The organism is Micromonospora sp. URMC 106, assembly GCF_051386395.1.
Lineage (GTDB): Bacteria > Actinomycetota > Actinomycetes > Mycobacteriales > Micromonosporaceae > Micromonospora.
In genome coordinates this window covers 1-57,671 of sequence record NZ_JBPQTP010000027.1, presented here as the reverse complement: position 1 = coordinate 57,671, position 57,671 = coordinate 1, and the positions used below count along the sequence as shown (strand labels likewise).

Annotated in this window: 47 protein-coding genes and 1 pseudogene (1 of these 48 running past the window's edge); 27 read left to right on the top strand and 21 right to left on the bottom strand. The window is 74.3% G+C overall.

All coding sequences use genetic code 11. The features are described 5' to 3' along the window. Both ACSNOB_RS11840 and ACSNOB_RS11835 read right to left on the bottom strand, forming a co-directional pair. On the bottom strand, window positions 1-1,995 hold the 5' portion of the coding sequence (locus ACSNOB_RS11840; RefSeq protein WP_436686709.1) for a chromosome partitioning protein. 201 nt of this gene lie to the left of the window's left edge; 1,995 of the gene's 2,196 nt are visible here — the first part of the coding sequence; its start codon is at window positions 1,993-1,995; its stop codon lies beyond the left edge, outside the window. Between the two features lie 77 nt (window positions 1,996-2,072). After that, window positions 2,073-3,116, bottom strand: coding sequence for a hypothetical protein (locus ACSNOB_RS11835; RefSeq protein ID WP_436686708.1), 1,044 nt, complete (start codon window positions 3,114-3,116; stop codon window positions 2,073-2,075). A gap of 123 nt (window positions 3,117-3,239) precedes the next feature. Here ACSNOB_RS11835 and ACSNOB_RS11830 point away from each other — a divergent pair, with 123 nt between their 5' ends. The 9 genes from ACSNOB_RS11830 (at window position 3,240) to ACSNOB_RS11790 (ending at window position 18,038) form a co-directional block, all read left to right on the top strand. Next, a complete protein-coding gene (locus ACSNOB_RS11830; protein WP_436686707.1) occupies window positions 3,240-4,526 on the top strand; it encodes an adenylosuccinate synthase in 1,287 nt (428 codons plus the stop codon). Between the two features lie 347 nt (window positions 4,527-4,873). Next, window positions 4,874-5,536, top strand: coding sequence for a vWA domain-containing protein (locus tag ACSNOB_RS11825; protein ID WP_393101869.1), 663 nt, complete (start codon window positions 4,874-4,876; stop codon window positions 5,534-5,536). A gap of 70 nt (window positions 5,537-5,606) precedes the next feature. Then, window positions 5,607-7,034: a hypothetical protein gene (locus tag ACSNOB_RS11820; RefSeq protein ID WP_436686706.1), complete on the top strand. Its 1,428-nt coding sequence runs from the start codon at window positions 5,607-5,609 to the stop codon at window positions 7,032-7,034. Further along, window positions 7,034-10,378: a DEAD/DEAH box helicase gene (locus ACSNOB_RS11815; RefSeq protein WP_436686705.1), complete on the top strand. Its 3,345-nt coding sequence runs from the start codon at window positions 7,034-7,036 to the stop codon at window positions 10,376-10,378. Before ACSNOB_RS11820 ends, ACSNOB_RS11815 begins: the two co-directional genes overlap by 1 nt. Continuing rightward, window positions 10,347-11,843: a hypothetical protein gene (locus ACSNOB_RS11810; RefSeq protein WP_436686704.1), complete on the top strand. Its 1,497-nt coding sequence runs from the start codon at window positions 10,347-10,349 to the stop codon at window positions 11,841-11,843. Before ACSNOB_RS11815 ends, ACSNOB_RS11810 begins: the two co-directional genes overlap by 32 nt. Further along, entirely contained in the window at window positions 11,843-14,263 is a 2,421-nt protein-coding gene (locus tag ACSNOB_RS11805; RefSeq protein ID WP_436686703.1) for a hypothetical protein, read from the top strand. The genes ACSNOB_RS11810 and ACSNOB_RS11805 overlap by 1 nt, the downstream gene beginning before the upstream one ends. Then, on the top strand, window positions 14,264-16,471 hold the full coding sequence (locus tag ACSNOB_RS11800) for a DUF2357 domain-containing protein (RefSeq protein ID WP_436686702.1): 2,208 nt from the start codon (window positions 14,264-14,266) through the stop codon (window positions 16,469-16,471). An 11-nt stretch (window positions 16,472-16,482) separates the two neighbouring features. Beyond that, complete coding sequence (purD, locus tag ACSNOB_RS11795; RefSeq protein WP_436686701.1) at window positions 16,483-17,730, top strand: phosphoribosylamine--glycine ligase; 1,248 nt, start codon at window positions 16,483-16,485, stop codon at window positions 17,728-17,730. Between the two features lie 59 nt (window positions 17,731-17,789). Continuing rightward, entirely contained in the window at window positions 17,790-18,038 is a 249-nt protein-coding gene (locus ACSNOB_RS11790) for a sigma factor (RefSeq protein ID WP_436686700.1), read from the top strand. Here ACSNOB_RS11790 and ACSNOB_RS11785 read toward each other — a convergent pair. The 4 genes from ACSNOB_RS11785 to ACSNOB_RS11770 form a co-directional block, all read right to left on the bottom strand. Further along, a complete protein-coding gene (locus ACSNOB_RS11785; RefSeq protein ID WP_436686699.1) occupies window positions 18,029-19,354 on the bottom strand; it encodes an MFS transporter in 1,326 nt (441 codons plus the stop codon). The genes ACSNOB_RS11790 and ACSNOB_RS11785 overlap by 10 nt on opposite strands. Window positions 19,355-19,437: 83 nt before the next feature. After that, window positions 19,438-21,000 (bottom strand): AMP-binding protein, encoded by a 1,563-nt coding sequence (locus ACSNOB_RS11780; RefSeq protein WP_436686698.1) that lies wholly within the window; start codon window positions 20,998-21,000, stop codon window positions 19,438-19,440. Window positions 21,001-21,183: 183 nt separating this feature from the next. After that, window positions 21,184-22,398 carry an acyl-CoA dehydrogenase family protein gene (locus ACSNOB_RS11775; protein WP_436686697.1) on the bottom strand — a complete coding sequence of 405 codons (1,215 nt, stop codon included), beginning with the start codon at window positions 22,396-22,398 and terminating at the stop codon, window positions 21,184-21,186. 1 nt (window position 22,399) lies between these two features. Continuing rightward, a complete protein-coding gene (locus tag ACSNOB_RS11770; protein ID WP_393101880.1) occupies window positions 22,400-22,852 on the bottom strand; it encodes an SCP2 sterol-binding domain-containing protein in 453 nt (150 codons plus the stop codon). Window positions 22,853-22,920: 68 nt separating this feature from the next. Between ACSNOB_RS11770 and ACSNOB_RS11765 the strand changes: the two genes are divergently transcribed. Next, window positions 22,921-23,556, top strand: coding sequence for a TetR/AcrR family transcriptional regulator (locus tag ACSNOB_RS11765; RefSeq protein WP_436686696.1), 636 nt, complete (start codon window positions 22,921-22,923; stop codon window positions 23,554-23,556). Window positions 23,557-23,638: 82 nt separating this feature from the next. Here the strand turns inward: ACSNOB_RS11765 and ACSNOB_RS11760 are convergent, their stop codons facing one another. After that, a complete protein-coding gene (locus ACSNOB_RS11760; protein ID WP_436686715.1) occupies window positions 23,639-24,280 on the bottom strand; it encodes a DedA family protein in 642 nt (213 codons plus the stop codon). A gap of 138 nt (window positions 24,281-24,418) precedes the next feature. Then, the gene (locus tag ACSNOB_RS11755) at window positions 24,419-25,312 is read right to left on the bottom strand and encodes an NAD(P)-dependent oxidoreductase (protein WP_436686695.1); all 894 of its coding nucleotides are present in this window, start codon (window positions 25,310-25,312) and stop codon (window positions 24,419-24,421) included. Between the two features lie 89 nt (window positions 25,313-25,401). Here ACSNOB_RS11755 and ACSNOB_RS11750 point away from each other — a divergent pair, with 89 nt between their 5' ends. From ACSNOB_RS11750 to ACSNOB_RS11740, 3 genes are all read left to right on the top strand, one after another. Continuing rightward, complete coding sequence (locus tag ACSNOB_RS11750) at window positions 25,402-26,019, top strand: TetR/AcrR family transcriptional regulator (RefSeq protein WP_436686694.1); 618 nt, start codon at window positions 25,402-25,404, stop codon at window positions 26,017-26,019. Window positions 26,020-26,089: 70 nt separating this feature from the next. After that, window positions 26,090-27,403, top strand: coding sequence for a sensor histidine kinase (locus ACSNOB_RS11745; RefSeq protein ID WP_436686693.1), 1,314 nt, complete (start codon window positions 26,090-26,092; stop codon window positions 27,401-27,403). Further along, on the top strand, window positions 27,400-28,041 hold the full coding sequence (locus ACSNOB_RS11740) for a response regulator (protein WP_393308178.1): 642 nt from the start codon (window positions 27,400-27,402) through the stop codon (window positions 28,039-28,041). Before ACSNOB_RS11745 ends, ACSNOB_RS11740 begins: the two co-directional genes overlap by 4 nt. A gap of 128 nt (window positions 28,042-28,169) precedes the next feature. On the opposite strand, the gene ACSNOB_RS11735 is transcribed toward ACSNOB_RS11740, so the two are convergent. The 7 genes from ACSNOB_RS11735 to ACSNOB_RS11705 form a co-directional block, all read right to left on the bottom strand. Next, complete coding sequence (locus tag ACSNOB_RS11735) at window positions 28,170-28,769, bottom strand: DedA family protein (protein ID WP_436686692.1); 600 nt, start codon at window positions 28,767-28,769, stop codon at window positions 28,170-28,172. Between the two features lie 58 nt (window positions 28,770-28,827). Then, complete coding sequence (locus ACSNOB_RS11730) at window positions 28,828-30,099, bottom strand: adenylosuccinate synthetase (RefSeq protein ID WP_436686691.1); 1,272 nt, start codon at window positions 30,097-30,099, stop codon at window positions 28,828-28,830. Further along, complete coding sequence (locus ACSNOB_RS11725; protein WP_436686690.1) at window positions 30,096-31,055, bottom strand: hypothetical protein; 960 nt, start codon at window positions 31,053-31,055, stop codon at window positions 30,096-30,098. The genes ACSNOB_RS11730 and ACSNOB_RS11725 overlap by 4 nt, the downstream gene beginning before the upstream one ends. A 9-nt stretch (window positions 31,056-31,064) precedes the next feature. Next, window positions 31,065-32,039 (bottom strand): serine/threonine protein kinase, encoded by a 975-nt coding sequence (locus tag ACSNOB_RS11720; RefSeq protein WP_436686689.1) that lies wholly within the window; start codon window positions 32,037-32,039, stop codon window positions 31,065-31,067. Continuing rightward, a complete protein-coding gene (locus ACSNOB_RS11715; RefSeq protein ID WP_436686688.1) occupies window positions 32,036-32,788 on the bottom strand; it encodes an NUDIX hydrolase in 753 nt (250 codons plus the stop codon). Before ACSNOB_RS11715 ends, ACSNOB_RS11720 begins: the two co-directional genes overlap by 4 nt. 96 nt (window positions 32,789-32,884) lie before the next feature. After that, a complete protein-coding gene (locus ACSNOB_RS11710; protein ID WP_436686714.1) occupies window positions 32,885-33,700 on the bottom strand; it encodes a MaoC/PaaZ C-terminal domain-containing protein in 816 nt (271 codons plus the stop codon). Window positions 33,701-33,942: 242 nt separating this feature from the next. Continuing rightward, the gene (locus ACSNOB_RS11705) at window positions 33,943-35,298 is read right to left on the bottom strand and encodes a 3-oxoacyl-ACP reductase (protein WP_436686687.1); all 1,356 of its coding nucleotides are present in this window, start codon (window positions 35,296-35,298) and stop codon (window positions 33,943-33,945) included. Window positions 35,299-35,353: 55 nt separating this feature from the next. Here ACSNOB_RS11705 and ACSNOB_RS11700 point away from each other — a divergent pair, with 55 nt between their 5' ends. After that, window positions 35,354-36,646 (top strand): acetyl-CoA C-acetyltransferase, encoded by a 1,293-nt coding sequence (locus ACSNOB_RS11700; protein ID WP_436686686.1) that lies wholly within the window; start codon window positions 35,354-35,356, stop codon window positions 36,644-36,646. 128 nt (window positions 36,647-36,774) lie between these two features. After that, complete coding sequence (locus ACSNOB_RS11695) at window positions 36,775-38,661, top strand: collagen-like triple helix repeat-containing protein (RefSeq protein ID WP_436686685.1); 1,887 nt, start codon at window positions 36,775-36,777, stop codon at window positions 38,659-38,661. A gap of 252 nt (window positions 38,662-38,913) precedes the next feature. Here the strand turns inward: ACSNOB_RS11695 and ACSNOB_RS11690 are convergent, their stop codons facing one another. Continuing rightward, on the bottom strand, window positions 38,914-39,390 hold the full coding sequence (locus ACSNOB_RS11690) for a hypothetical protein (RefSeq protein WP_436686684.1): 477 nt from the start codon (window positions 39,388-39,390) through the stop codon (window positions 38,914-38,916). Between the two features lie 317 nt (window positions 39,391-39,707). On the opposite strand from ACSNOB_RS11690, the gene purB reads away from it, so the two are divergent. Further along, entirely contained in the window at window positions 39,708-41,132 is a 1,425-nt protein-coding gene (purB, locus tag ACSNOB_RS11685) for an adenylosuccinate lyase (protein WP_436686683.1), read from the top strand. Window positions 41,133-41,231: 99 nt separating this feature from the next. Here purB and ACSNOB_RS11680 read toward each other — a convergent pair. Then, window positions 41,232-41,799 (bottom strand): annotated as a pseudogene (locus ACSNOB_RS11680) (YbjQ family protein). A 23-nt stretch (window positions 41,800-41,822) separates the two neighbouring features. Next, window positions 41,823-42,506, bottom strand: coding sequence for a S1 family peptidase (locus tag ACSNOB_RS11675; RefSeq protein ID WP_436686682.1), 684 nt, complete (start codon window positions 42,504-42,506; stop codon window positions 41,823-41,825). Between the two features lie 414 nt (window positions 42,507-42,920). Between ACSNOB_RS11675 and purS the strand changes: the two genes are divergently transcribed. From purS to ACSNOB_RS11655, 4 genes are all read left to right on the top strand, one after another. Further along, complete coding sequence (gene purS, locus ACSNOB_RS11670) at window positions 42,921-43,184, top strand: phosphoribosylformylglycinamidine synthase subunit PurS (RefSeq protein ID WP_436686681.1); 264 nt, start codon at window positions 42,921-42,923, stop codon at window positions 43,182-43,184. Next, window positions 43,181-43,864, top strand: a complete 684-nt coding sequence (purQ, locus tag ACSNOB_RS11665; RefSeq protein WP_393101901.1) for a phosphoribosylformylglycinamidine synthase subunit PurQ — start codon at window positions 43,181-43,183, stop codon at window positions 43,862-43,864. Before purS ends, purQ begins: the two co-directional genes overlap by 4 nt. 70 nt (window positions 43,865-43,934) lie before the next feature. Continuing rightward, on the top strand, window positions 43,935-46,721 hold the full coding sequence (purL, locus tag ACSNOB_RS11660; RefSeq protein WP_436686680.1) for a phosphoribosylformylglycinamidine synthase subunit PurL: 2,787 nt from the start codon (window positions 43,935-43,937) through the stop codon (window positions 46,719-46,721). 4 nt (window positions 46,722-46,725) lie between these two features. Further along, window positions 46,726-47,481 carry a 2-phosphosulfolactate phosphatase gene (locus tag ACSNOB_RS11655; RefSeq protein ID WP_393101903.1) on the top strand — a complete coding sequence of 252 codons (756 nt, stop codon included), beginning with the start codon at window positions 46,726-46,728 and terminating at the stop codon, window positions 47,479-47,481. Between the two features lie 81 nt (window positions 47,482-47,562). Here the strand turns inward: ACSNOB_RS11655 and ACSNOB_RS11650 are convergent, their stop codons facing one another. Continuing rightward, window positions 47,563-49,497, bottom strand: coding sequence for a carboxypeptidase-like regulatory domain-containing protein (locus ACSNOB_RS11650; protein WP_436686679.1), 1,935 nt, complete (start codon window positions 49,495-49,497; stop codon window positions 47,563-47,565). 160 nt (window positions 49,498-49,657) lie between these two features. Here ACSNOB_RS11650 and ACSNOB_RS11645 point away from each other — a divergent pair, with 160 nt between their 5' ends. The 5 genes from ACSNOB_RS11645 (at window position 49,658) to amcA (ending at window position 54,417) form a co-directional block, all read left to right on the top strand. Next, on the top strand, window positions 49,658-50,011 hold the full coding sequence (locus ACSNOB_RS11645) for a sterol carrier family protein (RefSeq protein ID WP_436686678.1): 354 nt from the start codon (window positions 49,658-49,660) through the stop codon (window positions 50,009-50,011). A gap of 170 nt (window positions 50,012-50,181) precedes the next feature. Next, window positions 50,182-51,723 (top strand): amidophosphoribosyltransferase, encoded by a 1,542-nt coding sequence (gene purF, locus ACSNOB_RS11640; RefSeq protein WP_393101906.1) that lies wholly within the window; start codon window positions 50,182-50,184, stop codon window positions 51,721-51,723. Window positions 51,724-51,782: 59 nt separating this feature from the next. Beyond that, window positions 51,783-52,937 carry a phosphoribosylformylglycinamidine cyclo-ligase gene (gene purM, locus ACSNOB_RS11635; protein WP_436686677.1) on the top strand — a complete coding sequence of 385 codons (1,155 nt, stop codon included), beginning with the start codon at window positions 51,783-51,785 and terminating at the stop codon, window positions 52,935-52,937. A 174-nt stretch (window positions 52,938-53,111) separates the two neighbouring features. Next, a complete protein-coding gene (gene amcB, locus ACSNOB_RS11630; protein WP_393102867.1) occupies window positions 53,112-54,215 on the top strand; it encodes a cyclophane-forming radical SAM peptide maturase AmcB in 1,104 nt (367 codons plus the stop codon). Then, window positions 54,184-54,417, top strand: a complete 234-nt coding sequence (amcA, locus tag ACSNOB_RS11625) for a multiple cyclophane-containing RiPP AmcA (protein WP_393101908.1) — start codon at window positions 54,184-54,186, stop codon at window positions 54,415-54,417. Before amcB ends, amcA begins: the two co-directional genes overlap by 32 nt. Window positions 54,418-54,562: 145 nt before the next feature. Here amcA and ACSNOB_RS11620 read toward each other — a convergent pair whose 3' ends face one another. Both ACSNOB_RS11620 and ACSNOB_RS11615 read right to left on the bottom strand, forming a co-directional pair. Then, entirely contained in the window at window positions 54,563-54,778 is a 216-nt protein-coding gene (locus tag ACSNOB_RS11620; RefSeq protein ID WP_091099829.1) for a DUF3073 domain-containing protein, read from the bottom strand. A 290-nt stretch (window positions 54,779-55,068) separates the two neighbouring features. Then, window positions 55,069-56,151 carry a Leu/Phe/Val dehydrogenase gene (locus ACSNOB_RS11615; protein ID WP_436686676.1) on the bottom strand — a complete coding sequence of 361 codons (1,083 nt, stop codon included), beginning with the start codon at window positions 56,149-56,151 and terminating at the stop codon, window positions 55,069-55,071. A gap of 171 nt (window positions 56,152-56,322) precedes the next feature. On the opposite strand from ACSNOB_RS11615, the gene ACSNOB_RS11610 reads away from it, so the two are divergent. Together ACSNOB_RS11610 and ACSNOB_RS11605 are read left to right on the top strand one after the other, a co-directional pair. Continuing rightward, on the top strand, window positions 56,323-57,162 hold the full coding sequence (locus ACSNOB_RS11610) for a hypothetical protein (RefSeq protein ID WP_436686675.1): 840 nt from the start codon (window positions 56,323-56,325) through the stop codon (window positions 57,160-57,162). Between the two features lie 251 nt (window positions 57,163-57,413). After that, window positions 57,414-57,623 carry a BldC family transcriptional regulator gene (locus ACSNOB_RS11605; RefSeq protein WP_007073996.1) on the top strand — a complete coding sequence of 70 codons (210 nt, stop codon included), beginning with the start codon at window positions 57,414-57,416 and terminating at the stop codon, window positions 57,621-57,623. Window positions 57,624-57,671 lie beyond the last annotated feature (48 nt).

The window sequence follows — 57,671 nt, the reverse complement described above, 5'->3', positions numbered from 1 at the left end:
GGTGACCGCCTGCCGGACCAGCCGCTGCCGGCCGCTCTGCTCCAGGTGGTCCAGCATCCGGGCGGCCGTCTCCGCCGAGTCGTTCCGGGCCGACATGGTGACCACCAACTGGTCCGTGGCGTCCATCGCGGCTTGCCAGTTCTGGGCGCGCACGTTGTTGCCGGTGTCCACGAAGATCAGCTTGTAGAACCGGCTCACCACCTCGCGGATCTCGGCGAACGCGGCGGCGGTGAGCATCTCGCCGCCGGTGGCCGACTCGTCCGAGGCGAGGACGTCGAACATCCCCTCGCCCTGCGACCGGACGTACTGCGACAGGTCGCCGACCCGCCCGTGCCCCTGGAACTGGCCCAGGTCACGCAGCATGTCGCGGACCGTACGGGCGTGGAAGTCCTGCTGGGCGCGCATGCCCAGGGTGCCCTGGGTCTCGTTGTTGTCCCAGGCCAGCACGTATCCGCCGCGCTTCTGACCGAAGGTCATGGCGAGCAGCAGGATGGCCACCGTCTTGCCGGCGCCGCCCTTCGGGTTGACCACGGTCACCTGACGCAGGCCGCCGAAGTTGCGGCGGACCATCTCGATGTCGCGCCTGAGTTCCTGCTCGTGCCGTCCCGGTGGGAGCCGCAGCCCGATCTTGTTGGCCACCGCCCGTACGCCCATGCTGGCGACCGGGTCGGCCGGGCGGACCTGCCGGCGCCGGGCGAAGTCCTCGGCGGTCGGCGCCGCGGCGGCCTCGGGACGCCAGGTCGGGTCGGGGTAGGCGGGCGACGGCTGGGGCACCCCCACCGCCGGCTGGGGCACCGCCGGCTGGTACGACTGCGGCGGTGCCGGCGTGCCGCCCGGCTGCCAGGGCGGCGGGTACCAGCCGGACTGCGGTGGGTACGGCCCGGACTGCGGTGGGTACGGCCCGGGCGGCGGCGTCGGGGCGGCCTGCGGTGGTGCGGCCTGTTGCGGCGGCGCCGGGGCGTGCTGCTGGGGGCCGGGTGGCGGCGGGCCGAACTGCGGCGGCACACCGCCAGACGTCGGCTGTGGTCCCGGGCCGGACGCCTGCGGTGTCTCCGGGCCGGTCCCCTGCCGCGCCGGCCCCGGGCCGCCGGTGGTCGGAGTTGTCGAACCGGTGGCCGGCTCCGCGCCGGCCGCCCCGGTCCGTTGCGGTGGCTGGGCCCACGGCGATTCGGCCCCGCGTGAGCCGCCGACCGCGGCCCTGCCGCTGGCGGTGGTCGGCGCAGCGCCGCCGACCGTAGCCCGGCCGCTGGCCGAGGACGAGGTGCCCGGCGGGGTGGTGCCGCTGGCCCAGGACGGGGTGGTCTCGTCCGGAGCGGGCGCCGGGCCGTCGGCCTCCGGGCGCGCGCCCTGCGACGTGCGGTCCGTCGGGTCGCCACCGCTGGCGGGAAGCGCGTCGGGACCCGTTGCGGGCCCGGCCGGCGGGATGGCCGGGGCCGGCCCGGCCGGGGCCGGCTGGTCGAGGGTGAAGGGCAGGTCGAGGTCGACCCGGGGCGCCGGCACCGCTGGCGGCGTGCCACCCGTCGCCGCGTCCGGGGTGGCGGTCGCGGCGGCTGCGCCGGCCGGCGCACCGCTGGCGTCGGTGGTCGGCCGCGCGCCCGGGCCGGCTGCGGGCGGGACCGTCGGTCCGGTCGCCGGGTTTGGTGGCGCGTGCACCACCGGGGGTGTCCAGCCCTGCGCGGGTGGGGTGGGAGCCCAGGACGAAGCGCCGGGCTGGCCGGTCATCGCCCAACCGCCGGGAGCGGGCACCCCGCCGGTGAGCGACGGGTAGTCGGCGGGCGAGGGCGGCGCGGCCGGCGACTGGCCGGTCGCCGGTCGGGGAACCGGAGGTGGGGCGGCGGGCGGCGGTGCGCCGGTCGACGGGTCCGCGGCCCACGGGGGCGTGCCGACGCCCGGCCCACCGTCGATCTGGTCCGGCGGCCAGAGTGGTTCGATGTCCCGCTCCGGCACTGGCTGCTGGCCGGGCACGTGGGCCCGGTCGGCGTTGTTGTCCACCACGGTTCCTCCCCATTCCTCCTGCCGAGGATAGGCCCACGAGCCGAACGGGGTCCGGGTGCCGCGAGGCGACGTCGAGGTCAGCCCGCCCAGACCGCCCAGGCGCCCGGCTCGGTCCACCAGGACCGCTTTCGGTTCAGTTCGCCCTCGACACCGTCGTCGAGGTACGGGAGCTTCCCGTCCCGGGGGAGCACGGAAACGGCCCGCCCGCGGGCCCGGCGTACCTCCAGCCGCACCCGCTTGCGGCCGAACGCCGACCGGGCGACCACCGGCACCGCGACCGCCACCTCGACCCGCCCGTCGGTCGGATCCGGCGGGCTGAGCAGCGCCACGTCGTCCAGCCGGGCGTAGCCACCCGCGTTGCCGATCGCGCAGGCCAGCAGCGGCTCCTCGCCGGTGGAGAGGACCACGTCGTCCACCTCCACCCGACCTCGCCAGTGCAGGGGGCGGCCGTTGTCGTCGGCGGCGCCCATCAGCGCGCCGTCCAGGGTCACCGAGCCGCCGTCGTTGCGCAGCAGGTCCAGCCGGCGGGCCGTGCCGTCCAGCACCGCGGCGGCCACCGCCGCCGGGTCGCGGGGCAACCCGAGCTGCGCCGCCAGGTCGCGGTGCGTGGTGCTCCGGGCCGGATCGAGCGGGAGTACGCCGATCGGCGGCAGGTCCGGCACCGTCCGGTTGCCGGGCAGGTCGTCGGGGCGGCGGCTGGGCGGCGGGGCGTACCGCCGGACGAGCCGGCGCACGACGGCGCGCAACTGGGCGTCGCTGGCCGTGGCGACCACGAGTCGGGTCTTGGCGTCCGCGTCGGGCCAGGTGAGGCCGTCGGGGCGGGGCGGCCCGTCGAACCGGGCCAGCACCTCGTCGATCTCGGCGTCCGAGCGGGCCGTGACCGTCTCCACCCGGGCGCCCCGGGCGGTGAGCGCGTCCGCGCAGGCCAGCACCGGCACGCGTGGGGTGTCGCAGCGCTCCCCGGCCTCGGCTCCGTCGGTCGCGCAGGCGTCGGCCGCGTCGGGCGCCCCGGCGTCGGCCTCGTGCGCCGTAGCGCCGCCGCAGCAGGCGCCGCCGCTGCCGCAGGCCCCGCCGGGCGCGTCGCGCTCCGAGCCGAGGGTGAGCAGCACCACGTCGTACACGGAAACGGCCTCCTGCCTCTCGACGCGACCCCTGCCGGCCGCGCCGTCACTACTTGTTAGCCTGACACCCCGGGCTCGCTGACCGGTCGCCACCTGGCACCCGAGCCTTCTGGAGGCGAGAAGATGCCAGCGATCGTGCTCCTCGGCGCCCAGTGGGGCGACGAGGGCAAGGGCAAGGTTACCGACCTGCTGGGTGAGCGGGTCGACTACGTCGTGCGCTACTCCGGCGGCAACAACGCCGGCCACACGGTGATCACCCCGGACGGCCAGAAGTACGCGCTGCACCTGATGCCGTCGGGCGCCCTCTCACCGAGCGCGATGATCGTCATCGGCAACGGTGTGGTGGTCGACCCGAAGGTGCTGCTGGCCGAGATCGACGGCCTCGCCGAGCGGGGCGTGGACGTCAGCCGGCTGCGGATCTCCGGCGACGCGCACCTGATCATGCCGCACCACCGGGCGCTGGACCGGGTGGTCGAGCGCTACCTCGGCAGCGCCCGCATCGGCACCACCGGGCGCGGCATCGGCCCCGCGTACGGCGACAAGGTCGCCCGGATGGGCATCCGGCTGCAGGACCTGCTCGACCCGGGCATCCTGCGCAAGAAGCTGGAGCTGGCGCTGCGCGAGAAGAACCAGCTCCTGTTCAAGGTCTACAACCGCAAGGCGATCGACGTCGACGCGACGATCGAGGAGTACCTGGAGTACGCGGAGCGGCTGAAGCCGTACATCGCCGAGACCCGGGTCATGCTCTGGGACGCGCTGGACCGCGGCGAGACGGTCCTGCTGGAGGGCGCCCAGGCCACCATGCTCGACATGGACCACGGCACGTACCCCTTCGTGACCTCGTCGAACCCGACGGCCGGCGGGGCCTGCGTGGGTGCCGGCATCCCGCCGACGGCGATCAGCAAGGTGATCGCGGTCAGCAAGGCGTACACGACGCGGGTCGGCTCCGGGCCGTTCCCGACCGAGCTCTTCGACGACAACGGTCAGCACCTGCGCAAGATCGGCCACGAGTACGGCACCACCACGGGCCGGGAGCGCCGCTGCGGCTGGTTCGACGCCGTCGTCGCCCGGTACGCCTGCCGCCTCAACGGGGTCACCGACCTGGTGGTCACCAAGCTGGACGTGCTCACCGGTTTGGCCAAGGTGCCGATCTGCGTCGGCTACGAGATCAACGGCGAGCGCTTCGACGACATGCCGATGACCCAGACCGACTTCCACCACGCGACCCCCGTCTACGAGGAACTCGACGGCTGGTGGGAGGACATCACCAAGGCCCGTACCGAGGACGACCTCCCGCAGAACGCCCGCCGCTACATCGCCCGCATCGAGGAACTCTGCGGCACCCGGGTGAGCGTGGTGGGCGTGGGCCCCGGCCGGGACGAGAACGTCCTCCGCCACCCCCTCGTCTGATCGTTCACCCGTCCCCTCGCCGGTGAGCTGCCGGCGGTTCGGCTCCGAACCGCCGGCAGCTCACGGGAGCGTCTCCGGCTCCCGGCGTCCGGCGGTCCGTTGGTGTCGGAAGGCTGCGGCCTGGCCGGCTGGGCCACCCAGAACGGCGCCGTACCACCTTTCGTGCCGTCCTGTCCGTCCTCGTGCTCGTGCTGACGCAATGACGACAGTCGGTCGATTTGTCGTTGACACGATCGATCGGCTTCGCGATCCTGTCGTGTTGCTTTCGCCCGAGTTCACCGGAGGACAAAACTGTGATCGGCGAAGAATCGACGCGATCTAACGAGCCGCCGGCCGCCGAGCCGATCATGAATCTCCGGCCCCGGTCGTCCACGCCCCGTCCGCTTCCGGTGCTGGTCCTCGCCGACGCCAGCGGCAGCATGGCCGAGGACGACAAGATCGGCGTCCTGAACCGCAGCATCGCCACGATGTTCCGGGACTTCGCCGCCCAGGACTCCCCGCGCGGGCTGATCCACGTCGCGGCCATCGTGTTCGCCGGCGAGGAGGCGCACCTGCACCAGCCGATGACACCGGCGCCCTCGGCGGCCTGGACGGACCTGCGGCCGTTCGGTCGCACGCCGATCGGCGCCGCGCTCTCGCTGGCCACCGACCTGCTCGCGGACGACGGGGTCGTCCCCGCCCGCGCGCTCACGCCGACGGTGATCCTGGTGTCCGACGGCAGGCCCACGGACGACTGGCAGCCGGGAATGGAGAGGTTCCTCGACTCCAGGCGCGGCCGGGCGGCCCTGCGGATCGCCGTCGGGATCGGTCAGGACATCGACGACGAGGCGCAGCACGTACTGGAGACCTTCGTCGCCAACCCCGCGCTGCCGGTCTTCCGGGCGGAGGACGTCAACCGCATCCCGCAGTTCTTCCGCTGGGTGACCATGCGGGTCACCGAGCGGGTCCACAGCGTCAAGCCGGACACCATCCCGCCGCTGGATCCTGAGGAACTACAGGACCTGATCTGACCCCGGCTCACCCCTGCCGGCGTCCGCGCGGCGCGCTCCGCGCCGTGCCGCCGGATCCGAAGGAGCAGCGATGGAATCGACCGTACGCGACGTGCGGGGTCGGACACTGCCGCTGGCCGAGCGGCTCGGGCACGGCGCGGAAGGGGTGGTCAACCGGGTCCGGGACAGCCCGTTGGCGGTCAAGCGCCTCTTCCTCCGCGGGCCTCGCTCCCACCACGCGGCCCTGCTCGACGAGCGACTGCGGGCGGTCGCCCGGATGCCGATCGAGGACCTGCCGGTCGCGCGGCCGCTCGTCATGCTCGCCGAGCCGGAGATCGGCTACGTGATGGAGCTGCTCGACGACATGGTGCCGCTGGAGAAGCAGATGCTCCCGCCGTACGAGGTGGAGCTGATCTCCTGGTACCTGGCGACCGGAGGACTGCGCCGGCGGCTCCGGGTGCTCGCGCGGCTCGCCACCACGCTCGCGGCGCTGCACGCCAGGGGCATGGTGTACGGCGATCCGTCGCCCGGCAACGTGCTGGTGTCCGAGCCGCTCGACCAGGACCAGATCTGGCTGGTCGACCCCGACAACCTCGCCGTCGAGTCCGACGGCTCGCGGCCCGCCGTCTACACCCCCGGCTACGGCGCGCCGGAACTCGTCAGCCGGGGCAGTCGGACCAGCACGCTGTCGGACGCGTTCGCCTTCGCCGTCCTGGCACACCACACCCTGTTCGTCGCGCACCCCTTCGTCGGCGACGACATCGAGGACGGGCCGGTCGAGCTGGAGGAGGCCGCCCACACGTACCGGGTGCCCTGGATCGACCACAGCCGCGACCGCAGCAACACCTCGACCATGGGGCTCCCCGGCCGCGACCGGTTGCTGACCCGGACGCTGGGCGGCTACTTCCGGGCCACCTTCGAGGACGGCCTGCGTGCTCCCGTCCGGCGTCCCTCCTGCGCCGACTGGGCCACCGCCCTGTGGCAGGCGGTCGACGCCACGCTCACCTGTCGTTCCTGCAGCGGCCACCGGTTCGCGGCCCGCGCCTGTCCGTGGTGCGGCACGACGCCGGGCAACGACCTCGTCTGCCGGGTCTGGCTGCACGCCGGGCCCGACATCTTCAGCCTGGCACGGGCCTCGGACGCGGCCGACCCGGAGCGGGTGATGGGGGCACAGGGGTGGAGCATCCCGGCCGGTGAGGTCGTCGCCATCGACAGCGGGCGGCCGTTCGAGCTGACCGCCCGGCACGGCGAGATCCGCTCGGACGACCCCCACCGGCCGTTGTCCACGGTGAGCTGGGACGGTGGGCGCAGGGTCCGGGTGACGAACGTCGGGGTCCGGCCGCTGCTGTTGGTCGCCGGCGACCGGCAGGTGCAGCGGCGGCTGCCGCCCGGCCGCGACGCGGAGATCGAGCTGCGCCCGGACGTCCCGCCGTGGCGGCTCTGTTTCACCAGCGACCCGCTCAGCCCGCACCGGCAGGTGACGTTCGATGTCGTCGGGCCGGCCGGGGCGGTGCGCTGATGTCGGGCAGGGGAGCCCGCGCGGGTCTCCTGGCGAGCGGTCTCCGGCCGTGGCAGGGGCAGGTCATCGACCTGGAGCTGCGGACGGTGGGCTCGGAACGGCTGCCGGAGGGCATGCGCGCCACCGAGGAGGTGGCCCTGGCGCCCGGTCAGGGCGAGGTGCTGCTCGGCCGGGCGGGCGACGCCGGCGGCGGTCCGCCCCGGGCCGGTTCGGCCGCGGGTGTCGCCGTCCGGGGGAGGACGGCGCGGGACGAGGACGCGCTGGGGCTGGTGCTCGCCGCGCGACGCCGGTCGGTGGCGTGGGCGGCCCGGGTCGACCGGGACCGGCGCGGGGTCGCCGTCCGCATCCACCTGTTCGACCGGGACCTGCTCTGGGGTGAGCCCGTGCGGGTCGGCGTCGACGAGCGGACCATCGCGTACGCGCAACGGCGCAACCGGTCGCTCGCCTCGGTCGAGGACGTGTGCCGGTGGCTGCGGCAGCAGTTGCTGTTGCCGCCGCTGCCGGGCGAGGCGCACCGGCGGGCCGTCGTGTCCGGGCGGACCAGCGACGCCGACCGCTACACCGGGCTGCGGCTGCACGGCCTCGACGTCGACGCCGACCTGGGCCAGTACGACGGGCGCCTCCTGCTGACGAGGCTGCTCATCGCCCGTCGCCCGGCGGACGGCCGCCAACTGACGCTGCTGCGCACCGACCTCAGCTTCACCGACGACACGGCCGGGGCGCGGCTCGACGCGCACCAGCTCGGCGGCTTCGACGGCGTGACCGGCGGGGAGCGCTCCTACCTGGAGCTGTGGGAGGAGTACAACAACCAGGAGTGGGCGCGCGCCGTCCGGTTCGCGACGGACCTCGGCACCGGCCACTACACGTCCTGCGAAGCGGTCGAGGGCGGCGCGTGGCGCTTCCGGCTCGCCGCCGACCCGAAGACGCGGCGCTTCGTCGAGCAGGTCAGGGACGCCCGCGCCGACGAGCCCAACCTCGAGTTGCAGGCGTCGGAGCGGGTGCCGGCGCTCCTGCTCGGCGCCGACGAGAACGCCGGCTCGGCGCGCGGCGGTCCGACATTCAGCGCGCCGTTGCGCTGGATCGACCGGGACAGCATGCAGCTCGAGCTCGTGACCCGGCTGGGCCACCGCGACGACGTGGCCCCGCCGCCCAGCGGTCACCTGCACTACGCCTACCGGGGCAGCGAGGTCAGCAAGCAGCGCCGGGAACACGCGCGGGACCGAATCGCGCGCGGTCAGGCCGAGATGAAGGGGCTGGGTCTGCTGATCAACGGGGCCGTCCCGCCGGACACCCGCCCCCTCGGCCACGAGGCGATGTCGGCGGCGACCAGGGACGTGTTCCGGCCGGGCCGCCCGACCGAGAAGCAGCAGGAAGCGATCCGCATCGCGCTGAACACCACGGGCATCGTGCTGATCCAGGGCCCACCCGGCACCGGGAAGACGCAGGTGATCACGGCGCTGCAGCAGCGGCTGGCCGAGGTCGACGAGCTGGTCTGCACGGTGGGGCGGAACACCCTGCTGACGACGTACCAGCACGACGCCCTGGACCACGTCCTCGCCAAGACGAGCGTCTACGACCTGCCGGGGGTCAAGGTGGACGCCCGCAAGCGGGGCACGGTCCGGGCCGCGGAACGCTGGCGGCGGCAGTTGCTGGGCCGGCTCAACGAGGACCTGGCGGGGCGTCCCGAGAGCGCCCGGCGGCGTCGACTGGGGGCCGTGCAGACGCTGGTCGCCTCGTACCTCGTCGCGCCCCCTCCGCTGGAGGCCACCGTCGGCCTGCTCCGTCAGGTCGAACAGCTCGCCGAGGGGGAGGTCGGTCTGGCGGTGCGGGACCGGGTGGCGACGGTCCGGGGCCAACTGGAACTGGCCCTGGAGACCCCGCTGGTCGACCCGGTCCGGGCCGGTCGGCTCCGCCGGCTCGTCCGTGGCCTGCGGGAGACACCGGCGGGCTTCGCCGACGACGGCCCGTACGGCTGCCGGCGGGTGCTCGACCAGCTCGGCGGCGGCGAGCTGCTCGACGCGGCCGGAGCCGACCTGCTCGCCCGGGCCGCCGCCTGGACCGGCGGGGCCGCGCCGGGCTTCCTCGACGACCTGCGCGCGCTGCGGCGTCGCCTGTTGAACCTGCTCGCCGGCACCGGCGGTCCGGTCGCCGCCCCGGGCCTGAACCCCCTGGTCCGGGACGCGCTGCTGGAGCTGTCGGCCGAGGCGGAGCAGCGGTTGCACGACTCGCGTGACGGCCGGGACGCGGTTCTCGCCGACTACGTCGACGTCTTCGAGCATGATCCGGAGCGGGTCTACGAAGCCGTGCACGCCTACGCGCCGGTCCTCGCCGCCACCTGTCAGCAGGTGGACTCAGCCCAGATGCGGGAGCTGGCGGCGGAGGGGAGGCTGTCGTTCGACACGGTGATCATCGACGAGGCGGCGCGGGCCAATCCGCTCGACCTGATGATCCCGATGGCCTGTGCCCGGAAACGCATCGTGCTCGTCGGTGACCAGGCGCAGCTGCCCCACACGGTCGAGCGGGAGCTCGTCGACGTCCTGCGGCGTCAGCGGCCCGGCGACGAGCGGCTGACGGCGGATCTCGGTCGGAGCCTGTTCGAGCGACTGTTCGAGCTGCTGGAGCGGAAGGCCGACCGGACCGTCCGGTTGGACGTGCAGTACCGGATGCATCCCGAACTCGGCCGGCTGGTCAGCACCGTGTTCTACGGCGGCCCGGACAGGATCCAGGCCGGCAGGTCGGCGGACGAGCTGAGCCACTCGCTGCGTCCGTACCAGGGGCTGGTCGGCGTCTGGCGGCACGTGCCGTTCGAGGCCGCCGCCGAGGAGCGGGTCCGCACCTCGTGGCGGCGGCCGCTGGAGGCGAAGGTGGTCGCGGCCGAGCTGGGGCGGCTCGCCGAACAGGACCCGACCCTGACCTTCGGGGTGATCGCCTTCCACCGCCCACAGGTCGACCAGATCTGGGCGGAGCTGGTGCTGGCCGGCCTCGCCCTCAAGGACGGCGACGACTACCGGCCGATCCCGGAGCTGGAGTTCAACGCCGCGGGCGAGGAACGGCTGCGGGTCGGCACGGTCGACGCGTTCCAGGGCAAGGAGTTCGACGTCGTGCTGCTCTCCACCACGAGGAGCAACGACATGCCGACCACCCCCGGGCAGCGCTGGCGCAGGTACGGCCACCTGATGCTCGTCAACCGGCTCTGCGTGGCGCTGAGCCGCCAACGGAGGTTGCTGATCGCGGTGGGTGACAGCGAGATGTTCCTCCGGGGCGCCGCCCCGGAGGAGCTTGAGGGATTGACGGCCTTCCGGGAGTTGTGCCATGGACAGTTCGGTCGCCACCTTCCGGTCTGACCTGCCGGTCGTCGACATGGTCCGGCGGATCCCCGACGTGACGCACCGGTGGATCCTCTGGCCGGCCTGGCAGTACCGCATCTGCGCGCCCGTCGCCGAGCAGGACGAGCTGAACCTGTTCCAGCGCGGTGTGCTGGGGCTGTGCCGGGTCGGCGTCCGCCACACCGAGCAGATCGCCGCCGCGATGCGCCTGCATCCCTCCCTGGTGCGGGTGGTGGTCGGCGAGCTGACGCGGTTCGGTTACCTGGACGAGATCCGTCAGGTCACCGAGGCCGGCCGGGAGGCGTTCGTCACGGGCGAGGTCGATCCGCAGGACACCCAGGTCGCGTACGTCTTCCAGGACGTCTTCTCGCAGACCCTGTGGCCGGGGGCGGAGGCGGCGCCGCGGTACGCGGACCTCGCCTGGGACCAGGGCGGCCCGTTCCTGCGCAGCGGCAGCAAGGGCAGTCCCGGGCCACCGCGCCGACTGGTGCCGGTGCACCTGCCGGACGGCCTGGCGCCGCAGCCACCGGACGCGGTGACGATCCTCGACGCGGTACGGCGCCGCCGCGTGCGCCGCCCGGACGGGCAGGCGCCGCCGCGGGCCATCCGGCGGGTGTCCATCGTGGATCCGGCGCCCGCGATGGTGTGGCTGGCCACCTGCCTCTACGTCAACAACCCGGGCGAGGACGAGGTGTGGCAGGCGCGCGATCCGTTCGCCCCGCGGGCGAGCCCGCTGCTGCGGAGTTTCGTGGTGTCGCGCACCGACCACGACCAGGGGCTCAAGCAGGTCCTCGCCGACCTCATCAGCGGCACCGCGGAGAAGCGGGCCGTCGACCTCTACGAGGCGGACCTCGGGGTCCGCCGTGACGTCGAGGTGCAGTTGGAGCTGCGGTTCGGCCTGCGGGCCGCCGACGACCCGGACCTGTGCCGGCTGATGGTGGTGGTGGAGGCCGCCTACCTGCGCAGCGGGAAGGGACGGGGCAGGGCGGCCAACGAGCACACCCTCACCTACTCCGCCCGCACCATCGAGCTGCTGCTGCGCAGGACGGTCGCCGAGTACCGACCGGACAGCCGGGTGATGGCGGAACTCCGGCGCAACGAGACCCTGCGCCGCAGGACCCTGGACACCGTCTGCCGGACCATCGGGTTCGGGCCGCCCGGGCGGCTCGCCTCGGTGTCGTGGCACGACATCGAGGAGGCGTTCGCCGGCAAGGGCCACGTCAACCGCCACGCCCTGCTCGCCACGGCGGTGCTGAGCGTGCTCGACGGCCGGCCCGGGCACCCCCTGGCCCGCCTCGGCCAACGGCAACCGGGCTTCGTCGACGCCTGGGACCTGCTCGGCAACCTGCGCAACGACGGCTCCCACGCGGCCATCTCCGACCCGACGCCCGACGAGGTCGAGTGGAGTCGCGATCTCGCCCACGACATGGTCGACGCCTATCTCAGCTCCCTGCCCGCCCGCAGCGAAGGAACCCCAACCTGATGTCGAAGCGCAGGTCGTCCCGCACCCCCCAGCGCAAGGCCACCCCGGCACGATCCCCTGGCGTACCGGCCCCGCGCGGCGGGACGGCCACCGAGCCGACCCCCGCCGGAACGACCGATCGCGCCCTCGAGCAGGCGTTCGAGCGGACCGAGGAGGTCGAGGCGCTCGCCGCCGCGGAGGGCCTGGACGTGGACGACGCCGGCCCGGACGGTGGCGGCACGCCGGAGGACGAGGCGGCCGACGGGCGGACGCTCGCCCGGGCGCTGGCCGAGGTGCGGCGGCAGCAGAAGGTGTACGCCGAGGCTGCCCGGTCCGCCGCCCGGCGCATCGAGGAGGCCGAGGACCGGCTCGCCGACCTGCACCGCAGGGAGACGGCCCTCGCCGAGGCGGAAGCCGAGGCCCGGCGCCTGGCCACCACCCTCGACGACCGTGAGCGGGAGCTGCGGGAGCGCGAGGAGTCGATCCGCGACCGGGAGCTGGACGCGGAGGCCGGCTTCCGGGAGTACGGCGCGCAGGCCCGGGCCCGGCTCGACGCCGAGCTGGCGGAGCTGGTGGCCCGGCTCGAGGCCGAGGAGCGGGAGCATCGTGACCGCCGGGACCGGGAGCGCAGGCAGCACCGGGAGTCGTTGGACGCCGAGCGGGCAGCCCTGGAGCAGGAGCTGACCGGTCGACGCAAGCGGGCCGAGGACGAAGCCGCCGAACTGGAACGGCAGTGGGCGTTGCTGCGCGCCGACCGCCGCGAGGTCGAGAGCGCCCGCCGCGAGGTCGAGGAGCAGTCGGAGACGGTACGGCTGGCGGTCGAGTCGCAGTCGGCCCGCCGGGTCGCCGAGCTGGAGTTCAGGCTGCGCGCCGACGCGGAGCGCCTCGCCGCCGCCCACGCCGAGGTCGAGCGTCAGCGTGGCATCATCGAGCAGCAACGCCGTGACCTGGACCTGCTCGGCCAGCACAGCCCGGAGGCGTCGGCCCGGCGTCTCCAGGAGCTGGAGAGCGCGAACCAGCGGCTCCGCGACGAGCTGGCCCGCCGGCCCGACGAGGAGGACGTGCTGCACCTGCGGCGGACCGCGGACGAGCACCGCCGCTGCGCGCAGCGCGTGACCGAGCTGCGGTTGGAGCAGCAGCGGCTGCTCGGTGAGGTGCAGGCCTCGCGCGTGGCCGTCGCCGAGGTCGAGCTGCTTCGCGACACCCAGCTGGCGTACCAGGGGGTGATCAACGGCTACCAGGCCACCATCGAGGAGCTGCACCAACGGTACGACTCGCTGAGCAGGCAGGCCGAGCGGGAGACCGCGTTCCGGGGCTGCGACGAGATGGACCGGGATCCGGAGCTGAACAACGCCCGCGACCTGGAGGACGTGGGCGAGCCGGACCTCGCCGAGTTCGCGTTCGAGGTGCGACGGACCATGTGGCACCAGGATCCGGCCGACCGGCTCGCGTACTCGGAGCAGGACGTCCGGTCGTTCCTGGGCGGACTGGCGATGAGTCGCCTGCATCTGCTCGAAGGACTCAGCGGGATCGGCAAGACCAGCCTGCCGCGGGCGTTCGCCCGGGCGATCGGCGCCGGTCACCGGGTGGTGGAGGTCCAGGCGGGCTGGCGCGACCGGCAGGACCTGCTCGGGCACTACAACACCTTCGAGCGGCGGTTCCACGAGTCGGCCTTCCTCAAGGCCCTCTACGAGGCGCAGTGCCCCCACTACGCCGAGGTTCCCTACTTCATCGTGCTCGACGAGATGAACCTGTCGCACCCGGAGCAGTACTTCGCCGACGCGCTGTCGAAGCTGGAGAACCCCCGGGGCGCCGCGTTCGACCTGCTGCCGAGCGGCAGTGGGCGACCGCCACGGCGGCTGCTGACCGACGAGCCGGACGGCGAGTGGCGGATCGCGCTGCCGGAGAACGTCTGGTTCGTCGGCACCGCCAACAACGACGAGACGACCGTGCGGTTCGCCGACAAGACCTACGACCGCGCGTACGTGCTGGAACTGCCGGCGCAGCGGCCCTGGATCGACGAGCCCGCGCCGACCGCCCAGCCGGTCGTCACCCTCGCGGGGCTCCGGAAGGCGTTCGGGCGGGCCCGGCGCGCGTTCCGGGAGCAGCCGGGCGCCGTGTGGCGGTTCCTCGAGGGAGACCTCAAGACGCTGCTCGCCGAGGAGTGCCACCTCGGTTGGGGGTCCCGGCTCAAGCGCCAGATCGACGCGTACGTGCCGGTGGTCTGCGCGGCCGGGGGCACCGTGGGTGAGGCGGCGGACCGGCTGCTCGCCACCAAGGTCCTGCACAAGATCGAGCATCACTACGAGATCAGCGCCGAGACGCTCGACCGGGTGCGGGAGGCGGTGTCGGCCACCTGGCACGCCCACGGCCTGGACGGCGAACCGGTCGCCGTCGACGCGGTGTTGGACCGGGCGATCCGCCGCCGGGGACGGGGCTGAATGAGCGGCATCGAGTGGTACGACCGGCTCACCGGCCGCCGGCTGCCGGCCCTGCCGGTCGGGCCCGCGCCGGCCGGGCGGTACCTGCTGCACACCGCGCCGGCGGGCGCGACGCTCGACGGCCATCCGGTGGGGCCCGGCGACTACCTGGTGCCGGTCACCGGTGAACGCTGGTCGCTGCGGCTTCCGGCCGACCCGTCGGGCGCCCCGCCCACCGGGCGGGGCACACCGGCGCCGGGGGAGACGGTCGTCGGGCAGTTGCGGTCGCACGGGGAGTCGGAACCGCTCGTGGTGGACACCATCCTGACCATCTCCGGCCGGCTCGCGTCGATCGCCGCGGGTGACGGGACCGCCGAGGACTGGGCCGAGCAATCCCCGCTGATCGCCGAGCCGCGCGAGCGGCTGAACCCGAGCCGACTCGACGAGGAGATCCGTTCCGGCCTGAACGCCCTGGTCGCGGTCGGGCGGAGTCCGGCGGACCGGTTGCGCGTCCTGCGGGAGGTCACCCGGGTCGACCGGGCCGCTCGGATCGCCACCACGGCCACCGCCCACCTGTCGCAGCACAGCGAGTACTGGCAGGTGCGGACCGTCCGCGGGGTGGTCCCGTCGCACGTCCTGGCGCTGCGCTTCGACGACGACATCGACCTCTACGAGAATCGGCTCGCCGGCCGGCTGGTGGAACGGCTGGCGGTCTACCTGGCGTCCCGCATCCGCGAGGTGGAGGACATCGCCCGCCTGGTCACGCGGCTGGTCGACCACCGGCACGTCGAACGGCCCTCGTGGCGCAACGCGTTCCGGTTCGCGCTGCTGCTGGAGGAGATGGCCGCCGACTCGGACCGGGTGATCGCGGAGGCGACCGCGTTCGGCGCCATGCTGCGGCAGTGGTGGGGGCAGGTCCACGCCCTGCGCGGGTCACGCCTGGTGAAGGGCGTCAACCGCCACGCGCACCTGCCGGTCACGCTGCAGCGGACCAATCTCGTCAACAACGACGACCGGTACCGCCGGGTCGGCCGGCTCTGGACCGCCTGGACGGACGAGGTGCACGCGCGGAGCACGGACCGGTCGCGGCACCAGCGGTTCGCGGTGGGCTTCGAGCGGTACTGCGCGCTGCTGGTCCTGCGGGCCTGCGAGTACCTGCGGATGGAGGTGGGCCCGGCGCCGGCCCCGGACCGGTCCGGTCCGCCGGTCCCCCTGCACCGCGACGACGTGACCTACCACCTGGGTTGGGGCCCGGACGGCGTGCTCCTGCTCGTGGAGCGGGAGCCCGGAGCCGAGCGGCCACTCGTCCGGTTCGTCCCGCTGCCGCACGCGCTCACCAGTCCGGGAGGGGCGGTCGCCGCCCTGCTGGACGACCTGCCGCCGACGGACGTGACGACCGTTCTCCTCTATCCCGGTACCGCGGAGGAGCGGGCGGTGCTTCCGGTCGCCACCCGGTTGCGGGCGTTCTGGGCCGGCTTCCAGCGAGCCGCCGGAGCGGCCGCCCCGCCCGGTCCGCTCTGCGTGCCGGTGAGCCCGCTGGAGTCCGACTCCCTGGAGCGGGTCGCTCGGGCGTTGCGGTGGACCGTCGACGTACCCCGGCTGCTGGCGTACCCGCCGGTGGTCCCGGTGCCGGACGCGGCGGTGGAACCGGTGACGGCCGCGTCGACCTGGCTGCGCGTGGTGGACGGACGGCTCCTCGCGGTACGGCCGCCCAGGAGCGACGAGTTCGAGGCCGTCCGGGCCGCGCTGCGCCAGTGGGCGGCCCGGGAGGCCCGCCGGGGCAGCCAGGTGTCCGTGGCGGACGTCGAGCACCGGCTGGCCACGGCCGGTTCGGCGCTGACCCGGCTCGCCACCTGCCCCACCTGCGGGACGGTGGCCGGCGGCCACGACTTCACCGCCTGGCAGGGGCGCACCTTCCACGTCACCTGCGCTCCCTGCGGCACCGAGTGGGGGGTGAACGCCTGCGGGGAGTGCCAGGGCCGGTATCCCGTGCTCTGGTACGGCTCAACCCACCTCCCGGGCGGCGACGGCGACGCGCTCGACCTGTCGCACGGCAACGACGTGTTGAGCGTTCCGTGTTGGCTGCCGAGCGAGCGGAGGCTCTTCGTCTGCCCGCACTGCGGCCACTGCGGTCGGCACTTCGCGGCCGGCGAGGCCGGCTGCGCGCGGGGGTGCGGTCCGCAGGGCCGGTCGGGGCCGAAGCGGGAGGCACCCGGCCGGCGCGCGTAGGATCTCGGGTCGTGCGCGTACTTCTCTTGGGTGGCGGCGGGCGGGAGCACGCGCTCGCGCTCGGCCTGGCCGCCGATCCCGCCGTCGACCAGCTGATCGCCGCGCCGGGCAACCCCGGCATCGCGGGGGTCGCCGAGTTGCGGTCGGTGGATCCGGCCGACCCGGCGGCCGTCGCCGCGCTGGCCGTGGAGACCGGGGTCGACCTGGTGGTGATCGGGCCGGAGGCGCCGCTGGTGGCCGGGGTCGCCGACGCCGTACGCGCCAAGGGGATCGCCGCCTTCGGGCCGTCCGGCGAGGCCGCCCGGCTGGAGGGCTCGAAGGCGTTCGCCAAGGACGTGATGACCGCCGCCGGCGTGCCGACCGCGCGCGCGTACACCTGCGTCGACGCGGAGAGCGCCGGCCGGGCGCTGGACGAGTTCGGCGCGCCGTACGTGGTGAAGAACGACGGGCTCGCCGCCGGCAAGGGCGTCGTGGTGACCGACGACCGCGCCGCCGCGCTGCGGCACGCCGAGGAGTGCGGCCGGGTCGTCGTGGAGGAATACCTGGCCGGCCCCGAGGTCTCCCTCTTCGTGGTCACCGACGGCGAGGCGGCGGTGCCGCTGCTGCCGGCGCAGGACTTCAAGCGGGTCGGCGACGGCGACACCGGCCCCAACACCGGCGGCATGGGGGCGTACGCGCCGCTGCCCTGGGCGCCGCCCGGCCTGGTCGACGAGGTCATGCGCGACGTCGTCCACCCGACCCTGGCCGAGATGGCGCGCCGCGGCACGCCGTTCGCCGGCCTGCTCTACGTCGGGCTGGCGATCACCGCCGACGGCCCCCGGGTGATCGAGTTCAACGCCCGCTTCGGCGACCCGGAGACGCAGGTCGTGCTCGCGCTGCTGGAGACCCCGCTCGCCGGGCTGCTGCACGCCGCCGCCACCGGCACGCTGGCCGCGCACCCGCCGCTGCGCTGGCGCGACGGGGCGGCCGTCACCGTCGTGGTCGCCGCCGAGGGCTACCCGGCCGCCCCGCGTACCGGCGACGTGATCTCCGGGGCCGAGAACCCGGGCATCATCCACGCCGGCACCCGCCGGGACGCCGACGGGGCGTTGCGCTCCTCCGGTGGCCGGGTCCTCTGCGCCACCGCGACCGGCGCCGACCTCGCCGCCGCCCGGGACGCCGCGTACGAGCTGGTACGCGGCGTCGACCTGCCCGGCTCGCACCACCGCACCGACATCGCCTCCGCCGCCGTCGAGGGCCGGATCACGATTCCGGGCTGACCGGGCAACCTCCACCCTCCCGGCCTCCGTTTGAGCGGTGAGGCGAGGAGGTGGCGGGATTGCCTGCCGACATCGAGAGTTACCGCGAGTACGTCGGGGCGAGGCTGGAGCCGCTGCGCCGCACGGCGTACCTGCTCCGCGGCGACTGGCACACGGCCGACGACCTGGTGTCGACGGCGCTGGTCGAGCTGCTGCGGCACTGGCGGCGGGTGTCCAGCATGGAGAATCCGGACGCCTACGTCCGGCGTACCCTGCTGCGCGTCTGGCTGGACGACGCCACCACGCCCGGATCCACGCTCTACCCCTGACCCGGCGGGTCCCGGTGCGCCGAGGGCGCCCACTGCTCGCCGAGCGGGAGCGGGCCCTCGACCCGGCCCGACGTGCCGCCGGCCGGGGCGGGCGGGTGGCGGGGCGGCTCGTCCAGCGCCCGCAGCACCGGCAGCGGCGCGGCGACCAGCGCCGCCACCAGCAGCGCCCCGGCGAGCAGCAGGAAGGCCGGGCGCAGCCCGAGCCACTCCACCAACGGCCCGGCGGCCAGGTAGCCCGCCGGGCCGGCGGCGTACGTGAAGGAGGTCATCACCCCGACCACCCGGCCGCGCAGCCGCTCCGGGGTGCGGGTCTGCATGGCGTAGTTGGCCAGCGGGTTGACCGGCCCGTACGCGAGCCCGATCACGGCGGCGAAGCCGAGCATGGCCGGGTACGGCGGCAGGGTGGCCAGCCCGACCAGGGCCACCCCGGTGACGACGAGGGCGATCACCATCAGTGTGCGCCGCCGGATGCGCCGTCCCGCCGTGCCGGAGGCGAGCGCCCCGACCACCGCTCCGGCGCTCATCGCCATCAGGATCGCGCCGAGCCGGGCCGGCTCGCCCTGGGCGACGAACCACGCCGGCAGCAGCACGCCCTCGACCGGCAGGTAGAGCGCGACCAGCACCATCGTGATCAACGCGATGGTCCGCAGCAGCCGGTCCCGCCAGACGAACCGCAGCCCCTCGACGGTGCCGGCCCACAGGCCGGCCGGGGGGCGTTCCGGGCGGCCGGCCCCGGGCAGCCGGACGGCGGCGATCAGCGCGACGGCCAGCGCGAAGCCGGCGGCGGTGACCCAGAGCGTCGGGCCGGGCCCGATCGCGGCGATGAGCACGCCGCCGACGCCGGGCCCGATCAGGAAGGCGAGGCCCCAGACCGCCTCGTGGATGCCGTTGGCCCGCTCGATCCGCCATCGGGCGACCTGTGCGGCGGCCGGCAGCAGGGTCTCCCGGGCGGTCAGCCCGGCCGGGTCGAAGACGGCGCCGAGTGCGGCCAGCGCCACGATCCAGCCGAGGTTCAGCCCGACCAGGGCGTCCAGCGCCGGGATCGCGGCGACCGAGACGGCGGAGAGCGCGTCGGAGGCCAGGGCCGTACGCCGCCGGCCCAGCAGGTCCACGACGGTGCCGGAGACGAGGCTCGACAGCAGCAGCGGCAGCGCGGTGGCCGCCGCGACCACGCCGGCCGCGGTGGCGCTGCCGGTGCGCTCCAGCACCAGCCAGGGCAGGGCCACGGTGGCCACCCCGTTGCCGATGCCGGAGAGCAGTGTCGCCGCCTCTACCAGGAGCAGCGGCGTGCGGCGGCGGGGCCCGGACCTGATCATCGTGCTGCCAGCCTAGAGTCCGCCGGCGGGGGCGCGAAACGGAACGGCCGCCCTCGGCCCGCCGCCCGACTCCGGGCCGCCGGTCAGGCGTAGTAGCGGCGTAGCTCGCGGGTGAGCACCTTGCCGGTCGCGTTGCGCGGCAGGTACCTGACGAAGACGACGTCGCGGGGCACCGAGAAGCGGGCCAGGTAGTGCCGGACGTACTCGCGGACCGCCTCCGGATCGAGCGTCTCGCCGGGGTGCAGGGCGAGGAACGCGGCGAGCCGCTGCCCGTACTCGGGGTCGGGCACGCCGATCACGGCCGCCTCGCGCACCTGCGGCAGCCGGGCGAGCAGGTCCTCCACCTCGGACGGGAAGACGTTCTCCCCGCCCGAGACGATCATGTCGTCCGCCCGGCCGTCGACGAAGAGCAACCCGTCGGCGTTGACCCGGCCCAGGTCGCCGGTGTCGAGCAGGCCGTCGCGGCGTTCCCGGCTGGCGCCGGAGGTGTATCCCTCGAAGAGCATCTCGTTGCCGACGAAGATCCGGCCGACCCGCCCGTTCGGCACCGGCTCGCCGGCCGCGCCGAGGATCGCCAGGCGGGTGCCGTGCGGCGGTCGGCCGGCGGTGGTGGGTGCCGCGCGCAGGTCGGCGGGGCCGGCGATGGAGGCCCACGAGACCTCGGTGGAGCCGTACAGGTTGTAGAGCACGTCGCCGTAGACGTCCATGAACCGCGGGGCGAGGCCGCCGGGGAGCGCGGATCCGCTGACCGCGACCACCTTCAGCGGGGGCCGCGGGTCCGGCGGCGGCACCTCCAGCAGCCGCTGCACCATCACCGGTACGGCGAAGAGCGCGTCGCAGCGCTGCTCCACGAGGGCGGCCAGCGTGGCGGCCGGGTCGAAGCGGCGGTGCAGCACGACGGTGGCGCGCAGCGCGAACGCCACCTGGAGGGCCGCGTATCCCCAGGTGTGGAAGAGCGGCGCGGCGATCATCACCCGGTCCCGGGTGTGCAGCGGGATGCGGTCGATGATGGAGACCAGCGGGCCGAAGCCGTGCGGCGTGGGGCGCCGGGCGCCCTTCGGCGCGCCGGTGGTGCCGGAGGTGAGCACGATGATCCGGCCGTCGCGCTCCGGCGGTCGCAGCTCGCCGGGGAGCGCGCCGGCCACCAGTTCCTCCCGGCCGCGCTCGTCGAGCCGGTGCACCTCGGCGGGGAGGCCGACGATCCGCTCGGCGAACTCGGCGTCGTGCACCAGCACCCGCAGCCGCTGCTCCTCCGCCACCGTGGCGAGCTGCGCGGCGGAGAGCCCGGTGTTGACGAGCACCGCGTCCGCGCCGAGCAGGATGGCGGCCACGATCGTCTCGATCAGGCCGTGGTGGTTGCGGCAGAGCACACCGACCCGGTCGCCGGTCTGCACGCCGAGCGCCGCCCGCGTCGCCCGAGCCAGCCGCTCGGCCCGGTCCAGCAGCTCGGCGTACGTCAGCTCGGCGCCCCGCTCGTCGACCACCGCCGCCCGGTCGGGGTCGCGGGCCGCGGCCTGGCGCAGCTCGCCGGCGAGGCTCCAGCCCCACTTGCGCAGCGCGCCGAGCTGGGAGGCGACGCGGATCGGGCGGCCGGGGGTGAGCAGCCCGCGCCGGGTCAGGGTGGCGACGACGAACGGCAGGTCCACGACGCGGCCTCCTCGTGCGGTGCGCGCAGGGCCCCCGGCGCGGGGGGCCCTGCGGGGGCGGTCCTCTCGATCATGCGCTGGGGGCGGTAGGGGCGCAGCGGACGTCCGGGCTGGCCCGGGCGCAGCCGAGGTCCGGCCGGTCCGGCCGCCAGCGCGCCCGCCCTCGCCGATGAGGGCGCCGGGTCAGCGGATCTGGACGCCGGAGATGGCGCGCGAGATGACCAGTCGCTGGATCTCGGAGGTGCCCTCGAAGATGGTGTAGATCTTGGCGTCCCGGTACCAGCGCTCGACCGGGTGGTCCCGCAGGAACCCGGCCCCGCCGAGCAGTTGCACGGCCTTCTCGGTGACGGAGACGGCCACCTCGCCGGCCTTCAGCTTGGACATCGAGCCCTCGCCGGCGGTGAAGGGCCGGTTGTTGCGACCCATCCAGGAGGCCCGCCAGACCAGTAGCCGGGCGGCGTCGATCTCCGTCTTCATGTCGGCCAGCGCGAACGCGACCGCCTGGTTCTCGATGATCGGCCGGCCGAACTGGACCCGGTCCCTCGCGTAGTCCAGGGCGTACTCGTAGGCGGCCCGGGCCACGCCCAGCGCCTGCGCCCCGACCGTGGGCCGGGACAGCTCGAAGGTGCGCATCGCCGCCTGGCCGGAGGCGCGCTGGCCGGAGCGGGCCCGCGCCAACCGCTCGTCCAGGGCGTCCTTGCCGCCGAGCAGGCAGCGCCCCGGCACGCGTACGTCGTCGAGGAAGACGTCGGCGGTGTGCGACGCGCGCAGGCCCAGCTTGCGCAGCTTGCGGGTCGCGGTGAGCCCTTCGGTGCCAGGCGGTACGACGAACGCCGCCTGCCCCCGGGATCCGAGCGACGGGTCGACCGACGCGGTGACCACGTGCACGCCGGCGATCCCGCCGTTGGTGGCGTACGCCTTCTGCCCGCTGAGCACCCACTCGTCGGTGGCCTCGTCGTAGACGGCGCGGGTGCGCATCGCCCCGACGTCGGAGCCGGCCTCGGGCTCGGTGGTGCAGAACGCGGCGACGGCCGGTTCGTCGACGGTGCCGAAGCACTGTGGCACCCACTCGACCATCTGGTCGGGGGTGCCGGCGCCGTAGATGGCGGCCACCGCGAGGGAGGTGCCGAAGATGCCCAGCCCGATGCCGGCGTCACCCCAGAAGAGTTCCTCGCTGGCGATCGGGAGGGAGAGGCCGGTGGGGTCGGCCCAGCAGGTGGCGAGGAACTCGAAGCCGTACAGGCCGACCTTCGCCGCCTCCTGGATGATCGGCCAGGGAGTCTCCTCCCGGGCGTCCCACTCGGCCGCGGCCGGGCGCACGACCTCGGCGGCGAAGCCGTGCACCCAGTCGCGCAGATCCCGCTGTTCCTCGTTCAGGTCGAGCGAGAACTCAGCCATGTCAGGCCTTGGGGATGTCGAACAGGTTGGCGATGTTGGCGGCCAGGCCCAGGTCGCCCTTGGCCTTCAGCTTGCCGGTCATGAACATCATGACGGGGTTGGCCCCGCCGGAGACGATCTTCAGGAACTCGACCGGGCCCATGGTCAGGCTCAGCTTCGGGTCGTGCTGCGGGCCCTCGTTGACGGTGCACGCGCCGTCGGCGATGACCACCTCGTAGGTGTCGGTGCCGCCGTCGGGACGGCCGGTGATGTTCCAGTGGATGACCGCGTTGGTCGAGCCCGCCCGGTCGGCGCGGAAGAGCTGCGGCATCCGGCCGAAGACCTCGCCCAGGATCTTGCCGCGCAGGTCGCCGGACATGACCTCGGCGATCTTGTCGTCCGGGGTGGACTTGACCAGCTGGGCGAACTCCTTGGGGCCGACGTTCGCGAAGTTGGCCGGGTCGAAGTCAGTCATGGGGCTGCACCTTCCGGGAATTGGCTACTCGTGCGTAACCCTACGCACGAGTAGGTATGCTCGCAAGGGTGTCCACCCCACCCACCTTCAAGCGCCTCCCCCGTGCCGTACGCGAGCAGCAGATGCTCGACGCGGCCGTGAAAGTGTTCTCCCGCCGGGGGTTCCACGCGGCCAGCATGGACGAGATCGCCGAGGACGCCGGCATCTCCAAGCCGATGGTCTACGCGTACCTCGGCACGAAGGAGGAGCTCTTCGTCGCCTGCCTGCACCGCGAGGGCACCCGGATGATGCAGGCCATCGCCGGGGCGGCCGCCCCCGAGCTGTCGGCCGACGAGCGGCTGTGGCGCGGTCTGCGGGCGTTCTTCGGCTTCGTCGGGGCGCACCGGGACGGGTGGGCGGTGCTCTACCGGCAGGCCCGCGGCGAGCAGCCGTTCGCCGGCGAGCTGGCGGGCATGCGCGCCCGGCTGGTCGACGTGGTCGCCGGGATGCTCGACCACGCCCTGCGGGCCCAGGGGCGCGAGGTGGGCGAGACCGACCTGGAGGTCGTCGCGTACGCCCTGGTGGGGGCGACCGAGTCGCTGGCGGACTGGCTCGCCGACCACCCGGACGCCGACCCGGAGAAGACCGCGACCCGGATGATGAACGTGGCCTGGCTGGGGGCCGGGCAGCTGCTGGCCGGCGCCACCTGGCGACCCGGGACCTGAGGCGCCCCGCCAGCGCCCCCGGTGTGTGCGGGCCCCTGCCCCGGTGGGCGGCGGAACCCCGCGCGGGCGGCGGGGGACGGGGTCACCGCCGCAGCTCCACCGGCTCGCGGGCCGGCCCGGCGGCGGCCGCCCGGCGACGGGCCAGCAGCCAGCGGGTCACCTCCACCACCAGGGTCACCGTCAGGGCGAGACCGAGGCCGAGCAGCAGCCCCCGGATCGGATCCTGCTCGAAAGCGAGCCCGCCGAGGTAGCCGACCAGCGCCGAGTAGATCCCCCACGAGCCGGCGGCGAGCGCGTCGAAGGCGAGAAAGCGCCGCCGGGGGAAGCGGGTCGCCCCCATGGTCATGGTGACGGCGGTCCGGCCGCCCGGGACGTACCGGGCGACGGTGAGGACCAGCCCGCCCCGGACGGCGATCCCGCGCCGCGCCCACTCGTAGGCGGCCCGCCGTCGCCCGCCGTCGGGCAGGCGGGCGAGCAGGCGACCGCCGCCGTGCCGGCCGATGGCGTACGAGACGTGGTCGCCGACCAGCGCGCCGGCCGCCGCGACCACGATCACGGCCAGCAGGTCGGGTTGACCGGTCGCCGCGAACACGCCGGCGGTGATCACGGCCGTCTCGCTCGGCACCGCCGGGAAGAAGCCGTCGATCACCGCGATCGCGAAGAGCGCCAGGTAGACCCAGGGCGAGGACATCGTCTGGTGGAGCAGGTCGAGCACCGAATCCATGATCTCGATGCTGGTGCCGGGGACCGGTTCCGCCATCGCCCGGTGGTCACCCGGCGCCTACGACTTAAGTCGTGGCCGACCCGGAGGAGCGTCCGGGTCGGGCACGGGCCGGTGTCAGGGTCCCGGCGGGCGGCGGTGTCAGGGCCGGGTGCCGCGGCCAGCCACGGCCGTTCCGGCCGGGAACACCTCGACCAGACTCGTGAGGCTCTGATCGGCACGGCCGTCCGCCATGCCCCGGCGGAAGGCGTCGAGCACCGCGGCCGGCAGCGTGGTGTCGACGCCGGCCGCCCGGACGGTGTCCAGGACGTGTTCGACGCTGGCGATGCCCATCGCCAGCCGGTCCACGTCGCCCCGGTGGTCGCCCGCGTCGATGCGGGGCGTGTAGAACTCCAGGAACTGGGCCACGTCGGCCGTCTTCCGCGCGATGGGTAGGAACTCCGTGGCGGTGATGCCATGGGCACGCGCCACCGTCACCGTGTGCAGCCAGCTCACCATGATGGTCCAGAACAGGTTCATCCCGAGCTGGTAGTACAGCGCCGCCAATCCCGGATCCTCGCCCAGGTAGTCGACGCCCGTCAGCACCTCCAGCGTCTCCCGGTGAGCTGCGAGCGCGTCGGCCGGTCCGCTGTAGTACGTGCTGGACTCCGGGACCCCGATGCCGGACGGTGGCACCTGCACGCCGCCGGTCAACTGCCGGGCGCCGTGTCCGGCGAGCCAGGTCGCCGCCTCCCGGGCCCGATCGGGAGTGTCCGAGCTGAGGTTGGCGATCACCCGCCCGGGCAGCTCGGCCGTGGCACCGCCGAGGATCTCGTACATCGCGTCGTAGTCGGTGAGGCTCAGCACCACCAGTTCGTTGGCGGTCAGGGCCTCGTTCACGGTCGCCGCCCGGCGGGCACCCCTGCCCACCAACTCGTCGGCCCTGGCCGCGGTCCGGTTCCACACCGTGACCTCGTATCCCCGGTCCAGGAACGCGCCCACCATCGCCCGCCCCATCGGCCCGAGGCCGATGACGGTCACTGCGCGGTCAGTCATGAAGATCCCCCTCTAGAACGAACGCTCTATCTAGTGAGAGGACGTTAGCACGGCACTGGAGCGAACGTTCTATCCGGTAGCCTGGCGGCATGAAGACGTCCGTGCGGCAGTCCGCGACCGTGGAGGGCGGCCTCGGCACCCGGGACCGGATCGTGCGGGTCGCCTCCCGGTTGATGCAGCGCCAGGGCTACGACGGCACCGGCATCAAGCAGATCTCGGTCGAGGCCGGGGCGACCCTGGGGTCGGTCTACCACTTCTTCCCCGGGGGCAAGCAGGAGTTGGCCGTGGCCGCCATCCGCCACGGCGACCAGGAGTTCGCCGACCTGCTCCGGGTGATCCTCGACCAGGTCGCGGACCCGGCCGAGGCGGTGGTCGCCTGTGCCCGCGACCTCGCCGACGGGCTGCGCGACTCCGACTGGGCCGACGGCTGCCCGGTCACCGCCACCGCCCTCGGCACCGCGAGCCGGGCGCCGGACATCCAGCGGGCCGCCGCGGAAGCGTTCGCGCACTGGCGGCTGCTGGTCGCGGACAAGCTCCGCCGCGCCGGTGTCGCGGAGGACGACGCGGAGGAGTTGGCCCACACGGTGATCTCCACGCTGGAGGGCGCCGAACTCGCGGCCCAGGTCTCCCGCAGCGACCGCCCGCTGCTGACGGCCGGCCGGCACCTGGCCCAGCTGATCAACCTGCACCGGTCGCCGGGTGCCTGAGCGGAGCGGGTCGCGCGGACACCCGAGGCGGACGGGTGGCACCGCCCGCCGCCCCGCCTAGGCTCGGGACGTGACCTCCCGCGCCGTCGCGCTCCGCCGCACCGCCGACCGGTACGCGCCCGTGCTGCTCGCCGTCGTCGTGGCGGCGGGGGTGTGGGGGTCGGCGACCGGCTCGCTCGGGGTGCGCTCGCCGCTGCCCCGGGCGCTGGTCCTCGCCGTCGCCGTCCTCGCCGGCTGGGCCGCCGCGACGGTACGCGTACGCTGCTGGCCGCTCTTCGTGACGGCCGCCGTCGCGTGGCTGCTCCTGGCGGCCTGGCCGGCGGCGGTGGTGGCCTCCGGGCAGGCCGGTCTGCGGCTGCGGGGCCGACGGCGGCTCGTCGCCTACCTCGCCGGCGCCGCCCTGGTCGCGGTCGTGGGTGCGCTGATCGGTGTCGCGGTGGGCGGCGAGCGGCGGCTGACCACGGCCACGCCGGCCAACGCGACGGCGATGTTCGCGCTGGCGGTGTTGTTCCCGCTGGTCGTCGGGCTCTGGATACGCGCCCGCCGGGAGACCCTGGCCGCCCTGCGGGACCGGGCCGAGCGGTTGGAACGCGAGCAGGAGGCGCGGACCGAGCGGGTCCGGGCCGAGGAGCGGGCCCGGATCGCCCGGGAGATGCACGACGTGGTGGCGCACCGGGTGTCGCTGATGGTGGTGCACGCCGGCGCGCTGGAGGTCACCGCCGCCGACCCGGCGACCGTCGACGCCGCGGCCCTGATCCGGTCCACCGGGCGACAGGCCCTCACCGACCTGCGCGAGGTGCTCGGCGTCCTGCGCCAGCCCGCTCCCGCCGACGGCCCGGCCACCGCCGCCGACGGGCTGGCCGGCGTCGACGACCTGCTCCGGGAGTCGCGCGCCGCCGGCCTCCGGGTGGACCGGCGGGACGAGGGGACGCCCCGGCCCGTTCCCGCCACCGTCGACCGGACGGTGTACCGGGTGGTCCAGGAGGCGCTGACGAACGTCCGCAAGCACGCGCCGGACGCGGACACCACCGTCCGGCTGCGGTACCTGTCCGGCGGGGTGGAGGTCAGCGTCCGCAACGGTCCGCCCGGCGCGGTGCGCGGGCCGGACGTGGATGCTCCGCCGGCGGGTGCCGTGCCCGGGTCGGACGCGGGCGGGCGGTCGGCGGGCCGCGCGGCCGCGCAGCGGGCGGGCCAGCCGGCGGGCGGTGCGGCCCCGCCGGGGACGGGCGGCCGGTCGGCGGGTGGTGCGGCCCTGCCGGGGGCGGGGCTCGGGCTGATCGGCCTGCGGGAGCGGGTGGAGCTGCTGGGCGGGCGGCTGGAGGCCGGCCCGCGCGACGGCGGCTTCCTGGTCCGGGCGCTGATTCCGGTTCAGGAGGCGACGTGATCCGGGTCCTGGTCGTCGACGACGAGCACCTGGTCCGCTCCGGGCTGCGGCTGATCCTGGAGGCGGCGTCCGACCTCACCGTGGTCGGCGAGGCGGCCGACGGGGCCGCGGCGTTGGCCGAGACCCGGCGACTCCGCCCCGACGTGGTGCTGCTGGACGTCCGGATGCCGGGGACCGACGGGCTGACCGCCGCGCCGGAGCTGGTCGCCCTCGGCGTGAAGGTGATCATGCTGACCACCTTCGACCGGGACGAGTACGTGCACCGGGCGCTGCGGGCGGGGGCTGTCGGCTTCCTGCTGAAGGACACGCCGCCCCGGGAACTCGCCGCCGCCGTGCGTACCGTGGCCGCCGGGAACGCCATGCTGGCCCCGACCGTGACCCGGCGGCTGATCGACTCCTTCGCCGAGCGGGGCCCGGCCCGGCGGGACGCCGCGCGGCAGCGGCTCGGCCAGCTCACGGACCGGGAGCGGGAGATCGTCCGGGAGGTCGGACGGGGGCTCGGCAACGCCGAGATCGCCCGCCGGTTGACGATGAGCGAGGCGACCGTCAAGGCGCACGTCAGCCGGGCGCTCGCCAAGCTCCAGGTCGCCAACCGGGTGCAGCTCGCGATCCTGGTCCACGACGCCGACCTGCTCTGACTCGCCGCCCGGCCCGCCGCCATCCGGTCCACCGGTGGAACACCATGGCTGTCAGGACGGACCGGTGACACCCATGGCGTCCCACCCGCCGGCCGGCCGGGGAGATGGCAGGTGGAGGGGTGTCGGGGTCAGCGGTGGCGGCGGTGGCGCAACCAGCGGACGGACTCCAGCAGCACCGTGACCGCCACCGACACGCCCACCCCGGCGAGGATGCCCTTGACGGGGTCGCGCTCGAACGCCAGCCCGCCGAAATAGCCGAGCAGGGCGCAGTAGAGCGCCCAGCTCGCCGCCGCGATCGAGTCGAACAGCAGGAACGAGCGGAGCGGGTAGCGGACCGCGCCCATGGTGAGGGTGACCGCCGTCCGTCCGCCGGGGACGTACCGGGCGGTGGTCAGGATCAGTCCGCCGCGCCGGTGCACCGCCCGGCGGGCCCACTCGGAACCGGCCCGCCGCCGGCTGTCGGCGGGGAACCGGGCGAGCCGGTTCGCCCCGCCGCCGCGCCCGATGGCGTACGAGATGTGGTCGCCGACGCAGGCGCCCAGCGCGGCGGCGACGATCACCGCCACCAGCTCGGGGCTCCCGCCGGTGGCGAGCACGGCGGCGGTGATCACGGCCGCCTCGCCGGGCACCGCCGGGAAGAACGCGTCGACCGCGGTGAGCCCGAACAGCAGCAGGTACACCCACGGCGAGGCGACCAGCTGCCGGAGCAGGTCGAGCGCGGACTCCATGCCTCCCATGCTCGCCGGGCGCGACCCGCCCGGTGGTCGAGTCGCGAGACTCGCGGGATCAGCCCGACCCGCCGGGACCGACCAGGGCCGGCGGGGCGAGCAGCGGACCGCGCGGGACCTTGTCCCCGGCGGTGGGGCCGCGCGAGGTGAGCACCACCGGCGCGCCCAGTTCCGCGTGCACCGCCTCCGCCCAGTCGGGCGGCGGGGCGTCGTACACCGGGCGGGAGCGCAGCAGGCGCTCGGTGAGCGCGGCCTGCCGGTCCAGGTCGCCGGGCGGGCCCGGCGTGAGCCGGTCGGTCCAGTCGTAGCGGCGGCAGATCCGCAGCCCGGGACCGGCGAGGTCGAGATGGGTCAGCGCCAGGCCGTCGACCCCGCCGGCGGCGTCGAGGGCGTACCGGTGGGCGACCGCGTCGAAGTGGCCGAACCGGAAGCGGCCCTGCCACGGGTTGGTCGGGTTGTGCGGGTCGGCCAGCGGCAGGGCCCCGTCCTCGGTCACCAGCGGCCCCGGCCCGTGCCGGGTGGTGACCACGCGCAGCACCCCGATCCGGGTCGCCGCGCCCGCCTGGCCCGCCTCGGCGAGCAGGCTGTCGGCGTTGGCGAAGGTGGTGGTGCTCCACGTCGTGTACGGGTGGAAGCCGTGCCACTCGTCGAGCAGCACCCCCTGCGCGCCCTCGAAGACGCACGTCCCGGCGCGCAGCGCCCCGGCCAGCCAGCCCCGGTCGACGATCGCCACCCGCCCGGCGAACCCGGTGAACGCGGGCAGGCAGTCCTCGACCGGCGGCGCGTCCAGCGGGCCGAGTTCGGCGGTCAGCCGGTCCCGCAGGGCGGCCAGCCGGCGGCGCAGCAGGGCCGGGGCGCGGCAGTCGGCCACCCGGGGCGCCTCGTCGGGGTGGGCGAGACCGTACGCCACGGCCTCGCCCACCCCCAGCCCGCAGGAGCCGTGCCGGTCGGCTCCCCGGGCGATCTCGCGGGCCCGGTTGGCGGCCCGGTGGTACGGGGTGGCGAGCAGCGCCTCCCCGTCCACGGTCAGCCGGTCGAGCGCGTCGGGCACCCCGACCGAGGCGAGGTGGTCGGCCTCGGCGGCCAGCGCGAGCGGGTCCACCACCACGTGCCGCGACAGGTGCGTACGGACGCCGGGGTGGAACGTGCCGGCGCCGAACTGCGCGAACGTGTGGTGCCGCCCGTCGCGCAGCACGACGTTGTGCGCCGCCTGCGCGCCCCCGTTGAAGCGGACCACCGTGTGCACGGGCCGGGTGGCGCAGAGCCAGTCCACCACCGTGCCCTTGCCGGCGTCGCCGAAGCCGAGGTCGACCACCGCCACGTGGTTCACAGCCGGGTCACCTCGCCGCCGGTGTCGCGGAAGGCGGGCAGCGTCGACACCTCGGCGCGCCGTCCCCCGCGGAGGCGGGCCAGCGCCTTGGACACGGTGCCGGTGGCGGCCGAGCCGACCCGGTCGAGGTCGCGCAGGCCCTCGTCCAGGTCGATGGCCTGTTCGCCGAGCCCGACGGTGAGCGCGATCGTCTCGCAGACCGCGTCGAGGTCGTCCAGCACGACGGCGTTCTGCCCGAGCAGGTCCCGCCAGGAGTCGAGCACCTTGGCGTTGCCGGAGTAGTGGCTGCCGGCGGGGAGCAGGTAGTAGGTGTCCCAGCGGCGGGTCAGCTCGTCGACGATTTGCCGCAGCGGCACGTCCTCGCGCAGGTCGTCACCGATGACGCGGGCCACCTCCCGGGACTTCACCTGCGGGTACGCCAGCTCGTCGCCGATGATGAACAGGTAGCCGCGCCGGCCGCGCTTCTCCCAGGAGTCGGTCACGGTGTGCCGGGCCATGAAGTACATGGCCAGCTCGTACGACTCGGTCATCTGCCCGCCGCCGCCGCCCTCCAGCACGATCCGGCCGAGGTCGTCGTCCATCCGGTTGTCCGACTCGAACTGCCCGACCTGCAACGGCACCCGGTCGCAGGTGGCGTCGCCGATCGCGCCGAACATGATCTGCGGGTCGCTGGCGTAGCCCTGCCGCTGCAGCAGCCCGAGCAGCTGCGGCAGCTTGGTCTGCAGGACGCGCGGCACGTTGCGCATCGAGCCGGTGACGTCGAAGAGCACCGCGATGGGCGTCGACCGGGGGTGCTCGTCGGAGTCGCGGCTCTCGCGCATCGCGTCGCGGGGGTCGAGGGCGGGGTGCACGGTGCGCGCCCCGCTGTCGCTGTAGGAGAACGCGCTCTTGCCGGTGGTCCGGCGGTAGCGGTCGGCGGCGTCGTACACGTCGGTGGACCACATTCCACTGCCCATGACAGCTCCTTAGGGGGTGAGGGTGAAGGGTCGGAAGGTGCGCGGCCCGTAGAGCCGCTCCAGCACCTCGTCCAGCTCGCGCAGCAGGCGCCAGGCGTCGTCGGGCCGGGCGTCCAGGGACCGCTGGCGGCAGCCTCGCGCGAAGTCGTGCAGCTCGCGGGGCGCGCGCGGCCCCATCAGCCAGCTCATGCACGCGCTGGCCATCGCGATGTCGGTGCCCGGCCCGCAGGGCCGCCGCCGGGGGATCTCGTCCGGGTACCACCGCGCCTCGTAGCCGGGCACCAGCGCGGGGATCGTGCTGCCGACGGGCGCGGAGAAGCACCAGTCGACCAGCACCACGCCGTGCCCCTCCGGCTCGATCAGCACGTGCGGCGGCAGGACCGCGCCGTGCACGACGCCCGCCCGGTGGGCCAGGCCGAGCGCCACCAGCAGCCGGCGCCACATCCAGGCCACGTCGCGGGCGTCCAGCCCGTCCGGGTACGCGCGCCGCACCTCGTCGAGGTCGTGCAGGCCGGGCGCCGTGGCGAGCACGTTGATCCGCCGCTCGGCGCCGGTCGCGGCGTCCCGGTGCCGGAAGTCCTCGACCAGCCGGGGCACGTACGGCAGGTAGCGCGGGTCGCCGCGTTCGGCGATGGTGCGCAGGGCGTGCGCCTCGCGCGCCATCAGGTCGTTGTCGGTGGGCCGCCGGGGCAGCTTGAGCAGCCGGTCCGCCCCGACGTCGTAGAGGTCGGCCAGGTCGCCCGAGTGCGCCGGCGTGCCGAGGCGGTAGTCGCCGAGGACGGTGACCTGCCGGGCCCGCCAGCGGGTGGTGACCTGGACGAACGCGTCGGTGGCCGCGGCGCGGACCGCCGGGTCGGCCGGCAGGCGGTCGGGGTGCAGGGCGGCGACCAGCTCGCGGTAGCGCCGGGCCGGCTGGTCCGTGCCGAACAGGTCGGCGTCGGTGCGGGCCGCCGTGACCAGGCGGATGGCTTCCGCGGTCCTCACCGCACCGATTCCTCCCGGGCGGGGCGCAGCAGCGCCGGGTGCAGCAGCCGGGCGTCGCCGGCCCGGTAGAGCTTGGCGCGGGGGCCGCCGCGGGCGCCGCCGCGCTCGGTGCTGGCGCCGGTGCTCTCCACGAAGCCGGGCACGGAGAGCACCTTGCGGTGGAAGTTGCCGGCGTGCAGCGGGTGCCCCCAGACCGTCTCGTAGACGGCGCGCAGCTCGCTGACGGTGAACTCGGGGGCGAGGAAGCGGGTGGCGAGCGGGGTGTATTCCAGCTTGGCGCGGGCCCGCTCCAGCGCGTCGTCGATGATCCGGCCGTGGTCGAAGGCGAGCTGCCGGCTGGTCAGCGCGGTCACCGGCAGCCAGGCCGCCGCGTCGGCGTCGCTGCCGGCGGCCGGGTCCGGCAGGTCCGGCGCGAACGCGAGGTGGGCGACCGAGACGACGCGCATCCGCGGGTCGCGGTCAGGGCTGCCGTAGCTGGCGAGCTGCTCCAGGTGTACGCGGCGCAGCCCCTCGCCGCCGAGTCCCGTCTCCTCGGCCAGCTCCCGCCGGGCGCCGGCCGCCAGGTCCTCGTCGGGGCGGACGAAGCCGCCGGGCAGCGCCCAGTGCCCCGCGAACGGCGGCTCGCCGCGCCGGATCAGCAGCAGGTGCAGCGCGCCGTCCCGGATGGTCAGCGCCACCACGTCGACGGTGACCGCGACCGCCGGATAGGCCCGGGGGTCGTACGCGGCCAGGAACTCCCGCTCGTCCACGTCGTCCCTCTCATGTTGAGAACATCTCGATCTGAGAAGAACTTAGCGCACGAAGCCGCCCCTGCCAAGCCCGGTGTCCGGATCGGCGGGGGCGGCTCAGCGCACGAGACCCACCAGGTGCGGGCGACCGCGCAGGTCGTGCAGGGCGAATCCGCCGTCCGGCAGCCGCGTGAAGCTCACCGTGCCCGGCAGCGGCACCGGCAGCTTGAAGGCCACCTCGACGGTGTAGGCGTCGGGCAGGCGGTTGTCCAGCGCGGCCAGGCAGCGGGCCTTGCTCCACATCCCGTGCGCGATCGGCCGGGGGAAGCCGAACAGCCGGGCGCCGAGGCGGGAGGTGTGGATCGGGTTGCGGTCCCCGGAGACCCGCGCGTAGTCCGTGCCGACGCGGGGCTCGACCCGCCAGCGCGCGGAGCCGGCCGGCGCCGGGGACCACTCGCCCCGGCCGCGCCCCCCGCCGGTGCGCTCCCGGCCGAGGTACGTCGAGACGCCGCGCCAGACCTCCTCCCCGTCGACCGCGCCGACGAGCACCACGTCGATCTGCCGCCCCCGGTCGTGCGGGCGCAGGTGCTCCGCGTACGTGGTGAAGTCGAGGGTCTCGTCGGCGGTGACCGGGCGGTGCACGGTGATCCGGTTGCCGACGTGCACCACGCCGGTCAGCGGGATCGGGAACCCGGGCGCGGTCATCAGCCGCAGGGCCAGCGGGAACCCCATGACGTGCGGGTACGTGGCGGGCAGCCGGTCGGTGAGGCGGAACCCGCAGACCCGGTCGTAGTCGGCCAGGTGCGCCCGGTCGACGGCGACCCCGCCGACGGCCAGCTCCACCGCCGGCACGCCGGCCGACCGCCGCCCGCCGCCGAGGCCGGGCAGCGCGCCGAGCAGCGCCCGCCGGTAGAGCGCCCCGGCCGCCGGCATCCGGGGCAGCTCCACGCGCTCCCGGGCACCCGTCGCGGCGTGCCCGGCCAGGTCCCGCGTCACCTCGTCGGCCGGCCCGGAGAGGTCGTGCGTCTCCTCGACGCTCAGATCGTGGCCGGACGGCCCCGGCCGGCGGATCGCCGCCAGCGTCTCCTCCGGCAGCACCTCCGTGGGGCCGTCGATCAGCTCGTGCAGGGACAGGTCGTCCGCCGGGCCCTCCGCCGGTTCCCTCCGCCCGGCCATCACGCCCCCAGCAGGCTCTGGCCGCAGACCCGCACGACGTTGCCGCTGACCGCGCCGGAGGCCGGCCACGCCAGCCAGCCGATGGTCTCGGCGACGTCCACCGGCAGCCCGCCCTGCGACATGCTGTTCATCCGCCGGCCCGCCTCGCGCAGCACCAGCGGGATGCGCGCGGTCAGCCGGGTCTCGATGAACCCGGGAGCGACCGCGTTCACGCTGATCTGCCGTTCGCGCAGGACGGGCGCGAGCGAGTCGACCAGCCCGATCACGCCCGCCTTGCTGGTGGCGTAGTTGGTCTGGCCCCGGTTGCCGGCGATGCCGGCGATCGAGGAGACCGAGACGATCCGCCCGCCGGCCGGGATCAGCTCCCGCTCCAGCAGCACGTCGTTGATCCGCTCCTGGCTGGAGAGGTTGACGTCGAGCACGGAGTCCCAGCGTTCGGCGTCCATCCGGCCGAGGGTCTTGTCGCGGGTGATGCCGGCGTTGTGCACGACCACGTCGACCCGCCCGTGCCGGCCGGCGAGGTGCTCGGCGAGCCGGGTCGGCGCGTCGGGGGCGGTGAGGTCGAGCTGGACGGCCGTCCCGCCGATCTCGTTGGCGACCGCCGCCAGCTCGTCGCCGGCCGCCGGGACGTCCAGCGCGACGACGCGCGCGCCGTCGCGGGCCAGCACCCGGGCCAGCGCCGCGCCGATGCCCCGGGCCGCCCCGGTCACCAGGACGACCTGCCCGTCCAGCGGGCGGTCCCAGTCGGCCGGCGGCTCGGCCGTGCCGGTGCCGACCCGGACGACCTGCCCCGAGACGTACGCGGACCGGCCGGAGAGCAGGAACCGGAGGGTGGCCTCCAGGCTGGTCGACGTGCCGGCGTCGGCGTCCTTCGTGACGTACACGAGCTGGGCGGTGACGCCCCGACCGAACTCCTTGCCGATGCTGCGGGTCAGCCCCTCCAGGGCCCGCTGGGCGGTGGCCTCCCGCGGCGAGCCGCCCTCGGCGGGCGGGGTGCCGAGCACGACCACCCGGCCGCTGGGCAGCACCGACCGGGCGTGCGGGTGGAAGAAGTCGTAGAGCTGGCGCAGGCCGGTGGAGTCGGTGACGCCGGTGGCGTCGTACACGAGGGCGGCGAAGCGCTCGGTGGCTTGCACGGTGCCGGGGTCGCGCAGCTCGACCCCGGCGGCGGCGAGGATCTTGCCGACCGGCTCGGTGAGCCGACCCCCGGTCGCGGCGCCGAGCAGGACCGGCCCGGGGACGAGGGGGTCGCCGGGGGTGTGCCGGCGCAGTCGGGGCGGGTCGGGCAGCCCGAGGCGCTTGACCAGCGCGCGACCGGCCCCCGATCGGACGAAGCTCGCGTACCTGTCGGTCATAGGCGTAGCCTACTGGCGAGTAGGTTGAGGGCAAGCCCTTCGAGGAGGCGGGATCGTGCAGAGCATCCGGCGGGTCGCGGTCATCGGCGGCAACCGCATCCCCTTCGCCCGGTCCAACTCGCGGTACGCGAGTGCGTCCAACGCCGACATGCTGGGCGCGGCGCTGGACGGGCTCGTCGCCCGGTTCGGCCTGGCCGGCCAGCGGGTCGGCGAGGTGGTGGCCGGCGCGGTGCTCAAGCACGCCAGGGACTTCAACCTGACCCGCGAGGTGGTGCTCGGCTCGAAGCTCGACCCGCACACCCCCGCGTACGACATCCAGCAGGCCTGCGGCACCGGGCTGGAGGCGGCCATCCTGGTCGCCAACAAGATCGCCCTCGGGCAGATCGACGCCGGCATCGCGGGGGGCGTGGACACCACCTCCGACGCGCCGCTGGCGGTCAACGAGGACATGCGCCGCACGCTGCTCAGGCTGAACAGCGCCCGCACCCTCGGCGAGCGGCTGAAGATCGCCGCGAAGCTCCGGCCGCACCAGCCGTTCCGGCCCGAGATCCCGCGCAACGCCGAGCCGCGCACCGGGCTGTCGATGGGGGAGCACGCCGCCCGTACGGCGTTGCGCTGGCAGATCGACCGGCAGTCCCAGGACGAGCTGGCGCTGCGCTCGCACCAGCGGCTCGCCGCCGCGTACGACCGAGGGTTCTTCGACGACCTCCTGACGCCCTACCTCGGGCTCACCCGCGATGCGAACCTGCGCCCGGACACCAGCCTGGAGCGGCTCGGCGCGCTCAAGCCGGTCTTCGGCGCGAAGGGCCCGGACGCCGACGCGGCGACCATGACCGCCGGCAACTCCTCGCCGCTGACCGACGGCGCCTCCACCGTGCTGCTGGCCAGCGAGGAGTGGGCCCGCGAGCGCAACCTGCCCGTGCTGGCCTGGTTCTCCTGGTCGGAGACCGCCGCCGTCGACTTCGTGCACGGCGACGAGGGGCTGCTGATGGCCCCCGCGTACGCGGTGCCCCGGATGCTGGCCCGGGCCGGGCTGACGCTCCAGGACTTCGACTACTACGAGATCCACGAGGCCTTCGCCTCCCAGGTGCTGGCCACTCTGGCCGCCTGGGAGTCCCCCGAGTTCTGCAAGGACCGGCTCGGGCTGGACGCTCCGCTCGGCGCGATCGACCGGGACAGGCTCAACGTCAACGGCTCCTCGCTCGCCGCCGGGCACCCGTTCGCGGCGACGGGCGGCCGGATCGTGGCGACCCTGGCGAAACTGCTCGCCGAGAAGGGCAGCGGGCGGGGGCTGATCTCGATCTGCGCCGCCGGGGGCCAGGGCGTGACGGCCATCCTGGAGCGCTGAGGCCCGCCGGGACTGTGCGGCGCGGGTCGCCGGCCGGGCGACTGTGCGGATTCGCACCTGGACGCGGTGCCGGTCCGGTGGCCTAGCCTGGGGCAGCCCGTCCACTCCCCGACCGGAGGACCGCCCCGGTGTCTGCCGCCCCGACGTCCGTGCCCGATCCCCAGGCCCACCCCGCGTCGCCGTTCCCCGCCCCACCCGGGGGCGTCCGGATCGGCCGGAGCGCCCAGGTCGTCACCGCCCTGGTGCTGCTCGCGCCGGCGGCCGTCGCCCTGCTCTGGTCGTACGTGCTCCCGTCGGTCAGCACGCTCGTGAAGAGCTTCCAGCGGAGCCGAGGGCTGAGCGGGCCGACCGAGTCGGCCGGCGGCGACAACTACGCGCAGGTGATCGAGCGGGGTTTCCTGGGTGACCTGGGCTACGCGCTGCTCCTCGCGCTCGTGCCGCTGCTCCTCGCGCTGCTCGTCGCCCCGCTGCTCGCGCTCGCCGCGGAGCGGGCCGGGCGGGTGCCCCGCCTGGTGACCCGGGCACTGCTCGCGCTGCCGCTGGCCGCCTACGCCCCGGTCGCCGTGGGGGTGGCGTGGACCGTGGACCGGTTCGAGGCCGACCGGGACGCCTGGACGCAGTCGCCCACGCTGACCGCCGTACGCACCGTGGCGCTGCTGACGGCCGGGCTGGTGGTCGCGGTCGGCGCCACCGTCTTCCTCGCCGCGATGCGCCGCGGCCGCGGCGGCGGCCGTTCGGGCCTGGCGGCCCTGGCGGTCGGCGGCGTGCTCGGGCTGACCGTCGTCGCGGTGACCGTGCAGTCCTGGTCCCTCCAGTGGCCTTTCCTCGCCGCCCGGGGCGACCGGACCGGCCCGCTGGTGCGGACCGTCCGGGAGAGCCTGGTCCGGTTCGACCTCGGGGTCGGCGCCGCGGGCAGCGTGCTGCTGCTGGCGCTGCTGGCCGTGCTCGGCGTCCTGGCCGTCCTCCTGCTCCTGGCCACCCGGACGAGGATCGCCTTCACCGGGTGGCGCGACCACCCGGCGGGGGCCCGGACGGTCACCCCGGCCGGTGCCGCCGCGGGCGCTCCGGCGGGCGGGCGCAACCCGGTCGCGCTCGGTCTGCTGGTCGTGGGGCTGGTGGTGTTCCTCGGCGTGCTCGCCTACGTGCTGACGCCGTGGCTGCGGGCGCTCACCGCCGACGCGCCACCGCTGCCCTCCGGCGTCTCCACCGGCGCGGTCCAGGTCAACACCTGGCTCCCGCCGCTGGTCTCGACGGTTGTCGGGGTGGGCCTCGCCGCACTGGCCGGCTTCGCCATCGGCGGCCTGCGCCCGCTGGGCCGGGCCAGCGAGCTGCTCCTGCTGCCGTTCGCGCCCTGGCTCTTCGTCGGCGACGGCCCGCTGGCCATCGCCCACTTCATCCGCGCCCAGGAGAACGACCAGCTCAACACCTTCGTCGGGCTGATCCCGCCGGGCTGGCTCTCCGTCCCCGCGCTCGTGGTGTTCGCCCTCTTCTTCCGGGGCCAGCGGGAGCGCTGGGAGGCCGGCGGGCGGTTCGGGTCGACCATGCTGCTGCCCGCCCTGCCGATGCTGGCCGGCGCCGGGCTGCTGAGCTGGCTGGTCGGCGCGCAGAGCTGGCTGTGGCCGCAGCTGGTCGTCCGGGACGCCGAGCACGCGCCGGCGACGAACCTGGTCCTCCTGCGGCTCGCGGAGACGCTCGGCGACCCGGCGGCCGTGCGGGGGCTGGTCGCCCAGGTGCTGCCGCTGCCGATGCTGCTGCTGTTCCTGGTCGCGTTCCTGGCGTTGCAGCTGCTCTACCTCGATCGGCTCGTGATCGCGGCGGGCCGGGGCGAGGCCGGGCCGGCCGACGGGGCAGCGTCCGGCAGCGTCCTCCGAGCCGTCCAGGGCGTTCCGGGCGCCCAGGGCGTTCCGGGCGCCCAGGGCGTTCCGGGCGCTCAAGGCGTTCCGGGCGCTCAAGGCGTTCCGGGCGCTCAGGGCGTTCCGGGTGCCCAGGGCGTTCCGGGCGTCCGAAAGGACTGAGGTCGCGACGATCCGGGGGACGTGCTCGCGAGCCGGCGTGCGCCCCGCCCGAGTTCACGCCCGGGGGGTCAGCGCACACGCAGGGTGCGAGCACCTGCGGGCTCCATCCCGACCCCTGCTTCCCGTGCTGGCCTCCGCAGGGTGCTCCCGGCCGGGTCGTGCCGTCCTCACGGGCGGGCACGCCCGGCCGGATGCGGGGGCTCCGGCCGGGCCGCCGGCGCCCGCCCGGCCACCGGCGGGGCCCGGTGCGGCTCAGCTGATCGACGGTGAGCCCGTGAGCTCCCAGACCATGTCGCCCTCGCCGTCGTTGTTGATGTTGTAGGTCACCTTGCCGTCGGCGGTCCAGCCGCCGCTGCCGCTCGCGAAGCTGCCCCGGCCGCAGAAGTCGTCGCCCTGGTAGAGGGAGTTGATCGACGATGTCATCGAGCAGGAGGTGACGGCGATGTCGGCGTCGTTCCGCTCCAGGCGGACCTGGACCACGAACTTGTCGAACTTGTTGCTGCCCGCCTCGTTCCAGGAGACGTAGCCGTCGGCGAAGTGGCCGCCGTTGCGCGACACGACGCAGAGCTTCACCGTCACGTCGGCGTTGTAGAAATCGGTCGGGAACTCCTTGGTGTTGGTCTTGCACGCGGTGGCCGCGCTCGCCGGCGCCGCACCCAGCACCAGCGCGCCGCCGACGGCCAGCGCCGAGGCCATCGCCGCCGCGCCGAACTTGATCCTTCGGTTCATCCTCGGGCCTCCTGTCGTGCCGATCGGACGAGCGAGGGTGCCCCGCCCGTCGAAATCAATCGATGCAGAGACGTCCTGTGTAGACAGATGAGACACGGATGGCAAGAGCTTTCGGCGAAACCGCAGTGATCGATAATTTCCTACGGGGAGGGCTCCCGGCGGGGTCCCCGCTCCGGATCGCGGTGCGAAGGTGTACGCGATCACCCACCGCTCCGACGGCGTACCGGGTGGCGCCGGCACCCGGCCCGTGCGGCAGACCGGGTGGCCGCGACCCGCCCGGCGAAGCCCCCGCCTGCGGATACGAGAGAATGAGCTACGTGACGACGATCCCGAACGTGCTCGCCAACCGGTACGCCTCGCCCGAACTGGTCGCCCTCTGGTCCCCCGAGGAGAAGATCCGGATGGAACGGCGGCTCTGGCTCGCCGTGCTCCGGGCGCAGCGCGACCTCGGCGTGCCGGTGCCGGACGGCGTGGTCGAGGCGTACGAGGGAGTGCTCGACCAGGTCGACCTCGCCTCGATCGCCGAGCGGGAGCGGGTCACCCGGCACGACGTGAAGGCCCGGATCGAGGAGTTCAGCGCGCTCGCCGGGCACGAGCACGTGCACAAGGGCATGACCTCCCGGGACCTCACCGAGAACGTCGAGCAGCTCCAGGTGCGCGCCTCGCTGGAGCTGGTCCGGGACCGGGTGGTGGCCACCCTGGCCCGGCTGTCCCGGCTCGCCGTCGAGCACTCGGGCCTGGTCATGACCGGCCGCTCGCACAACGTCGCCGCGCAGGCCACCACGCTCGGCAAGCGCTTCGCGTCGGCCGCGGAGGAGCTGCTGATCGCGTACGAGCGGCTGGACGACCTGATCAACTGGTACCCGCTGCGCGGCGTGAAGGGGCCCGTGGGCACCGCCGCCGACCAGCTCGACCTCTTCGACGGCGACGCCGACAAGGTGGCCGAGCTGGAGCGCCGGGTGGCCGAGCACCTCGGCTTCTCCCGGGTGCTCGACAGCGTCGGCCAGGTCTACCCGCGCTCGATCGACCTGGCGGTGCTCTCGGCGCTGGCGCAGATCGCCGCCGCGCCCTCCTCGCTGGCCACGACGATCCGGCTGATGGTGGGCCAGGAGTTGGCCACCGAGGGCTTCAAGCCGGGTCAGGTCGGCTCCAGCGCGATGCCGCACAAGATGAACACCCGGTCCAGCGAGCGCGTCAACGGCTTCGCGGTGATCATCCGGGGTTACCTGTCGATGGTCGGCGAGCTGGCCGGCGACCAGTGGAACGAGGGGGACGTCTCCTGTTCGGTGGTGCGCCGGGTCGCCCTGCCGGACGCGTTCTTCGCCGCCGACGGGCTGTTCCAGACGTTCCTCACCGTGTTGGACGAGTTCGGCGCGTACCCGGCGGTGATCAACCGCGAGCTGGAGCGCTTCCTGCCGTTCCTGGCCACCACCAAGATCCTGGTGGCGGCGGTCCGGCGCGGCGTCGGCCGCGAGGTCGCCCACGAGGTGATCAAGGAGCACGCGGTCGCCGTAGCGCTCGCCATGCGCGAGAAGGGCGCCGCGGAGAACGACCTCTTCGACCGCCTCGCGGCGGACGGCCGTCTGGGCCTGACCCGGGGCGAGATCGACGCCCTCGTCGCCGACCGCACCGCGTTCGTCGGCGCCGCCCCCGCCCAGGTCGAGGCCGTCGCCCGCCGCGTCGCCGCCGTGGTCGACGCCCACCCCGAGGCCGCCGCCTACACCCCGCCCCCCATCCTCTGACCTTCCCCCAACCCCCGGCACCGCGCGCCCGGCCCGGAGCCGGCACCGCTCGCCGCCGCCCGGCCGGGTCGCACCGGCGCCGACCGGGCCGGCGGGTGGTCAGGAGTCGCGGGTGGGGGTCTCCGCCGCCGTGCGGAGGTTGGGGGCGCTCGCCGGCTCGGCGATGCCGCCCGGGGTCTCGGCGAAGGCGGGGTCGTGGGCGGTCTCCGCGGCGACCAGCGGCTGGTCGGGCGGCATGACGTCCGGCATCTTGGGCACCACGATCACCGCCGTGCCGTACGCGCAGATCTCCATCCACATCTCGCCGCAGTCGCGGCTGTCGAAGCGCATGCCCACCACGGCGTTCGCGCCGAGGCGGCGGGCCTCCTCGCCGAGCCGGGCCACCGAGTCGGTGCGCCACCGGGTCAGGTTGTCCGGCGCCATCGGGTCGTACGCGCCGCCGCGCAGGTTCTTGACCCCCTCGCGGTACGGGTTCCGCGTCCTGGCCATCGATGACACCACTTCGCCCAGGATCTGGCGGATCTCGTACCCGGGTAGTTGCTCCGTCGTCACGACCAGCACGTTTCCGATGCTGTCAGGGTGAGCGCGCGCCCGATCGCGAGCCGTGTTCACCTGATCGGATGCTGCAAAACGGCGCGGCGCGGACGGCCGGCGCGTCGCCGACCATCCGCGCCGCCGGGGCGCTAACCGTCAGACACCGGCCGTCTGGGTGATCCAGGCCCGGTTGTACGCGACGCTGCCGTAGTTCTGGATGCTCTGGCCGTCGGCGGTCGAGGCGACGCCGACCTGGCGGCCGTTGTAGAACTGCGGGCCGCCCGAGTCGCCCCGCCACGCGTTGCCGTTGATCCGGGTGCTGCGGATCGCCTGGCCGCCGTACGCGTCGGTGGCGCTGTTGCTGGTCACCTGGACGGACGCGGTCTTGAGCTGGGTGGAGGCCGAGCAGCCGCTGTAGCAGGTCATGCCCCAGCCGTAGATCGAGTTGGTCGAGCCGATGGGCGGGTTGCTGCTGGCCAGCGTGACGTAGCTGGTGCTCACCGAGCTGGACAGGCGCAGCAGGGCCAGGTCGTAGCGGCTGTAGCTGGCGCTGACCGTGCGGGTGACGCCGCCGGAGGAGCGGTAGACGCTGCCGACCCGGACGGACATCGTGCCACTGACGCAGTGCCGGGCGGTGAGCACCCACTCCGCGGCGATGATCGTGCCGGAGCAGGTGAACGAACCGTTGCTGAACACGGCGGCGGCCCACGGGGCGGACGAGACGGTGCTGCCGCCGATGATCGGCTGCGGGCCGGCCGGGGCGGCGACGGCGCCGGAGCTGGCGCCGAGCAGGCCGGCCGCTGCGGTGGCCAGCACCGCGATCATGGATCGGATGCGCATGTGGGGCTCCTTCGGGGATGGGCCCGGGTTCACCGGGTCGAGCTGTCGGCCGGCGGGCGGGGGTGGCCCGGCGGCCGTGCACGTCCGATCGACGTACGACGATGTACGGTAGGGCTCCTGAGATGTCGTTCACAAGAGTGTCATCGAAATTCTTCGATCAAACGCGATGGGGCGCGGCTGCCGGGGGTGGCCCCGGCTGTCCGGCGGAGTGGGGCGAAACGGGCCGGTCGGCAACGGAACCGCATCGGGATCGCAACGAACCCGCATCGGTCTTCCGGCCCCCGCGCCGAGAATGTGGATCACTGCCTGAACTGCGTCCGGCCGGTGCGTCCAGGGCCGGATCTGCCAGGTAGGCTGGCTGCGCTCGCCCGTTGTGGGTCGGCACCCAACTGCGTACACAGTCAGGAGTGCCCAGTGCCTCGCGTCGTCGTCGACGTCATGCTCAAGCCCGAGATCCTCGATCCCCAGGGCCAGGCCGTCGCAAACGCGCTGCCCCGGCTCGGCGTCAGCGACGTCGCCTCGGTTCGGATCGGCAGGCGGATCGAGATCGAGTTCACCGGTGAACCGGACCTGGACCGGGCCCGGGAGATCGCCGACAAGCTGCTCGCCAACCCGGTCATCGAGGACTTCACCGTCCGCCTGGTCGAGGCCGACGAGACCCCGGACGCCCGCTCGTGACCGCCCGGGTCGGTGTGGTCACGTTCCCCGGTTCGCTGGACGACGGGGACGCGGCCCGGGCCGTCCGCATCTCGGGCGCCGAACCGGTCCGTCTCTGGCACGGTGACCCCCGGCTGCACGGGGTGGACGCCGTCGTCCTGCCCGGCGGTTTCTCCTACGGCGACTACCTGCGCTGCGGCGCCATCGCCCGGTTCGCCCCGGTGATGGAGACGATCGTCGACGCGGCCCGGGGCGGCCTGCCCGTGCTCGGCGTCTGCAACGGCTTCCAGATCCTCTGCGAGGCGCACCTGCTGCCCGGGGCCCTGACCCGCAACCAGCACCTGCACTTCCGCAACCGGGACCAGGTCCTGCGCATCGAGTCGGTCGGCACGGCGTGGACGAACGCGTTCCAGCCCGGCCAGGAGGTGCTGATCCCGGTCAAGAACGGCGAGGGCTGCTACGTCGCCGACACCGCGACGCTGGACCAGCTCGAAGCCGAGGGCCGGGTGGTCGCCCGCTACGTCGGCGGCAACCCCAACGGGTCGCAGCGCGACATCGCCGCGATCACGAACCCCGCCGGCAACGTGGTCGGCATCATGCCGCATCCCGAGCACGCGGTGGAGGCGCTCACCGGCCCCTCCCTGGACGGTCTCGGCTTCTTCACCTCGGTGCTCAAGCACCTGGTGGGGGCGCCGGCGTGACCGTGCGCGGCGGCATCACCGGTCGGCTCACCCGCCCTCCGGGCGGCCTTGGGCGCAGCGAGGAGAGATCATGACCACCCATCCGGACGAGGTACGGGAGACCCCGGAGGCCTTCCCGGCCGCCCCGGCGCAGCCGGTGGAGCCGCGTCCGGCCGCCGTGGCGCCGCCGGCCGCGCCCACCGGGCCGGCGACCGCCGACTGGGCCGCGGGCGTGGACACGGTGCCGCACGCCGGGGACACCCCCGGTGAGCTGCAGCCGTACGCCGAGCTCGGGCTCCGCGACGACGAGTACGACCGGATCCGGCACATCCTCGGCCGCCGGCCCACCCAGGCCGAGCTGGCCATGTACTCGATCATGTGGAGCGAGCACTGCTCCTACAAGTCCAGCAAGGTGCACCTGCGCCAGTTCGGCGAGAAGGCCCCGCCGAGCGACCGGCTGCTCGCCGGCATCGGCGAGAACGCCGGTGTGGTGCAGGTCTCCGACGAGCTGGCGGTGACCTTCAAGGTCGAGTCGCACAACCACCCGAGCTTCGTCGAGCCCTACCAGGGCGCGGCGACCGGCGTCGGCGGCATCGTCCGGGACATCCTGGCCATGGGCGCCCGCCCGGTGGCGGTGATGGATCCGCTGCGCTTCGGCGCCGCCGACCACCCCGACACCGCCCGGGTGCTGCCCGGCGTCGTCGCCGGGGTGGGCGGCTACGGCAACTGCCTCGGCCTGCCGAACATCGGCGGCGAGGTCGTCTTCGACCCCTGCTACCAGGGCAACCCCCTGGTCAACGCGCTCTGCCTCGGCGTGCTGCCGGTCAACCGGCTGCAGAACAAGGCCGCCGCCGGGCCGGGCAACGTCGTGGTGCTGATGGGCGCCAAGACCGGCCGGGACGGCATCGGCGGCGTGTCGGTGCTGGCCAGCGCCACCTTCGACGAGGGCAGCGAGCAGCGCCGCCCGTCGGTGCAGGTCGGCGACCCGTTCATGGAGAAGCTGCTCATCGAGGCCTGCCTGGAGCTCTACGACGCCCAGCTCGTCGTCGGCATCCAGGACCTCGGCGGCGCCGGCCTGACCTGCGCGCTGACCGAGACCGCCGCGGCGGCCGGCACCGGCATGCGGGTCTGGCTGGAGCGGGTGCCGCTGCGCGAGCCCTCGATGGAGCCGCACGAGATCCTGGCCAGCGAGTCCCAGGAGCGGATGCTGCTGGTCGTCGAGCCGGAGAAGCTCGACGCGGTGCTCAAGACCGCCGAGAAGTGGGGCGTCTGGGCCACCGCGATCGGCGAGGTCACCCCGCCGTCGCCGGACGGCCAGCCGGGCCGCCTGCTGATCACCTGGCGGGACCAGCTCGTGGTCGACGTGCCGCCGGGCTCGCTGGTCGACGACGGGCCGGTCTACGCCCGCCCGATGCGCGAGCCGGCCGACCTGATCCTGCTCCAGGCCGACCGGGCGGAGACGCTGCCCCGGCCGGCCGACCCGGAGGCGCTGCGCGAGACCGTGCTGCGCATGATCGCGTCGCCCAACCTGGCCGACAAGACCTGGGTCACCGAGCAGTACGACCGCTACGTGCTGGGCAACACCGTGCTCGCCCAGCCGGAGGACTCCGGCGTGATCCGGATCGACGAGCGGACCGGGCTCGGCGTGGCGCTGTCGGTCGACGGCAACGGCCGGTACGCGCGCCTCGACCCCTACCACGGCACCAAGCTCGCGCTGGCCGAGGCGTACCGGAACGTGGCGGTCACCGGCGCGAAGCCGATCGCGGTCACCAACTGCCTGAACTTCGGCTCGCCGGAGGACCCGGGCGTGATGTGGCAGTTCGCCGAGGCCGTCCGCGGCCTGGCCGACGGCTGCGCCGAGCTGGGCATCCCGGTGACCGGCGGCAACGTCAGCTTCTACAACCAGACCGGCGCGGCCGCCATCCACCCGACCCCGGTGGTCGGCGTGCTCGGCGTGCTGGACGACGTGGCCAACCGGGTGCCGATGGGCTTCGTGCCCCGGCCGGGTGGCGACCACGACCAGCTCTTCCTGCTCGGCGAGACGCACGTGGAGCTCTCCGGCTCGGAGTGGGCCTGGGTCACCCACGAGCACCTCGGCGGCGTGCCCCCGCAGGTCGACCTGGCCCACGAGCGGCTGCTGGCGGACCTGCTGGCGGAGGCCGCCCGGGTCGGGCACCTCAGCTCCGCGCACGACCTCTCCGACGGCGGCCTCGCGCAGAGCCTGGTCGAGTCCTGCCTGCGGCGCGGGGTCGGCGCCCGGATCGCCGTGCCGGAGCGGTTCGCCGGCGGGTCCATGCCGTTCGTCTACCTGTTCAGCGAGTCTGCCGGGCGGGTCCTGGTCTCGGTGCCGCGCGGCCACGAGAAGGCGTTCACCGCCCTCTGCGCCGAGCGGGGCGTGCCGTTCGAGCTGATCGGCGTCACCGACCCGGCTGGCGGCGCGCTGGAGGTGCACGGCCAGTTCCGGATCGGCCTGGACGAGCTGCGCGCCGCGCACACCGCGACCCTGCCGCGCCTCTTCGGGGGCTCGGAGGTCGTCGAGGTGCCCGCGCCGGCCACCGGTGTGGCCGGTGCGGTCGAGGCCGTGCCGCTGCCCGCCGAGCGGGCCGAGGCGGCGCCGGTGGACCCGGCGGACGTCGCGGCCGAGCCGATCGCGTCGGCCGCGCCGGTCCCGCCCACGGGCGCCGTGGCGCCGGTGGATGTCGCGGCCCCGGCGGAGGCGGTCGCCCCGGCGGGTCCGGAGCAGCCCGCGGGTCCCGAGCAGCCGGCGGCCGGGGCCACTGACGGTCCGACCGGAGCCGAGGCTCCGACCGAGGGTGGCGAGGCGTCCGCCCCCGACTCCGGTGACACCGAGCAGCCCTCCGCGCCCGACAAGCGCTGAGGCGTTGGCCGCGGCGGTCTACGGCCAACCCGGATCCGGCGCCCGGTTCGACTGGGGGCTGACCGGGGCGGCCGAGCTCGGCCGGGTCTGCGCGGTGCTGGTGGTGGTGGACGTGCTCTCGTTCACCACCGCCGTGGAGGTCGCCGTCGGGCGCGGGATGCGGGTGCACCCGTTCCCGTGGGGCGAACAGGCCGCCGACTACGCGCGGCGGGTCGGCGCGGTCGCCGCGGTGGGCCGCCGGCAGACGACCCCGGAACACCCGTGGTCGCTCTCACCGGCGGCGCTGAGCACCGCGCCGGTCGTCGCCGACCTCGTGCTGCCCTCGCCGAACGGCTCGGCGATCAGCGCGGCGGCCAGCGCCACCGGGCTGCCGGTGGTCGCCGCCTGCCTGCGCAACGCGCCCGCCGTCGGGCGCTGGCTGCGCCACCAGGGGTACGGCTCGACGGAAGCCCCGATCGGTGTGGTCGCCTCGGGCGAGCGCTGGCCGGACGGGTCGCTGCGGCCCTCGGTGGAGGACCAGCTCGGGGCGGCCAGCGTGCTGGACGCACTCTCCGGTGTGACCGGCGGCCTCTCCGTCGAGGCGGCCATGGCGCTCGCCGCGCTCGCCAGCACTCCCGACGTCGCCGCCGCGGTACGCGGCAGCGTGTCGGGCCGCGAGCTGGTCGAGGGCGGCTTCGCCCAGGACGTGGAGATCGCGGTCCGGGTCGGCGTCTCGGACGTGGTCCCGGTGCTGCGCCAGGGCGTCTTCTCCGCCGCCTGAGCATCGCTCACGACGAGGGCCGCCCGGGGATCCCGGACGGCCCTCGCCGTGCTGCTGTCGTCGGGCGCGCGGCCCGCGCGGTCAGTCGTCCAGCCAGTCCAGCCGGCGCCCGCCCCGGTCCTGCTGCGGCGGCGGACCGTCCGGCCGGCCACGCCCGGCCTGCGGGTCGTCGTAGCCGCCCGGCTGGCCGTAGCCGCCACCCTGGCCGTAGCCGCGGTCGTCGTAGCCGCCGCGCTGCTGCGGGGGCTCCTGGCCGTAGCCGCCCTGCTGGCCGTACCCGCCCTGGTCGTACGAGGTGGGCTGGTCGTAGCCGCCCTGCTGGCCGTAGCCGCCGCGCGGCGCGGGCTCCTGGCCGTAGCCGCCCTGCTGGCCGTAGCCCGGGTCGTCGTAGCCGCCGCGCTGGTCGTAGCCGCCGGCCGGCTCCGCGCCCCGGCCGTACGGCGCGGGCTCGGACCGGCCGTAGCCCTGGCCCTGCTCCGGCTGGTAGACGCCGGTCGCGTACGGGTCGGCCGGAGCCGGGTACTGGGTGGCGTCGCCGGTGTAGCGGCCGGTCGGCTCGTCGTACCGGTCGCCGTAGCCCCGGGCGCCCCCGGTCGCCGGCGGGTAGCCGGCGGCACCCGTGGCGCCTGCCGCGCCGGCCGGCGCGCCGTAGTCGTGGCCGCCGTAGCCGCCGCCGGAGGCGGGCGCGTTGCCGTAGCCGCCACCGGAGGACGGGGCGTTGCTGCCGTAGCCGCCGCCAGAGGACGGCGCGTTGCCGTACCCGCCGGCGCCGTAGCCGCCCGCGCCGGCCGGCTCGTCGCCGTAGCCGTTGCCGGCCCAGCCCTGCCCGGCGCCCGCCGCGCCGTAGGGCTGCGGGGGCGCGCCGTACGGGTCCGGCGGCACGTCGTCGACCACGGGGCGGTGCATCATCGTCGGGGCGTCGCTGAGCGAGGTGCCGCCGACCATCGTCGGGTCCGGCCCCGCGCCGACCCGGTTGACCACCCGCGTCTGGTCGTCCGCGCCGGCGCCCCGGTACCCCCCACGACCCGCCGGGACCGCGCCCGCCGCGGCGCCGGCCGGGGCGTCGGCCTCGTCGTCGTTGTCCTTGCGCCGCATCCAGAGCAGCACGATGGTGCCCACCCCGGCGGCGACGAGCAGGCCGCCGAGCAGGATGAACAGCCAGTTCCCCATGCCGCCGGAGTCCTCGTTGCTGGCGTTGGCCGCCGCGCCGGGGGTGGCCTCGGTGCTCTCCTCGGCGGTCTCGTCGAGGGCCTCGTCGGTGGGGAGGGGCTCCTCGCTGGCCGAGGGGGTGGCGCTCGGGGTCGTCTCGACCTTGATCGCCAGGGCGATGCGCTGGCCGGTGATGCTCTGACCCGCCGCCGCGTCGAAGCTCTTGGTGGCGTACACGTCGCCGACGCTGGCGCCGACGGCGAGCCGGCCCGGCGCGATCGGCTTCTCGCTGGTGCCGGTGAAGCGGAAGTTGCCGCTGTCGTCGCTGATCGTGTCCCGCTTGTTGCCGGCGCCGTCCTGGAGCATCACCACGGCGTTCGGCACGGCCTTGCCGTTCGCCTGGATGACCACCTTGCCGGAGACCGACCGGACCGTCTGCGTCTGGGTCGGGGACGGCTGTGCCTTGCCCCTGACGGTCAGCTGGAACGTCGCGGTGCCTGGACCGGACTCGGCCTCGGCCGCCACCGTCACGGTGACGTTCGCGTCGCCGGCGTTGTCGTTGGCCCTGATCCGCAGCAGTTGCGACTTCGGCCGGTCGTTGTTGAAGTCGACCTCCCCGCAGCCGCTGGCGCAGCTCACGCCGCCCGGGAGGCCGGCGAGGCTGATCCGGACCTTCTCGTCGCCGTCGCGGGGGGTCACCTGCACGGTGACGGCGGCGTCGCTGCCGGCGTTGACGGTGATCGAGCCGGGCGACACGCTGACGTCGGCGGCCAGGGCCGGTGTGGCGGGGACAGCGAGCACAGCGCCGACAACCAGCGCCACGACCACACCGGCCCGCTGCTTCCAGGCACGTCGGTGTGTTGACACGTCCACCGCCTTCCGGACTGACTTCCCTCGACCGGCGGGGCGCCGGGCCGGGGATCATCACGGTACGAATACGCCGTCGGCAACTATGCCTTGTCTGACCGGATCGGCGCGACCCAGGGCCAGCGTGAGGCGCCGCGCGTTCGGGTCGTATCGTCCCGTCGTGTCCTCTCCGCACATTAAGTCCGCCGCGGTCGCGGCGGCGTTGTCGGCGCTCGACGAGGGGCGTACACCCGAACGGCCGGTCCTCCGGGAGGCGGTCCGTGCCCTGTTGGCCACCCTCGCGGAGCGCGCCCCCGGCCGATCGGTGGAGGTGCGTGTCCCACCTTACGGCGCAGTTCAGTGCATTCCCGGTCCCCGACACACCCGTGGCACCCCGCCGAACGTGGTGGAGATGGACCCGGCGACCTGGCTGGCGGTGGCCACCGGGCGGCTCGACTGGGCCGAGGCGATCACGCAGGGTCGCGTACAGGTGAGCGGAATTCGGGCGGATCTCTCCGCGCACCTGCCGCTCTAGCTGCGGCGACAGGCATCGATCGGTGACGTTAGGGAGCCAGATCGTGACTTTCTGTATCGACAGCGATTCGCGTACACTGTCAGGCGACGACAGTGGTCCCGGCCGAGGAGTGCGAATCCGCCCCCCGCGTGGTTCGCACGGCCGGTCCAGACCAGCATGAGGGAGCGCAGGTGCCCCGAGGCGACGGCCGGCTGAGCCACGACCTTGACCCCCAACGACCCGGCCCGCAGGACGCGTGTGGCGTCTTCGGCGTGTGGGCGCCGGGGGAGGAGGTCGCCAACCTGACCTACTTCGGGCTCTACGCCCTCCAGCACCGCGGCCAGGAGGCCGCCGGCATCGCGGTCAGCGACGGCTCCGGCGTGGTGGTCTACAAGGACCTCGGCCTGGTCGCGCAGGTCTTCGACGAGCCGACCCTGGCCAGCCTGCGCGGGCACGTGGCGATCGGCCACGCCCGTTACTCCACGACCGGCGGCTCGACCTGGGAGAACGCCCAGCCGACCATCCGGTCCACCACCTCCGGCACCACCATCGCGCTGGCGCACAACGGCAACCTGGTCAACACGGCCGAGCTCCAGCGCGAGGTCACCGAGCGGGGCCTGGTCGCCGACGGCTCGACCAACGACACCTCCCTGGTGACGATGCTGCTGGCCAGCCGCCCCGACCTGTCGGTGGAGGCGGCCGCGCTGGAGGTGCTGCCGCAGCTGCGCGGCGCGTTCAGCTTCGTGTTCATGGACGAGTCGACCCTCTACGCGGCCCGCGACCCGCACGGCGTGCGCCCACTCGTGCTGGGCCGGCTGGAGCGCGGCTGGGTGGTGGCCAGCGAGACCGCCGCCCTGGACATCGTCGGCGCGAGCGTGGTCCGCGAGGTCGAGCCCGGCGAGCTGATCGCGATCGACGAGGACGGCCTGCGCTCCAGCCGGTTCGCCGCCCCGGAGCCCAAGGGCTGCCTCTTCGAGTACGTCTACATCGCCCGCCCGGACGCCACCATCGCCGGCCGCAACGTGCACTCCGCGCGGGTGCAGATCGGCCGTCAGCTGGCCAAGGAGCACCCGGTCGAGGCCGACCTGGTCATCCCGGTGCCGGAGTCCGGCACCCCGGCCGCCATCGGCTACGCGGAGGAGTCCGGGATCACCTACGGCGCCGGCCTGATGAAGAACCCGTACGTCGGGCGCACCTTCATCCAGCCGTCGCAGACCCTGCGCCAGCTCGGCATCCGGCTGAAGCTCAACCCGCTGCGGGAGAACGTCCGGGGCAAGCGGCTGGTCGTGGTCGACGACTCGATCGTGCGCGGCAACACCCAGCGGGCGATCGTGCGGATGCTGCGCGAGGCCGGCGCGCTGGAGGTGCACGTACGCATCTCCTCGCCGCCGGTGCGTTGGCCCTGCTTCTACGGCATCGACTTCGCCACCCGCGCCGAGCTGCTGGCCAACGGGCTGGACAACGAGGGCATCCGGCGGTCGATCGGGGCGGACACGCTCGGCTACGTCTCGCTCTCCGGGCTGATCGCCGCCACCGAGCAGCCGAAGACCCGGCTGTGCCGCGCGTGCTTCGACGGGGAATACCCGATCGACCTGCCCGCCGGCAACCTGATCGGCAAGCACGTGCTCGAGGGGGTGGGCCGGCGGGTCGCCGCCGGGGCGCCCGACAACCCGGAGCACACCACCCCTCCGCTCGTCGCCACTCCGGGCGGCGTGACCACACACCGCCCGTAGCACCACCCGGCGCGGCCGGTCACCACCGGCGCGGCGCCAGAACCACAAAGGGGAGAACCGTGACGCACGTGTCCGAGCGCAGCGGCGCAGGAAGCAGCCCGACCGGCGCCGGCGGCGACCGCCAGCCCTGGACGGCCGGGGCCGGCCGCCAGGCGCGCAAACGCTCGGTCTCGTACGCGGACGCCGGCGTCTCGATCGAGGCGGGCGACCGGGCTGTCGAGCTGCTCAAGTCGAAGGTGAGGCAGACCCGGCGCCCGGAGGTGATGGGCGACCTGGGTGGCTTCGCCGGCCTGTTCCGGCTGGACACGAAGAAGTACAAGAACCCGATCCTGGCCTCGTCCACGGACGGCGTCGGCACCAAGCTGGTGATCGCGCAGCAGATGGACATCCACGACACGGTCGGCATCGACCTGGTCGCGATGGTCGTCGACGACCTGGTCGCCTGCGGCGCCGAGCCGCTGTTCCTGCTCGACTACATCGCCACCGGCGAGGTCGTGCCGGACAAGGTCGCCGAGATCGGCGCGGGCATCGCCGACGGCTGCCGGTACGCGGGCTGCGCCCTGCTGGGCGGCGAGACCGCCGAGCACCCCGGCGTGCTCCGCCCGGACGAGTACGACATCTCCGCGACCGGCGTCGGCGTGGTGGAGGAGGCCGACATCCTCAGCCCGGAGCGGGTCGAGGTCGGCGACGTGGTCATCGCGATGCGCTCCTCGGGCCTGCACTCCAACGGCTACTCCCTGGTGCGGCACGTGCTGCTGGGCGCGGGCCGGATGCGGCTCGACGTGGTGATCGACGACTTCGGCCGGCAGCGCACGCTCGGCGAGGAACTGCTCACCCCGACCAAGATCTACGCGCAGGACTGCCTCAAGCTGATCGCCGAGGCGGAGGTGCGGGCGCTGGCCCACGTCACCGGCGGCGGCATCCCGGGCAACCTGGTGCGGGTCCTGCCCGAGCACGTCGACGCGGTGGTCAACCGGTCCACCTGGAAGCCGCAGCCGATCTTCGACCTGATCCAGTCCAAGGGGCGGATCGAGGACCCGGAGATGGAGGCGACCTTCAACATGGGCGTCGGCATGTTCGCGATCGTCTCCGCCGAGGACGCCGACCGCGCGCTGGCCACTCTGACCGGCCGCGGCGTCGACGCGTGGCAGGCCGGCGAGATCATCGAGGGCTCCGGCAACGTGCAGATGATCGGGCAGCACACCCGGGGATGATCACACTCCGGTGATCGTACGGGCACCTGATCAGGGCTTCACCCGAGTGGCCGTCGCCGCCTAGCCTGAAGGGCACCCTCAAAAGCTGTCGGGGCAACCCCCTCACCGGGGTTCCCGACAGCCCTTCAGGCGCGGAGGAGGGCAATGGCTGCTCGGGGACAGTCGTTCAGCGGGATGCGTGGCCTGGCCGCCGTCCCCTCGTACGTCGTGATGCAGCCGACAACCTTGTGCAACCTGGACTGCGCGTACTGCTACCTGCCGTTCCGTGCCGCCGACCGGCGGATGCCGGTGTCGGTGGCCGAGGCGGTGGCCGAGTCGGTCAACCCGTGGGCCGCGGCGGGCCGCTTCTCCGTGGTGTGGCACGGCGGGGAGCCGCTCGCCGCCGGCCGGGAGCACCTGGCCGCGCTGCTCGCGCCCTTCGGGCCCGAGGTCGAGCACCACGTGCAGACCAACGCGACGCTGATCGACGACGCCTGGTGCGCGTTCTTCGCCGAGCACCGGGTGCGGGTGAGCGTGAGCGTCGACGGCCCGCGCGAGCGCAACGCCGACCGGGTCACCCGGGCGGGCGGCCCGGCGTACGACCGGATCGTGCGCGGGGTGGCGGCGCTGCGCCGGCACGGGCTGCCGTTCTCCGCGCTCGCGGTGGTGGGTCGCCCCGAGCCGGGCCTCGCCACGGAGCTGTACGACTACTTCCTCGGTCTCGGGTGTGACGTGCTCGGCATCAACATCGAGGAGACCGAGGGGGTCAACCTCCGCGACAACTCCCACGACGCCCGGGCGGTGACCGCGTTCTGGGCGGAACTGGTGGCGGCCTGGCGCCGGGATCCCCGGATCCACCTGCGTGAGGTCGAGTGGTCGTTGCGGTACGCCGCCGCCGTGCTGGACGGCACCGCCGACGACCTGCTGCCGCGGCGGCTGGACCCGATCCCGACCGTCGGGCACGACGGCTCGGTGACGGTGCTCTCGCCCGAGCTGGCCGGCTTCACCGACGTCCGGTACGGCGACTTCAGCAGCGGCAACGTGTTGACCGCCCCGCTGGCCGAGATCCTGGCCGGAGCGGACCGGACGCCCTGGGTCGGCGAGTTCCTCGCCGGGGTCGAGGCGTGCCGTTCGTCCTGCCCCTACTTCGGTTTCTGCGGCGGTGGCCACGCGGCCAACCGTTACTTCGAGCTGGGGCGTTTCGACGGTACGGAGACCGCGCACTGCCGCAACAGCAAGATCCACCTACTGGAGGGAGTGTTGGAGCATGCCCGAGACCACCAGTCACCGGCAGCCTGAGCGCGGGGCGGACGCCGCCGCGGACGTCGCCGATCGGGTGCGGGACGCCGCGCCGGGACTCACCGCGCTGCTCCACGAGGCGGAGGCCGCGCGGCGACTGCGGGCGGAGGTGGCGGGCGGCGACGGCGCGAGCGCCGTCTGCGCCTGGAACCACTTCGAGAACATCCCGACGTTCTACAACTGGAACAACCGCCCCCGCTGAGGGCGCACCGGGATCAGGGACCTGCCGAGCAGCCGGAGTCGCCTCCGGGACGGCATGGTCCCTGATCGTCGGTTTCGGCGCCGCTTCAGATGGGCACATGCGTGAGCACGCGGGGGATTACCGCGTGCTCAGCTGCGACCGGAGGTCAGCGGGTCGGACGTACCCAGGGATCCGGGTCTTCGTCCGCGTGATCCTCATCATCGTCGTCGACATACTCTTTGTAGTCGTCGTCGAAGTTGTGCTCAGACTTACCAGCACCCGCCAACTCGCGCTGCAAGGCGGTGAGGTCGGTGTTCGGGGAGTGGTACTTCAACTCCCGGGCCACCTTCGTCTGCTTGGCCTTAGCACGGCCGCGCCCCATGGCTCGACCCCCTCGCACAGAATGCGGGGCAGCCCGAAGGCGGGCCCCGATGACGTCAGGCATCTCTCGTGGCTCTTACGGTACATGGGGATGCCATCGTTCGGCACCTCGGGTTACCGTCGACCGGCACCGCGCGTCGCGGTCATCCAGCCGTCACCGATTGTACCGGGTAAGGAGCGGTGCCGGGAGCGCCCGTGACACCGGACAAAACCCCGCGAACACAGCTTAACGGCGCGCACCGCCAAGGGCGGCACGGTGGGGCGGAACCGGCCGGCTCCGCCCCGTGCCGCTCATCTCAGGTGGATCGTGCGCAGCCGGCCGACGTCGGCCATCCGCCGCTCCGCCAGCCGGTCCGCCGCCACCGCCGGCGGCACGCCCTCGGCGTCGGCCAGCCGCAGGATCTCCCGCGTGGTGTCGTAGATCCGGGTCGCGCGCAGCTTGGCCCGCTCGAAGTTGAAGCCGTCGATCTCGTCGGCGACCTGGATCACGCCGCCGGCGTTCACGACGTAGTCGGGGGCGTAGAGGATGCCGCGGTCGGCCAGCAGCTTCTCGATGCCGGAGTGGGCGAGCTGGTTGTTGGCCGCGCCGGCGACCACCTTGGCGCGCAGCACCGGCACCGTGTCGTCGTTGAGCGCGCCACCCAGCGCGCACGGGGCGTACACGTCGATGTCGGCGGCGACCAGCGCGGCGGCGTCGTCGACCAGCGCGACCTGCGGGTGGGTGGCGCGGGCCCACTCCAGGGCCTTCGGGTTGACGTCGGTCGCCACCACCTCGGCGCCGTCGTCGAGCAGGTGGCCGACGAGGTACTTGCCGACCTTGCCCAGGCCGGCCACGCCGACCCGCCTGCCGGCCAGGGTCGGCGCGCCCCAGACGTGCTCGGCGGCGGCCCGCATGCCCTGGAACACGCCCCAGGCGGTGAGGATCGAGGAGTCGCCGGCGCCGCCGTGCTCGACGCTGCGGCCGGTGACGTACGACGTCTCCCGGGCGATCACGTCCATGTCGGCCACGTAGGTGCCGACGTCGCAGGCGGTGTAGTAGCGCCCGGCCAGGGACTCGACGAAGCGGCCGTACGCGCGCAGCAGCGACTCGCTCTTGATCCGCTCGGGGTCACCCCAGATGACCGCCTTGCCGCCGCCCAGGTCCAGCCCGGCCAGGGCGTTCTTGTACGCCATGCCCCGGGACAGGTCGAGCACGTCGGCGAGGGCGGCCTCCTCGCTCTCGTACGGGTAGAACCGGGTGCCACCGAGCGCGGGGCCGAGCGCGGTGGAGTAGATCCCGATGATCGCCTTCAGGCCGGACTGCTTGTCCTGGCAGAAGACGACCTGTTCGTGACCGGTGGATCCCGGGTCGTCGTTGGTGGCGAATACGCCCATGACTAGCTCCTGGTGTGGGGTGCGTCCTTGTGGGACGCGGACCTGTGGACGCCGGCGGGATGCTGCCGGTGCCGCTGAGCCTAGTATCGGCCGACGCCGTCCGACCGCCCACGGCACGCGTGATCGCAGCGCCGACGACGGTCGGGTTCCGATTCGTGGGAGGATCGCGCCGTGCCGTCGCTCTTCGCTTCATACCTGCGCGTGTACGAGCCGCTGACCGCCTTCGACCGGGATCGCCAGACGTACTGGCGCCGCTACGTCGAGCAGGGACGGGCGGTGGCCCCGGTCGAGGGGCCCGGTCGGCAACGGACGTCGGTGATCGAGGCCCTCGGCGCGGGCTGGACGCGACTGCCCGACCTGCCGGACGAGGCGTACGTCCTGGAGACCGACGAGACGCTCCTGGTCTGCCCGTGGAACCTGCGCATCCGGGTGGCCGAGGCGGCGCTCAGCGCCCGCGACGGCGTGCCGCCGGTGCTGGCCGACGCGTTCGTCCCGCCGGTGCTCGCCGGGCAGGCCAAGGCCGTGGTGGAGGACTGGCGCAGCGGGGCCCGGGTGCTGGAGCACGGTGTCCCCCGGCTGCACGAGCAGATCGCGACGTGGGGCGTGCCGCTGCGCTGGTTCGTGCTCTTCGACCCGGAGGAGCGGCACCACGTGACCAGTCCCGGGCGGCGGGCGCTGCGCTACCGGACGGAGATCTCCAAGGCCCGGCGCCGGTCGTCGCGCGCCCTGTCGGTGCTGCGCAAGTCGGTGGGGGACGCGCCCATCACCGAGGCGGTCGAGGAGGCCGCCCGCTGGCTGGAGGAGTTCCATCCCCGCTCGGTGGTGGAGCTGGACTACGGCGGCCTGGTCGAGCTGCTCTCCGACGAGACGCTGGCCGCCGACGACTCGCCCGAGCTGGTGGCGAGCGGGCTCGCCGGGCTGTCCCGGGGCGAGGCCGAGGAGGCTTCCGCGGCGTACGACAAGCTCGTCGCCCGGTGGCGCGCGGTGCAGCTGCTGGAACGGTGCAACTAATCCCAAATCGCCCAGGAAGTGCCCTCGATCCGAGGCGCGCTCGTAGTTGGCGCATCACGAACCGTGATCATGAGTCCGAATAAGGTACTTTCTGCCGTGTAAAAGTCGCATAAATCGGGCATGGTTCATCCGTCCGTCTAGGGACGTTCGGCCGTTCGGCCCATGTCGGACATCGGGGACTAGCCGGACCATGGGAGACGCGTCGGCCGGCGGGACCCCGGCCGATGTCTATACATGTGGAGGAGTGACCGATGGCATCGCGAACGCACGAACCAGAGCCGCTACTCACACCGGCCGAGGTGGCGTCGATGTTCCGTGTCGACCCGAAGACGGTGACCCGGTGGGCCAAGGCTGGCAAGCTCAGCGCCATCCGCACCCTGGGGGGCCACCGCCGGTACCGCGAGTCGGAGGTCAGGGCCCTGCTGCAGGGGCAGATCCCCCAGCAGCGCCAGGGGGACTGACGGCCGGAAGTCAACAGGTGTGCACGAAGGGCGGCGGACACGGTCCGC

Coding starts and splice junctions, on each gene's coding strand:
- ACSNOB_RS11830 (WP_436686707.1), top strand. CDS start 3,240: ATGCCAGCGATCGTGCTCCTCGGCGCCCAGTGGGGCGACGAGGGCAAG.
- ACSNOB_RS11825 (WP_393101869.1), top strand. CDS start 4,874: ATGAATCTCCGGCCCCGGTCGTCCACGCCCCGTCCGCTTCCGGTGCTG.
- ACSNOB_RS11820 (WP_436686706.1), top strand. CDS start 5,607: ATGGAATCGACCGTACGCGACGTGCGGGGTCGGACACTGCCGCTGGCC.
- ACSNOB_RS11815 (WP_436686705.1), top strand. CDS start 7,034: ATGTCGGGCAGGGGAGCCCGCGCGGGTCTCCTGGCGAGCGGTCTCCGG.
- ACSNOB_RS11810 (WP_436686704.1), top strand. CDS start 10,347: ATGGACAGTTCGGTCGCCACCTTCCGGTCTGACCTGCCGGTCGTCGAC.
- ACSNOB_RS11805 (WP_436686703.1), top strand. CDS start 11,843: ATGTCGAAGCGCAGGTCGTCCCGCACCCCCCAGCGCAAGGCCACCCCG.
- ACSNOB_RS11800 (WP_436686702.1), top strand. CDS start 14,264: ATGAGCGGCATCGAGTGGTACGACCGGCTCACCGGCCGCCGGCTGCCG.
- ACSNOB_RS11785 (WP_436686699.1), bottom strand. CDS start 19,354: ATGATCAGGTCCGGGCCCCGCCGCCGCACGCCGCTGCTCCTGGTAGAG.
- ACSNOB_RS11775 (WP_436686697.1), bottom strand. CDS start 22,398: ATGGCTGAGTTCTCGCTCGACCTGAACGAGGAACAGCGGGATCTGCGC.
- ACSNOB_RS11770 (WP_393101880.1), bottom strand. CDS start 22,852: ATGACTGACTTCGACCCGGCCAACTTCGCGAACGTCGGCCCCAAGGAG.
- ACSNOB_RS11760 (WP_436686715.1), bottom strand. CDS start 24,280: ATGGATTCGGTGCTCGACCTGCTCCACCAGACGATGTCCTCGCCCTGG.
- ACSNOB_RS11755 (WP_436686695.1), bottom strand. CDS start 25,312: ATGACTGACCGCGCAGTGACCGTCATCGGCCTCGGGCCGATGGGGCGG.
- ACSNOB_RS11750 (WP_436686694.1), top strand. CDS start 25,402: ATGAAGACGTCCGTGCGGCAGTCCGCGACCGTGGAGGGCGGCCTCGGC.
- ACSNOB_RS11735 (WP_436686692.1), bottom strand. CDS start 28,769: ATGGAGTCCGCGCTCGACCTGCTCCGGCAGCTGGTCGCCTCGCCGTGG.
- ACSNOB_RS11725 (WP_436686690.1), bottom strand. CDS start 31,055: ATGGGCAGTGGAATGTGGTCCACCGACGTGTACGACGCCGCCGACCGC.
- ACSNOB_RS11710 (WP_436686714.1), bottom strand. CDS start 33,700: ATGCCGGCGGCCGGGGCGCTCTACCGGCGGGCGCTGCTCGGCGCGCTG.
- ACSNOB_RS11705 (WP_436686687.1), bottom strand. CDS start 35,298: ATGACCGACAGGTACGCGAGCTTCGTCCGATCGGGGGCCGGTCGCGCG.
- ACSNOB_RS11690 (WP_436686684.1), bottom strand. CDS start 39,390: ATGAACCGAAGGATCAAGTTCGGCGCGGCGGCGATGGCCTCGGCGCTG.
- ACSNOB_RS11675 (WP_436686682.1), bottom strand. CDS start 42,506: ATGCGCATCCGATCCATGATCGCGGTGCTGGCCACCGCAGCGGCCGGC.
- purL (WP_436686680.1), top strand. CDS start 43,935: ATGACCACCCATCCGGACGAGGTACGGGAGACCCCGGAGGCCTTCCCG.
- amcB (WP_393102867.1), top strand. CDS start 53,112: ATGCGTGGCCTGGCCGCCGTCCCCTCGTACGTCGTGATGCAGCCGACA.
- amcA (WP_393101908.1), top strand. CDS start 54,184: ATGCCCGAGACCACCAGTCACCGGCAGCCTGAGCGCGGGGCGGACGCC.
- ACSNOB_RS11620 (WP_091099829.1), bottom strand. CDS start 54,778: ATGGGGCGCGGCCGTGCTAAGGCCAAGCAGACGAAGGTGGCCCGGGAG.
- ACSNOB_RS11615 (WP_436686676.1), bottom strand. CDS start 56,151: ATGGGCGTATTCGCCACCAACGACGACCCGGGATCCACCGGTCACGAA.
- ACSNOB_RS11605 (WP_007073996.1), top strand. CDS start 57,414: ATGGCATCGCGAACGCACGAACCAGAGCCGCTACTCACACCGGCCGAG.